The sequence below is a fragment of the Flavobacterium sp. genome (assembly GCF_050696275.1).
Taxonomy (GTDB): Bacteria; Bacteroidota; Bacteroidia; order Flavobacteriales; family Flavobacteriaceae; genus Flavobacterium.
The window spans coordinates 1-47,828 of the sequence record NZ_JBOGUT010000032.1 but is presented as its reverse complement, the minus strand read 5'-3'; the positions used below and the strand labels follow the sequence as shown (position 1 = coordinate 47,828).

Annotated in this window: 43 protein-coding genes and 2 tRNA genes; 18 read left to right on the top strand and 27 right to left on the bottom strand. The window is 36.0% G+C overall.

The features are described 5' to 3' along the window. Positions 1 to 34: 34 nt before the first annotated feature. The 3 genes from ACRDEC_RS14435 to bshC all read right to left on the bottom strand — a co-directional run bounded on the left by ACRDEC_RS14435 (position 35) and on the right by bshC (position 3,056). A complete protein-coding gene (locus ACRDEC_RS14435; RefSeq protein ID WP_431499063.1) occupies positions 35 to 454 on the bottom strand; it encodes a nucleoside-diphosphate kinase in 420 nt (139 codons plus the stop codon). A gap of 72 nt (positions 455 to 526) precedes the next feature. Then, the gene (locus ACRDEC_RS14430; protein WP_431499062.1) at positions 527 to 1,351 is read right to left on the bottom strand and encodes a formylglycine-generating enzyme family protein; all 825 of its coding nucleotides are present in this window, start codon (positions 1,349 to 1,351) and stop codon (positions 527 to 529) included. A 112-nt stretch (positions 1,352 to 1,463) separates the two neighbouring features. Then, a complete protein-coding gene (gene bshC / locus ACRDEC_RS14425) occupies positions 1,464 to 3,056 on the bottom strand; it encodes a bacillithiol biosynthesis cysteine-adding enzyme BshC (protein ID WP_431499061.1) in 1,593 nt (530 codons plus the stop codon). 577 nt (positions 3,057 to 3,633) lie between these two features. Between bshC and ACRDEC_RS14420 the strand changes: the two genes are divergently transcribed. The 3 genes from ACRDEC_RS14420 (at position 3,634) to ACRDEC_RS14410 (ending at position 6,472) form a co-directional block, all read left to right on the top strand. Then, positions 3,634 to 5,025 (top strand): RtcB family protein, encoded by a 1,392-nt coding sequence (locus tag ACRDEC_RS14420; protein WP_431499060.1) that lies wholly within the window; start codon positions 3,634 to 3,636, stop codon positions 5,023 to 5,025. Positions 5,026 to 5,215: 190 nt separating this feature from the next. Continuing rightward, on the top strand, positions 5,216 to 5,911 hold the full coding sequence (gene prfH / locus ACRDEC_RS14415) for a peptide chain release factor H (RefSeq protein WP_431499059.1): 696 nt from the start codon (positions 5,216 to 5,218) through the stop codon (positions 5,909 to 5,911). 36 nt (positions 5,912 to 5,947) lie between these two features. Next, entirely contained in the window at positions 5,948 to 6,472 is a 525-nt protein-coding gene (locus tag ACRDEC_RS14410; RefSeq protein ID WP_431499058.1) for a tetratricopeptide repeat protein, read from the top strand. 556 nt (positions 6,473 to 7,028) lie between these two features. Here the strand turns inward: ACRDEC_RS14410 and ACRDEC_RS14405 are convergent. Continuing rightward, the gene (locus tag ACRDEC_RS14405) at positions 7,029 to 7,175 is read right to left on the bottom strand and encodes a hypothetical protein (protein ID WP_431499065.1); all 147 of its coding nucleotides are present in this window, start codon (positions 7,173 to 7,175) and stop codon (positions 7,029 to 7,031) included. Between ACRDEC_RS14405 and ACRDEC_RS14400 the strand changes: the two genes are divergently transcribed. After that, positions 7,128 to 7,472, top strand: coding sequence for a helix-turn-helix domain-containing protein (locus ACRDEC_RS14400; RefSeq protein ID WP_431499057.1), 345 nt, complete (start codon positions 7,128 to 7,130; stop codon positions 7,470 to 7,472). The genes ACRDEC_RS14405 and ACRDEC_RS14400 overlap by 48 nt on opposite strands. Positions 7,473 to 7,504: 32 nt before the next feature. After that, positions 7,505 to 9,685 (top strand): B12-binding domain-containing radical SAM protein, encoded by a 2,181-nt coding sequence (locus tag ACRDEC_RS14395; protein ID WP_431499056.1) that lies wholly within the window; start codon positions 7,505 to 7,507, stop codon positions 9,683 to 9,685. Positions 9,686 to 9,687: 2 nt separating this feature from the next. Here ACRDEC_RS14395 and ACRDEC_RS14390 read toward each other — a convergent pair whose 3' ends face one another. The 4 genes from ACRDEC_RS14390 to ACRDEC_RS14375 all read right to left on the bottom strand — a co-directional run bounded on the left by ACRDEC_RS14390 (position 9,688) and on the right by ACRDEC_RS14375 (position 13,046). Continuing rightward, on the bottom strand, positions 9,688 to 10,227 hold the full coding sequence (locus ACRDEC_RS14390; protein WP_431499055.1) for a hypothetical protein: 540 nt from the start codon (positions 10,225 to 10,227) through the stop codon (positions 9,688 to 9,690). 112 nt (positions 10,228 to 10,339) lie between these two features. Continuing rightward, complete coding sequence (locus tag ACRDEC_RS14385; protein WP_431499054.1) at positions 10,340 to 10,891, bottom strand: YfbU family protein; 552 nt, start codon at positions 10,889 to 10,891, stop codon at positions 10,340 to 10,342. 206 nt (positions 10,892 to 11,097) lie between these two features. After that, positions 11,098 to 11,787, bottom strand: coding sequence for a response regulator transcription factor (locus ACRDEC_RS14380; protein ID WP_431499053.1), 690 nt, complete (start codon positions 11,785 to 11,787; stop codon positions 11,098 to 11,100). Then, entirely contained in the window at positions 11,787 to 13,046 is a 1,260-nt protein-coding gene (locus tag ACRDEC_RS14375) for a sensor histidine kinase (protein WP_431499052.1), read from the bottom strand. Before ACRDEC_RS14375 ends, ACRDEC_RS14380 begins: the two co-directional genes overlap by 1 nt. A 181-nt stretch (positions 13,047 to 13,227) precedes the next feature. On the opposite strand from ACRDEC_RS14375, the gene ACRDEC_RS14370 reads away from it, so the two are divergent. After that, positions 13,228 to 13,632 carry a DUF1573 domain-containing protein gene (locus ACRDEC_RS14370; RefSeq protein ID WP_431499051.1) on the top strand — a complete coding sequence of 135 codons (405 nt, stop codon included), beginning with the start codon at positions 13,228 to 13,230 and terminating at the stop codon, positions 13,630 to 13,632. Between the two features lie 79 nt (positions 13,633 to 13,711). On the opposite strand, the gene rimO is transcribed toward ACRDEC_RS14370, so the two are convergent. The 3 genes from rimO to ACRDEC_RS14355 all read right to left on the bottom strand — a co-directional run bounded on the left by rimO (position 13,712) and on the right by ACRDEC_RS14355 (position 17,935). Continuing rightward, positions 13,712 to 15,016, bottom strand: a complete 1,305-nt coding sequence (gene rimO, locus ACRDEC_RS14365) for a 30S ribosomal protein S12 methylthiotransferase RimO (protein WP_431499050.1) — start codon at positions 15,014 to 15,016, stop codon at positions 13,712 to 13,714. A 290-nt stretch (positions 15,017 to 15,306) separates the two neighbouring features. Further along, on the bottom strand, positions 15,307 to 16,806 hold the full coding sequence (locus tag ACRDEC_RS14360) for an OmpP1/FadL family transporter (protein WP_431499049.1): 1,500 nt from the start codon (positions 16,804 to 16,806) through the stop codon (positions 15,307 to 15,309). Positions 16,807 to 16,879: 73 nt separating this feature from the next. After that, on the bottom strand, positions 16,880 to 17,935 hold the full coding sequence (locus tag ACRDEC_RS14355; protein WP_431499048.1) for a hypothetical protein: 1,056 nt from the start codon (positions 17,933 to 17,935) through the stop codon (positions 16,880 to 16,882). 102 nt (positions 17,936 to 18,037) lie between these two features. Here ACRDEC_RS14355 and proS point away from each other — a divergent pair, with 102 nt between their 5' ends. The 4 genes from proS (at position 18,038) to rpsT (ending at position 20,194) form a co-directional block, all read left to right on the top strand. Next, positions 18,038 to 19,516, top strand: a complete 1,479-nt coding sequence (proS, locus tag ACRDEC_RS14350) for a proline--tRNA ligase (protein ID WP_431499047.1) — start codon at positions 18,038 to 18,040, stop codon at positions 19,514 to 19,516. Between the two features lie 94 nt (positions 19,517 to 19,610). Next, a tRNA-Glu gene (locus ACRDEC_RS14345) sits at positions 19,611 to 19,682 on the top strand. A gap of 32 nt (positions 19,683 to 19,714) precedes the next feature. Further along, positions 19,715 to 19,786 (top strand) — tRNA-Glu (locus ACRDEC_RS14340). A 156-nt stretch (positions 19,787 to 19,942) separates the two neighbouring features. Next, a complete protein-coding gene (rpsT, locus tag ACRDEC_RS14335) occupies positions 19,943 to 20,194 on the top strand; it encodes a 30S ribosomal protein S20 (protein WP_431499046.1) in 252 nt (83 codons plus the stop codon). A 72-nt stretch (positions 20,195 to 20,266) separates the two neighbouring features. On the opposite strand, the gene ACRDEC_RS14330 is transcribed toward rpsT, so the two are convergent. Continuing rightward, positions 20,267 to 21,037: a DUF5995 family protein gene (locus tag ACRDEC_RS14330; protein ID WP_431499045.1), complete on the bottom strand. Its 771-nt coding sequence runs from the start codon at positions 21,035 to 21,037 to the stop codon at positions 20,267 to 20,269. 202 nt (positions 21,038 to 21,239) lie between these two features. On the opposite strand from ACRDEC_RS14330, the gene typA reads away from it, so the two are divergent. Continuing rightward, positions 21,240 to 23,036: a translational GTPase TypA gene (gene typA / locus ACRDEC_RS14325; protein ID WP_431499044.1), complete on the top strand. Its 1,797-nt coding sequence runs from the start codon at positions 21,240 to 21,242 to the stop codon at positions 23,034 to 23,036. 160 nt (positions 23,037 to 23,196) lie between these two features. On the opposite strand, the gene ACRDEC_RS14320 is transcribed toward typA, so the two are convergent. The 15 genes from ACRDEC_RS14320 to ACRDEC_RS14250 all read right to left on the bottom strand — a co-directional run bounded on the left by ACRDEC_RS14320 (position 23,197) and on the right by ACRDEC_RS14250 (position 41,500). Further along, positions 23,197 to 25,566: a T9SS type B sorting domain-containing protein gene (locus tag ACRDEC_RS14320; protein ID WP_431499043.1), complete on the bottom strand. Its 2,370-nt coding sequence runs from the start codon at positions 25,564 to 25,566 to the stop codon at positions 23,197 to 23,199. A 28-nt stretch (positions 25,567 to 25,594) separates the two neighbouring features. Then, positions 25,595 to 30,604: a T9SS type B sorting domain-containing protein gene (locus ACRDEC_RS14315; protein ID WP_431499042.1), complete on the bottom strand. Its 5,010-nt coding sequence runs from the start codon at positions 30,602 to 30,604 to the stop codon at positions 25,595 to 25,597. Between the two features lie 37 nt (positions 30,605 to 30,641). Next, positions 30,642 to 32,918 (bottom strand): choice-of-anchor L domain-containing protein, encoded by a 2,277-nt coding sequence (locus tag ACRDEC_RS14310; protein WP_431499041.1) that lies wholly within the window; start codon positions 32,916 to 32,918, stop codon positions 30,642 to 30,644. Between the two features lie 15 nt (positions 32,919 to 32,933). After that, complete coding sequence (locus tag ACRDEC_RS14305) at positions 32,934 to 33,773, bottom strand: ABC transporter permease (RefSeq protein ID WP_431499040.1); 840 nt, start codon at positions 33,771 to 33,773, stop codon at positions 32,934 to 32,936. An 80-nt stretch (positions 33,774 to 33,853) separates the two neighbouring features. After that, positions 33,854 to 34,753, bottom strand: a complete 900-nt coding sequence (locus ACRDEC_RS14300) for an ABC transporter ATP-binding protein (RefSeq protein ID WP_431499039.1) — start codon at positions 34,751 to 34,753, stop codon at positions 33,854 to 33,856. Between the two features lie 78 nt (positions 34,754 to 34,831). After that, positions 34,832 to 35,329: a YybH family protein gene (locus ACRDEC_RS14295; protein ID WP_431499038.1), complete on the bottom strand. Its 498-nt coding sequence runs from the start codon at positions 35,327 to 35,329 to the stop codon at positions 34,832 to 34,834. A gap of 105 nt (positions 35,330 to 35,434) precedes the next feature. Beyond that, positions 35,435 to 35,674 (bottom strand): DUF1660 family phage protein, encoded by a 240-nt coding sequence (locus tag ACRDEC_RS14290; RefSeq protein WP_431499037.1) that lies wholly within the window; start codon positions 35,672 to 35,674, stop codon positions 35,435 to 35,437. A gap of 272 nt (positions 35,675 to 35,946) precedes the next feature. Then, a complete protein-coding gene (locus ACRDEC_RS14285; protein ID WP_431499036.1) occupies positions 35,947 to 37,005 on the bottom strand; it encodes a nucleoid-associated protein in 1,059 nt (352 codons plus the stop codon). Between the two features lie 120 nt (positions 37,006 to 37,125). Continuing rightward, positions 37,126 to 37,662, bottom strand: a complete 537-nt coding sequence (locus ACRDEC_RS14280) for an IS1096 element passenger TnpR family protein (RefSeq protein WP_431499035.1) — start codon at positions 37,660 to 37,662, stop codon at positions 37,126 to 37,128. Positions 37,663 to 37,749: 87 nt separating this feature from the next. Further along, entirely contained in the window at positions 37,750 to 38,139 is a 390-nt protein-coding gene (gene gloA2, locus ACRDEC_RS14275; protein ID WP_431499034.1) for an SMU1112c/YaeR family gloxylase I-like metalloprotein, read from the bottom strand. Positions 38,140 to 38,226: 87 nt separating this feature from the next. Continuing rightward, positions 38,227 to 38,832: an HPP family protein gene (locus ACRDEC_RS14270; protein ID WP_431499033.1), complete on the bottom strand. Its 606-nt coding sequence runs from the start codon at positions 38,830 to 38,832 to the stop codon at positions 38,227 to 38,229. Between the two features lies 1 nt (position 38,833). Beyond that, on the bottom strand, positions 38,834 to 40,114 hold the full coding sequence (locus ACRDEC_RS14265; RefSeq protein ID WP_431499032.1) for a chloride channel protein: 1,281 nt from the start codon (positions 40,112 to 40,114) through the stop codon (positions 38,834 to 38,836). Between the two features lie 213 nt (positions 40,115 to 40,327). Then, positions 40,328 to 40,684: a DinB family protein gene (locus ACRDEC_RS14260; RefSeq protein WP_431499031.1), complete on the bottom strand. Its 357-nt coding sequence runs from the start codon at positions 40,682 to 40,684 to the stop codon at positions 40,328 to 40,330. A gap of 5 nt (positions 40,685 to 40,689) precedes the next feature. Then, on the bottom strand, positions 40,690 to 41,040 hold the full coding sequence (locus ACRDEC_RS14255) for an MmcQ/YjbR family DNA-binding protein (RefSeq protein WP_431499030.1): 351 nt from the start codon (positions 41,038 to 41,040) through the stop codon (positions 40,690 to 40,692). 1 nt (position 41,041) lies between these two features. Then, positions 41,042 to 41,500 carry a YciI family protein gene (locus ACRDEC_RS14250; RefSeq protein ID WP_431499029.1) on the bottom strand — a complete coding sequence of 153 codons (459 nt, stop codon included), beginning with the start codon at positions 41,498 to 41,500 and terminating at the stop codon, positions 41,042 to 41,044. 653 nt (positions 41,501 to 42,153) lie between these two features. On the opposite strand from ACRDEC_RS14250, the gene ACRDEC_RS14245 reads away from it, so the two are divergent. The 7 genes from ACRDEC_RS14245 to ACRDEC_RS14215 form a co-directional block, all read left to right on the top strand. Continuing rightward, a complete protein-coding gene (locus ACRDEC_RS14245) occupies positions 42,154 to 44,328 on the top strand; it encodes a TonB-dependent receptor (RefSeq protein WP_431499064.1) in 2,175 nt (724 codons plus the stop codon). A 160-nt stretch (positions 44,329 to 44,488) separates the two neighbouring features. Further along, on the top strand, positions 44,489 to 45,115 hold the full coding sequence (locus ACRDEC_RS14240; RefSeq protein WP_431499028.1) for a tetratricopeptide repeat protein: 627 nt from the start codon (positions 44,489 to 44,491) through the stop codon (positions 45,113 to 45,115). A gap of 48 nt (positions 45,116 to 45,163) precedes the next feature. Further along, entirely contained in the window at positions 45,164 to 46,519 is a 1,356-nt protein-coding gene (locus ACRDEC_RS14235) for a histidine kinase (protein WP_431499027.1), read from the top strand. A gap of 2 nt (positions 46,520 to 46,521) precedes the next feature. Beyond that, a complete protein-coding gene (locus tag ACRDEC_RS14230) occupies positions 46,522 to 46,848 on the top strand; it encodes a 2TM domain-containing protein (RefSeq protein ID WP_431499026.1) in 327 nt (108 codons plus the stop codon). A 2-nt stretch (positions 46,849 to 46,850) separates the two neighbouring features. Then, positions 46,851 to 47,159 carry a 2TM domain-containing protein gene (locus ACRDEC_RS14225; RefSeq protein ID WP_431499025.1) on the top strand — a complete coding sequence of 103 codons (309 nt, stop codon included), beginning with the start codon at positions 46,851 to 46,853 and terminating at the stop codon, positions 47,157 to 47,159. Beyond that, entirely contained in the window at positions 47,125 to 47,484 is a 360-nt protein-coding gene (locus ACRDEC_RS14220; RefSeq protein ID WP_431499024.1) for a 2TM domain-containing protein, read from the top strand. The genes ACRDEC_RS14225 and ACRDEC_RS14220 overlap by 35 nt, the downstream gene beginning before the upstream one ends. Before the next feature lie 21 nt (positions 47,485 to 47,505). Beyond that, the coding region (locus ACRDEC_RS14215; RefSeq protein ID WP_431499023.1) for a LytR/AlgR family response regulator transcription factor at positions 47,506 to 47,828 on the top strand (323 nt) is incomplete at its 3' end.

The window sequence follows — 47,828 nt, the reverse complement described above, 5'->3', positions numbered from 1 at the left end:
CATCGGGATTTTTATTTTTTATTCTGATTGAATATTAGAACTGCTCTCTTCCTGCAAAATGGAAAGCTGACTCAATAGCAGCATTCTCATCACTGTCAGAACCGTGTACAGCATTTTCTCCAATAGATTTTGCATATTTTTTACGGATTGTACCTTCAGCTGCATCAGCTGGGTTTGTAGCTCCAATCAAAGTTCTGAAATCTTCAATTGCATTTTCTTTTTCTAAAATTGCCGCAACAATTGGTCCTCTTGACATAAACTCTACTAATTCTCCATAAAATGGTCTGGCAGCGTGTACTTCATAAAATTTTTGAGCATCAGCTACAGTTAATTGAGTCAATTTCATTGATACAATTTTGAAACCAGCTTCAGTAATCATGTTTAATATTCCACCGATGTGTCCGTTTTCAACACCATCTGGCTTAATCATTGTAAATGTTCTATTAGTTGCCATTTTTATTTTTTTAAATTTGGGTGCAAAAATAAGCTTTTTTATAACATTTCAAGACTACTTTTTGAATATATTTTATTTGATCGTTTTAGCTAATCTAAATCCGTAAAATTCATTTGTTTTTTCAGGTAAAGTACTGATTCTGTTTGCCGTTCTCAAATAATTTTCCTGACTGTCCCAAGATCCTCCACGAACCGATTTCTTTTCACCTCTTAAAGGTCCTTTTGGATTGTTTCCGTCCTCAGTTTTGTAATATTCTTTATTGTACCAATCCCAGCACCATTCCCAAACGTTTCCGTTCATATCATATATTCCAAGTTCGTTAGGCAGTTTTGTTCCTACTGAATGTGGGCTTTTATTACTGTTTTTAATAAACCATGCTACTTCATTAGAATCATTCGATCCTGCAAAAATGTTTCCTTTTGATTTAATTCCGCCTTTTGCTGCAAACTCCCATTCAGCTTCGGTTGGAAGCCTGTAGCCATTAGCTGTAAAATCACATACATAATTCGGACCTGCAACACTGTAAGCTGGTTTTAAGCCGTCTTGTTTACTCAGCCAATTACAGTAGTTAGCGGCTTCAAACCAAGTAACATTGGTAATTGGATAATTGTCATGCCAGCCCCAAACAGGTTTTGCAGGCAATTTCTTTTTTGTTTTTTTGCAATATTCCTTCCATTCCCAAACAGTAACTTCCAGTTTGTTTATTTCAAAACTGGCAACTTTTACTTCGTGCTGTTTTTGTTCGTCGATTTCTGCAAGTTTGCTGTCGTCTTTTGAACCCATCATAAAAGTGCCTCCATCAACATGTACCATTTCCAATATTGGTCCATTAGTTGTAAAAGACGATATAAGTAGTGTAAATAGGGATATTCCTGTTAAAAAGTATTTTTTTGCCATTTAATTATTATGATTTAATTATAAATTTTGTTGGCAAAAATATAAATATATTTAACAAATACAACTTATTTCGTTATTGATAAGCCTAAAATGATGCGGTTAATGAAGTTTTTTAAGTTTTTATAATCGAAAAATCTTTGGAAAGAGGCTGTAATTGTTCTAATAATTTCGCAATTAACAGATTACCGATTTCAAGATAAAATTCTGAAAAGTTAAGCTGACGTTCCTGTAAACTATGGTTTGGAAAGAATTCATCCTGTAATGCTGTAATTCTCAGAAGTTCTTCCTGGTATTTTTTCTTTTCGGCCTTTAGCAATTTTTTTTCCAGATTTTCCAAGCCTTTCAACTGTTTTTTTTCCTGTGCTTTTACAGCGCCGGTAAATGATTTGTCGGTTTGAGTTGCGATTTCGTTTAATTTTTCGAATTGCTGATGTAAAAAGGCCTTCTGTTCGGAGAAATCTAGATTGAATTTTGAGATTTCAGCAGTTTTTAGATTGACAAGGTCTGTTTGCTTCAAAAATAAATTATTCCAGCTTAAATGCAGCTTATCTGCCTTTTCTGCCTGTTTTTCATTAACTAATAAAACAGAATTTCTAAGTAATAGAGAAGGAAACGTAATTTGGTAGAAATCAAACATTGACTTCAGCTCCAGCCAATAAGCAATTTCACCACCTCCGCCAATGTAACATAAATTCGGGAGAATAACTTCTTGATACAAAGGTCTTAAAATTACATTTGGGCTGAATTTTTCAGGGAAAGACTCCAGTTCATCAAGAATCCCATCTTGTGAAAAATCAATTTCTGTATTGTTAACTCTGTACCTTCCGTTTTCGAAAATAATGCGTTCTCTTATAGTATCTTCAATATAAAAAAGATTAATTTCACGAGGATTTACCTGAATGTCATAACCGTGTAACTGTGTAACGGTTTCAGTAACTTTTTCAAAGGATTTCTGATGCAGTAATTCCTGCTCCGCAAAAGGAACAAACATCTTTTTTAACAGGCTGTCATCTCCATCAATAATTACCAAGCCTTCTTCTTTAAAAAGAGTATTGGCTAAAAAACGGGTGGCACCTGCTAAATTTGTATGATTCAAATAGCTTTCCTGAAATAGTTTTTTAATACTGTTAGCATTATTTCCCGCACCTAACTCCAGTTCAAATACCTCGAAAATTTTCGCCAGCCCTTCCGTAGACAATCTTCCTACAGGACCGGTACTTTCTGCATTCCAGCAGATTTTTTTTCCTTTAAAGGTAAAATGATTGATCTCTTCAAAATCATGATCTTCCGTTGCCATCCAATATACAGGAACAAAATGGTAATCAGGGTAAGCCACTTTTAACTCTTTCGTCAGATTGATAACCGAAACGATTTTATACAAAAAGTACAGCGGTCCGGTAAATAAATTCAATTGATGACCTGTAGTTATCGTGAAAGTTTTCCGGTCTGACAGCGAGGAAATATTTTGCTGGGTCAACTCTGAAGTGATGTAACCTTCATACTGATTTTGCAAAGCAAAAACTAAAGCATCCCTATTTCCATTACTGTTGAAATTGTTTCCTTTTTCTTCCAGTTGTTTTCCGAAGTTTTCAATAGTTGGAAAATGACTGTAAAACTGCTTCAGTTCTGGCTTTTCGTTTAAATAATCTACAATTAATTTTGAAAAATAACCTGATTTTTGATAGCTGATACAGTCAGTTGGCATAGTTTGAGATTTAATTTTGGAAGATGTAAATTTAAGGAAAATATAGACTGAAAAATGAGTTTAACAATTGCTTATGATTTCAATAGCTTTTTATGTTTTAACATGTTGATTTTAAATTAATTGAAAATTATTTTTAAAAATAATTCATTTTAAATTTGGTTATTAAGGAAATAAATTACAAAATTTGTTCCGGAAAAAATAAGTAATAACAATTAACAGCGAAGACAATGTTTGTATTCAATCTTACCTCTCAAAACATCGCATCAGGATCAGATTCTGTTGGCATGTATCTTCGCGGCTTTTCTCAATCATAGCAATTCAAATTTAAAGATATGAACAAGCCCGAAGGAAATTAACTTTCGGGCTTTTTTTTATTCTAGACTCTTCAAAAAATTCCCGAAAAACACGAAAGCGATTTATCCGTCACGGATAAAATGGTTAGCAAAATCGGTATGCCTGCTAATGGCTGAAACGGACAATCCTTACTTTATTCAAAATAACAGAATAGCAAGGTTTTCTTTTCCGGAATAAGCAGCAGCACTATTGGTTTTGTAAAAAAAATCAATATTAAAAAACAATGGGAAATAAATTATCCGGAAAGGACCTGATTAAACTGGGCTTTCCAAAAAATAACAGTATCAATATCGCTCTAGGGCAAATAAACAGGTACAGAAAAAGAGAAAAAAAAGAAAGCATACTGACCGAAGCCAAAGAAGTTTTACTGACCCCTGAAAAATTTGCCGGTCACGGAACCTGGGGCAAAGTAGCCGAAGGCCTGATTAATCCGGTACAAGTAAGAATGCATCAGCTCAATAATACAAGAGCACCATTCTCCATATTTGGGGAAAACGAAATAGACGAACAAGCTAAGTTTCAGCTGTATGATGCACTAAAACTGCCTATTTCCGTTGCCGGAGCTTTGATGCCTGATGCACACACAGGTTACGGATTGCCAATAGGCGGCGTACTTGCCACAGACAATGCCGTGATTCCTTACGGAGTAGGGGTCGATATCGGCTGCAGGATGAGTTTGTCAATTTTTGATCTGCCAGCGTCCTTCCTTAAAGGGAAAGACCATCAGCTGCAAGCCATCTTAAAAGACCACACCAAGTTCGGAATGTACGAAACACACGCTATAAAGGCAGATCATGAAGTATTCAGTCATAGCGGGTTTCAGGACATACCCCTTTTGAAAAGCCTTTTAGGTAAAGCGTACAAGCAATTGGGAACATCCGGAGGAGGCAATCATTTTGTCGAATTCGGCATTGCAAAAATCACCAATCCGCTCCCGGAATGGAAAATAGGAGCCGGCGATTATTTTGCGGTTCTGTCTCACAGCGGTTCCAGAGGACTTGGTGCAAATATTGCCAAACACTATACGTACCTGGCAACAAAGCAATGTCCGTTGCCTAAAAATGTCCAGCATTTGGCCTGGCTTGATCTGAATACGCACGACGGACAAGAATACTGGCTGGCGATGAACCTCGCGGGAGATTATGCAAAAGCCTGTCATGATGATATCCACCGCCGCATCGCAAAGGCCATCGGCAAAAGAATTGTGGTCAATATCGAAAACCATCACAATTTTGCATGGAAAGAAATCGTAAACGGCAAAGAAGCCATCGTGCATCGCAAAGGAGCAACACCAGCAAATGCCGGCGAACTGGGAATTATTCCCGGATCTATGACCGCTCCCGGATTTATCGTGATGGGCAAAGGCAATACAGAAAGCCTAAACTCAGCATCTCATGGTGCCGGCAGGTTGTTTTCCCGCCGAAAATGCAAGGAATCATTCACGCAAAGCGAGATCAATAAGGTCTTAAAAGCAAATGACGTGGCGTTAATTGGCGGCAATATAGACGAAGCGCCCATGGCCTACAAAGACATCAATAAAGTCATGGCCAACCAGACAGAATTGGTAGATGTACTGGGTACGTTTACACCAAAAATAGTCAGAATGGATCGATAATTATGGTTTTTAGGAGCACAGGAATTTGCTTTTATTTCACGTCTGGTCCCGCTTTCCGCAGTATCTTTTTTACCTCCGAAAAAGGAGGAAAAAAAGGATACTTGCTGCAATCGGGGCTACAAACAGGATTTGATTTTGCAACATATGAAGTTAAAAAACATCAGATTAAATCCATCAAAAAAATAATAAAATGGAAAAAATAATTCAAATAACATCCGGTCGCGGCCCAGCTGAATGCAGCTGGGTGGTGGCTCAGGTTTTAAAAGTTTTTCTCGAAGAAGCAGCGGATCATAAAATCAAAACAACGCTGCTGCAACGGGAAACAGGAATCGAAAACGGCACCGTAGAAACGGCAACAATTTTATTGGAAAGCAATGATATGAGCGGATTCATCAACTCATGGATAGGAACAATCCAATGGATAGGGCAGAGCCAGTTCCGGAAATTCCACAAACGCAAAAATTGGTTTATAGGCATTTTTGAAATCGATAAGGCAAAATCAACTCAGATTTCAGAAAACGATATACAATATCAGGCCATGAGAAGTTCCGGAGCAGGAGGACAGCACGTCAATAAAGTGAGTTCGGCCATCAGAGCAACACATGTTCCCACAGGAATCAGTGTGGTGTCTATGGATTCGCGTTCGCAGCATCAGAACAAAAAGCTGGCCACCGAAAGGTTGCTTCAAAAGTTCAAAGAAGAAACGGTAAAGCAGTTCAAAACAGCATTTCAGGCACAGTGGATGAATCAGCTACAAATCCAACGAGGCAATCCCGTGCGGGTTTTTCAGGGTTCCGATTTCAAAAAACAAAAACAAATTAAAAATTACAAACAGGAAAGACAAAGATTAAAAAGAGAAGATTATTTCGATAGGGATTCTTCTTAAATAATATGATTTTACACTTTCCAAACCAACAAATTTATGAAAACAGTAGATAAATATCTTTTTCAAGCACTGGATAATTACCCGTATTCTTTGGAAGAAACCATCGAATCGCTGGATTACACCTTGTCTTACGATGATAAAAATACGATGGCCTTGTGTTTATACGGCCGTGTTCAGGCAGAACAACTTTTTAAATACGAAGAAGCCAAAGCATATTTCCAACAAGCAATCTCCATCAACATTCACGCATTCGAGGTATATCCTTTTTACATTCATACATTATTACTGAATGAAGATTATGAGGAAGCGAAGAAACTGATTGATTTTGCCCTTACCATTAAAGGAATCAATAAAGCAGAAATCTTAATCAGGAAATCCATGCTTTTTGAAAGCCGTCAAAAGTTCAAAAAAGCTTTAAAAGTTTTAAAAGAAACCAGATTGACAGTTTTAAATTCAGAGTTTAATTACATCATCGATGAATCCGAAAAGCGATTGAAGGAGAAAAGAGGTAAAGAAACTAAAGGTAAAAATTTGGATAAGAAGAAAAAGAAAAAGAAGTAAAACAAAAGAGGATGCTGTTGGCGTCCTCTTTTTATTTTCGTGAATATCTTTTTTAATTTAAAGGCTATTTGTTTCATTTATAAGAATACTTTTTCCAATTACAAGCGAATTATTTTTATTTAAATGATAGTTTGTTTCAATTAGAAGGCTATCTTTTCCAATTACAAGCGAATCATTTCTATTTAGATGATAGTTTGTTTCAATTAGAAGAATACTTTTTCCAATTACAAGCGAATCATTTCTATTTAGATGATAGTTTGTTTCAATTAGAAGGCTATTTTTTCTAATTACAAGCGAATCATTTCTATTTAGATGATAGTTTGTTTCAATTAGAAGGCTATCTTTTCTAATTACAAGCGAATCATTTCTATTTAGATGATATTCTGTTTCAATTAGAAGGCTATCTTTTCTAATTACAAGCGAATCATTTCTACTTAGATGATATTCCGTTTCAATTAGAAGGCTATCTTTTCTAATTACGTGCGAATCTTTTCTAAGTGCAAGAGCCTTCTTTTTAATTACGAGTGACTATTTTTTATTTTAAAGCGCATTATTTTTAAATAATAAGATAATTCTTATAAAAAATAGTATTATCATTGCTATATCCCTCAGAAATAGTTTCATTATTTAAAAAATCAAAACCAAAATTAGCATTATGTTGTACTTCAATTTCACCCGCATCTTCAAGATCAAAGGCATCCATCGTCCCTTTTCCTATCTTACTTCCCTAGGGTATTCCCCTGGTTATGCTACTCGGATAGCCAACAATCAGGTAGGTCAAATCAATACCGAAAGAATGGAAAGATTCTGCCGGGATTTCAACTGTACCCCAAACGATATTTTAGACTTTCGCCCCCAAGCCAATGCCCCGCTTCCAGAGAGCCATGCACTGCATACACTAACCAAAACAGAGATTACAAATGAAGTGTTGGGGAAAATAAATACGCTTCCCCTCGATAAAATTCAGCAAATACATGACATCATTAAAAATATGGAGTAATTTTGCCCTTCAATCGTATTCAAATAAGTCACATGCTCCTTATCACTCCGCCTTTTACTCAGCTCAATACGCCGTATCCGGCAACAGCTTACCTGAAAGGTTTTCTAACTACCAAAGGAATTCCGTCTGTTCAAATGGACTTAGGAATGGATGTGATATTACAACTGTTTTGCAAAAAAGGCCTGGAGGAAATTTTCGGTTTCGCAGCGGAAAATGTAACGGAACTGTCTCCAAATGCCCAGCGTATTAGCGCTTTACAGCACGAGTACATCAAAACAATTGATTCGGTTATTGCTTTTCTTCAGGGAAAAAACCCAACCTTGGCCCGTCAGATTTGTTTGGATGGTTTCCTGCCCGAAGCTTCCCGTTTTGCACAGCTGGATGACATGGATTGGGCTTTCGGAACGATGGGAATGCAGGATAAAGCCAAACATTTCGCGACACTTTATCTAGAAGATTTGTCTGATTTTATTGTCGAATGTATCGATGAGAACTTTGGTTTCAGCCGTTACGCGGAACGCCTCGGAAGAAGCGCCAATTCATTCGATGAACTTTATAATTTCCTGCAAACTGACCCTACGTATATCGATAAGATCACTTTGTCTGTTTTAGAAGAAAAAATTCGCCTCATAAACCCGAAACTGCTTTGTTTCTCTGTCCCGTTTCCTGGAAATTTATACAGCTCGTTTCGTTGTGCACAATTTATCAAAAAGCATTTTCCGGAAATTAAAGTTTCTATGGGAGGTGGTTTTCCAAATACAGAATTAAGGGATTTAAAAGATATTCGGGTCTTCGAGTTCTTCGATTTCATTACGCTCGATGACGGCGAACTTCCTGTCGAATTGCTCGTTACCCATATTCATAACCCTGCACACATCGAATTCAAAAGGACATTTCTTTTGGAAAATGGGGCAGTAGTCTATAAAAATAATACACTCCGTCACGATTACAAGCAAAGCGAAGTGGGTACTCCGGATTATTCGGACCTGAAATTGGACAGCTATATTTCAATCATAGAAATAGCTAATCCGATGCACAGTCTCTGGAGTGACGGCAGATGGAATAAGCTTACAATGGCACACGGCTGTTATTGGGGAAAATGTACATTCTGTGATATTTCACTCGATTATATAAAAATTTACGAACCTGTTTTGGCCAAAACTTTGGTCGACAGGATGCAAGAACTTATCGCACAAACCAACCATAATGGATTTCATTTTGTAGATGAAGCAGCACCACCAGCTCTAATGCGGGAAGTGGCTCTTGAAATCCTTCGCAGGAATCTGACCGTTACATGGTGGACAAACATTCGTTTCGAAAAAAGTTTTACCGCTGATTTATGCGTATTATTGAAAGCGTCTGGTTGTATTGCCGTTTCAGGCGGTCTCGAAGTGGCTTCTGACAGACTTCTGGAACTCATCAAAAAAGGAGTAACAGTTGAACAGGTGGCACAAGTAACCCGAAATTTTACCGAAGCCGGAGTTATGGTGCATGCCTATTTAATGTATGGTTATCCTACACAAACGATACAGGAAACCGTTGACAGTCTCGAAATGGTAAGACAGTTATTCGAAGTTGGAACATTGCAATCCGGTTTCTGGCATCAGTTTGCCATGACAGCACATAGCCCCGTCGGAATGTATCCGTCGGAATTTGGTGTAATCCCTGAAATGAATGATATCACTTTCGCAAATAATGACATCCAATTTACAGACAAGACCGGAATCAATCACGATAAATTCAGCTTTGGCCTGAAAAAATCCCTTTTCAATTACATGCACGGCATCTGTTTTGATTACCCGTTACAGGATTGGTTCGATTTTAAAATACCAAGAACGTCTGTACCATCAGATTTTATCTATAATGCCTTAGAGAAAGAAGTAAATTTTAATGTAAAACCTAGTGCTAAGATAGTCTGGATAGGCGGAAAACCATTTTCTGAAACCTTTACCAAAAGCAAAAAAGGAAACTCCTGGGAAATGATGAAAATGACGTTTCATGACAAACGTGAAATGTTTGAAATCACCACCGAAAAAGAAAAAGGCGAATGGTTACAGGCAGTTCTTCCCAAAGTAGCTGCTGTTAACGATAAGAAATATACATTCACCGAAGTAAAATCCGATTATGAAAATTCCGGACTGGATGACTTCGAATTGTTTTGGTATTCCAAACCTGTTAACACATTAAGAGATTTTGGACTGCTCGTATTATAACATTATTTTGTCCAAAAATGGAAATCCCTTTCCAATTCGTATTTCATTCTGGAAACACTTCTTCGCATTATGAAATAAGGAATACCCAGCATTAGTAAAGCATGGATGAAAAAGATGGGAAAGATAAAGAGAGGAGCTTCTGCTTCCTCATTGAAAAGAAAAGTCAATATAATTGTGGTAAGAAAGACGAGGTAAATCACAAACAGGAAAACATAGAAAAACTTCATCGAAGAATGAAAGCCTTTTATGTCCGTTTCCAATACAAGCTTACCTTCTTTTTCTTTCATTGTTCCTTCTGCAACGGCAAAACTCCGACTGTTGTCAAAAATTTTACGGCGTCTTCTTAACTTAAATACGGAATTGTCTACAGTTCCTTTGTATTCGTTTTTACTGAAAGTGAGCGCTTCAAAAAAAGAATCAATAAGATTCAAATCAGATTCATCAACGTTTTTTTGAAAACCTCTTATAAAATCATTTTTAGTACTGTCTAATTCTATGGTGATGTTGTCTAACAGTTTTATTTTTCTTAAAAAATCGCTCATTCTTTCTGCTTATAGATTACATGGATGTCAAATATATAAAAAAAATCCCTGCAATTAATTTGCAGGGATTGATAAGCATTGATAGTTGTTTTTGTTTTTAAAAGCCGTATTTTTATCTCACTAACTGTATTGCTCTTTTGTTCCTTGGGTTAACAACTACATCAATCAGATGCTCAAGATTTTCTTTATTTAAATCGTACTGATCATTGTCTAAAAGAAAAGTTTGGTATTCTAACATTCTTCTGTATTTAGACAACTGATACTCACAATGAGAGTTCACGTATAATCCTTTATATTCAGGCCACATATTCATATTGTCAATCATGAACAACATATAGTGATAATGTGGATCTTTTTTGGAATCAAAACCTTCGAACTTGATTTTTTCCAAATCAAATTCTTTCTTCTCTTTATCTGTTAATGTTTGAATTGTATCTTCAATTCGTCTGTACATTAACAAAATCTGAGTCGTTTCTTCACAAATTTCTAACGGGATTTCTTCGGTATTTAAATCGAAAACTTCATAATACTGTTCAGTATATCCGTTTTCTAAGATTTCTATTTTAGTCTCATAATTTTGAGCATCATTTCCAATTTTAGAAAGGATTCGAAATTGATTGGCTAAAATTTGTCTTTCAACAACTGATAAAGTCTCTGGAATCATACTCTTTCTTTTTTGGTTATAACAATGGTTCAAGTTATAAGAATTTTAATCTATCATTTTAACTGTGGTATAGTCAACCTGAAATAAAATCCGTTAAATTTGTTATACAATAGTACTACGATAAATGAGGCGGGAGTTACGGTTTTACCTCATTTATTGTTAAAAATCATCCCAAAAAAATATTTTTTGTGAAATTTGTAAGAATATTACTCAACAACTGAAAGCTTGAATCCTATTCCATGTAGATTTTCAATTGATATCCCTTTTTCATCCGTAAGAATTTTCCTTAATCTTGAAATAAAGACATCTAAACTGCGTCCCATGAAGTAGTCATCATTACCCCAAAGTGAGGTCAAAATCTGCTCTCTTTTCAGTACCGTATTTTTATTGTCAAGGAATAATTTCAGTAAATCAGATTCCCTTTGAGTCAGGTTTATTTTCTCTGAATCATTAAAAACAACATAATTTTTACTGTCGAAGAAATATTTTCCAATAGTATAAATTGATTTTTCAGTACTATGGTTTTTTTGCGAACGCTTCAGGAAGATTTCGATTTTCAAAAGCAGTTCTTCGATACTGAAAGGCTTAACAAGATAATCATCAGCACCCAAACGCAATCCTTTAATACGATCTTCTTTTAAGGTTTTGGCAGACAGGAAGATAATAGGAATGTCAGCATTGATTTTCCTTATTTCTGTGGCCAATTCAAATCCGTCCATCTTTGGAAGCATAATATCTAGAATGCAAATATCAAAATGTTCTTTTTTGAATGCCTCCAAACATACATCGCCAAGACCGCAATGGGTCACTTCATACCTGTTTTGTTCCAAATTATCTTTGGTTAGGAAAGCTAATGTTTCATCATCTTCGGCATAAAGGATTTTATGGAGCTGCATTATTTTTGGGGAATTAAAAGTGTAATAGTGATACCTTTCTCTGAATTATTTTTTGCATTTATTTTCCAATGATGCAAGTTGCATATTTTTTTTACATAATACAAACCAAGTCCAAAACCGTTTACTTCATTGCTTTTGGTGCTCGGAATTCTATAAAACTTATCAAATATAAAAGAAATATCCTTACGTGAAATACCAATGCCATTATCTGTAAATTCAATCTTAAGCTGCTGATTTTCTTTGCTTAACCGAATGGTAATCTCTGGTTTGCCATCACAATATTTTACTGAATTGTCAAGCAGATTGTATATCAGGTTGGTAAAATGAAATTCATCGGCTTCAATACTGCAATTGTTGTCCTTAGTATGTATATGGACTGTAATATCAGGGTATTTTAATTGAATGTTTTCAATCACTGACTTTATGATTGGGACAACCATAGTAGGTTGCCTGTCTAAATGTAATGGTGAATTGTCTGACTTAGCAATATTTAATATTTTCTCAATGTGGCTGTTTAGTTTGTTACTTTGGTTGATGATAATCTCAGTATATTTCTCCAGTTTTTCATCTGATTTTATCTGCTCTTGTTTTATTAAATAATTAGAAGCAATTAGTATTGATGAAAGCGGAGTTTTAAATTCGTGTGTCATATTATTGATGAAATCACGTTGCAGCTCGGAGTATTTTTTTTGCTGAAGAAGTGTAAAAATAGAGTAGACGTAAACCAGTAAAATAACAATAAGTGCAAACGAAAGTACAAACCAGAATTTCAAGGAGCTGAATAAATAGCTGGTTTCATTTGGAAATCGAATTGCAAAATAATAGACCAGGTTTTTATGCTTAGGAAAATAAACCGATTGTTTTGTTTTGGATTTATCCGAAAGTGAGACATAATTGCCATAAACCATTTCGTCGCTCTGACAATTGTACATGGCGTATTCGAAATCGGTTGTGATATTGATTTTTTCGAATTCGGATTTTAAATAAAATTCCAGAATATCAGGCTCAAAATCATTATTTACATTGACAATATAATAGTCATTGGAGATTTTCTGTACCGGATTTTCAGAAGGTAATTCATTGTTTACACCTTCATATAGTTTTTTAGCAACCTCAAGCAAGGCAATATGCGCTTTTTGGCTGAATTTTTTTTCTTCGAGTGTGAAAGCTTGTTTCGTCCAGAGCAACTGCGCCACCAGAATACCTATAATGGCAATCAGTCCCAGGACTATAATGGTATTAAGTTTATTAATTTTCAAGAAACATCGATTTTATAAAGTGTAATATTAATCAAAATTCAGCTTTATTTATTGTATTAACAACTCGTTAACAAACGTTTGAAATCGATTAACAAGAGGCTTTGATTTTACGGATTACTTTTGGATAGTTCAAATTTGACAAACTAAATAAACTATTCATCAAAATTTAAAAACAGAAAGTATGAAAACTATTAAAATTACAATGTTGGCTCTGACTTTAGCATTAATGTCATTTACTGTTGCTCCAACTAAAACCGATGCAGTTAAAACCGAAACCGGTACTTCTCCAGTTTCATGGAAAACAGAACAAATTGATTTGGGTGAGATTCCACAGAATAAACCTAAGACAATCGAATTTGAATTCAAAAATACAGGAAAAGCAGCAGTAATTATTACGAATGTTAAAGCTTCTTGCGGATGTACAGCAACAGATTATACTAAAACTCCGATTCAGCCAGGAGAAACCGCAAAGATTGCTGCAACTTATAATGCAGCGGCGAAAGGTCCTTTTACTAAAACAGTAACTGTAACCACTAATGCTGAAGAAGCATCAAAAGTATTGTCTTTCAAAGGAACAGTAATATAATTAATAAGGGTTGGTTAAACTAAAAACTCCAAAACGATTATTTGTTTTGGAGTTTTTTTATTTGTTTCATTATTGAATGCTAAACTGCAGGCTCACCGTAAAGGTCAAACTCAGTGGCATCAATGATTTTTACATTGGTAAAGTCACCTGTTTTTAAATAGAATTTTGAGGCGTCAATTAATACTTCATTGTCTACGTCAGGACTGTCAAATTCTGTTCTTCCGATAAAATACTGACCTTCTTTTCGGTCAATAATACATTTAAAAGTCTGTCCTATTTTTTCCTGATTCAAATCCCACGAAATTTGCGACTGTAAATCCATGATTTCTGCAGCACGTGCTTGTTTCACTTCATTTGGAACATCATCTTCCAATGAAAAGGCATGTGTATTTTCTTCATGAGAATAGGCAAAACATCCCAAACGCTCAAATTTCATTTCCTGTACCCAATCTCTCATGATTTCGAAATCTTCCTGAGTTTCACCTGGATAACCTACAATTAATGTAGTTCTGATTGTCATTCCCGGAACTACTTCCCGGAATTCTTTCAGTAATTTAGTTGTCTTTTCTTTTGTAGTTCCTCTGCGCATTGATTTCAGAATATTGTCTGAAATATGCTGTAACGGAATGTCGATATAATTACAGATTTTAGGTTCTTTCTTCATCAATTCCAGCACATCCATTGGAAAGCCGGTTGGGAAAGCATAGTGTAAACGAATCCATTCGATACCTTCAACTTTAACCAAATTTTCAAGCAATTCGGCCAAATTACGTTTTTTGTATAGATCTAATCCGTAGTAGGTTAAATCCTGAGCAATCAGAATTAATTCTTTTACGCCATTTTTAGCCAGACCTTCTGCTTCTTTAACTAATTTTTCTATAGATTGTGAAACGTGTTTTCCTCGCATTAAAGGAATAGCACAGAAACTGCACGGACGGTCACAACCTTCTGCGATTTTTAAATAAGCGTAATTTTTCGGTGTTGTTGTTAAACGCTCACCCAATAATTCATGTTTGTAATCAGCACCCAAAGCTTTTAACAAAAGAGGCAATTCGGTAGTACCGAAATACTGGTCAACATTTGGGATTTCTTTTTCCAAATCAGGACGGTAACGCTCTGATAAACATCCTGTAACAAATACTTTATCTACAATGCCTTTTTCTTTTTTGTCTGCATATTCAAGAATAGTATTTACTGATTCTGCTTTTGCATTATCAATAAAACCACAGGTGTTTATGACTACAATATTGCCTTCTTGCTCGTGTACAACATCTTTCCCGCTGGCTTTTAGTTGTCCCATCAAAACCTCACTATCGTAAGTGTTTTTGGAACAGCCAAGGGTTATTACGTTGATTTTATTTTTCTTTAACGATTTGGTTCTCATACAGTTGAAAATTGGAGTGCAAAATTACGCTTTTTATACTTAGAAGCACCATCGTTTGGGATTTTTTTAAAAAATTGTCATGCTATGACTTCTGTTTTGTTGTTGTTATCGGGTATGAAAAGATGTTTTTTTCGGATAAGAAGTATGATTCTGTTGAGGTTAAATCAGAATAATAGGGATTAAAAAAGAGTCACTTCGGAAGGAAATGACTCTTAAATAATCTTTTTTATTTTTTCTACTGAATGATAATAATAAAAGTAGAACAAAATCTAAATTGAGCGTTCGGAATATTACAATTCAAAAGCTAAAGTAAGCGTGATATTATTATTTTTAGTTTCAATTTTTGCTCTGTCGGTCATGCCTTGAGATAAAAACTGTTCACCATAACTGCGTTTTGATGTTGAATATGCTAAGTCTAATTTGGTTGAACCGAAATTATACCCAACACCTCCGGAATAGCCTTTTAAATCACTCATGTAATTTTTATCATCGTATGGACTTCCTTCGTTACGGTATCCTGCTCTCAAACTCCATTGTTTGATTTTATGTTCGGCACCGATTCTAAAGTCATAGGCACGTGTTAAAGTTGTTGCCATAGCTCTATTTAGTATGCTGAAATCGCTTTGTGGCTTAAATTTAGTATTACTGTAATCTTTAGTGCTGACATCAATACTTATTAATCCTGCTTTGCCAAAAACAGAAGCTAAACTTAAAGTCCATTTGCTTGGAGTACTTATTTTATAAGGTTCGTACACATTTATAACACCAGGATCTTCGTTATACGATGGGTCAGGACAGTCTGCACAAACGGTAACCAGATTTTGCGAAAGTTCTTCGTTAAGCGTCATCCAGGTTGGTGATTCATAAGCAAGACCTATTCTTATTTCTTTTGTAGGTTTAACAATGGCTCCTAATTGAAATGAAAATCCTGAACCATACGTATATAAGTTATTATTATATCGGAATCGTTGTACGCCTTGTGTAGCATTTGCATTTGTTGCTCCGGCATAATCTTCATAAAAACTGGTAGATCTTCTGTAATCAGAAAAATGAGCATTTAAGTTAATACCCAAAAACAAAAAGTCTTTATACTGACTCGCAGCATTAAATGAGAGTTTTCCATTGTATCCGGTGCTTGAAATTTCATTTTCCTGATGGTAATTTCCAGTAGCTACAATATTAGGGTAGTACAATGTATTGTTAGGATTTGCACTATCGTCCGGGTTAATTAAAAAGGCATAATAGGCCAGGGAAGCTTGTTGTTCGCCATAGTTTAATTCAGCATAATCATATCCTTCAATGATTCCTAATTTAACTCCGTTTGCATAATTTACAAAATAGTTTGTTCCTGAATTTAATGGATTTCTTCCTGCTGAAAACAGATCGTTATCGAAGTTGTTTAAATTCTCATAATTTACTGCCAAAGAGAATTTTTTCCAATCACTTTTTTCATTAGGGCTTACAAAAGTCAAAACACCCCCGACTTGATTTAAATCAAAGGAATTATTGTTTTCGGAAGTTTTTGTTCCGAAATAATTTGAATTATTTTTAGTGTTGAAGTTACTTACGGTTATCGCTATTTGATTGTTGGCAAAAACTGCAGAACCGGCAGGATTTATACTTACAGCAGACAAATCGCCTCCGAGCGCTCCAAAAGCACCGCTCATGGCCCTAAAACGGGCTGTTCCGGTGAGATTATCCTGTGCGTACCTTAAAGCATCAGAGATTTCTTGGGCTTGAACTCCTGAAATACAAAGTGCAAGCGAAAAAAAAGAGATGTATTTTTTCATATGTGTTAATTTTAAGTCAAAAAAAACCTATGCAAAACATGGGCTGAATTGCATAGGTTTCAAATAGTATTTTTTATCCTCTTCTGCCTCCTCGGCCTCCTCCTCCAAATGAACCGCTACTTGAGCCTGATGATCTTGGTGATTCATAAGAACTGCGAGGTGAAGAACTTTCTGATCTTGGTGGTCTTGGAGTATTGTTTTCAGGACTCAATCTTGGCGGACTTGATTCCGTTCTGGTTCTTGGAACCGATTCTGTTCTTATTCTTGGTCTTGGCACAGATTCTGAGTTCGGTCTAGGTCTTGGTGTATTGTAAATAGTATTTCCTGAAGACGTTTCAGGTCTTACATCTCTTCTTCTAGGCGGTTGTGTTGTTCTTGGATTTTGAAATTCATCATTACTTCTAGGCGATAAAGAAGAACCTCTTCGTCTTGGAGTATAATTAGTCGAAGAGTTGTTTTGGTTCGAATATCTGTTTCCATTGTAAGCAGAACCTCTTCTTCCTCTATTATAAACATAATCATTTCCATAATAGTAACCATTGTTCCAGTGGTTGTTATAGCTGTAATATCCTCCATAATAATAAGGATTATACCATCCCCAATTTGGTCCGTAATAACCGGAATAGCCCCAATAAGGATTACACCAGCCATTATTCCATGAGTTCCAACCTATATAAATCCCGCTGTTCCAAGGTCTGTAACCCCAATAGTTACCCCAATAACCGGAGTTGTAACCGCTCCATCCCCAACTGTTATCATAAACATTTATGGTAATATTTTCATTGTTGGTTCCCCAGCCTCCGTAATTGGTATCGGATTCTTCGTTTTGGGTTTGATTATTGTCGCTTGAATAGTTTTCTACATCTGTAAAAGATTCAGATTGGTCCTCGCTGTAATTGTAAGCATTTGAACCAAAGTACTCTTTGTATTTTTGATTGGTTTCCGAAACAGTGTTGTTTTTTGCATCGGAAGAGACTTCTCCTGTTTCTTGTTTTTGAGCACCGTAAATCCCATCATTGTCGTAATAGGATTTATTCTGATAAGTTCCACATGACACAGAAACTAATCCTAATAATCCAACAATGGACTTTAGGAGTATATTTCCTGTAGAAAAGTTATAAGTTTTCATATCGTTGAGTTTTTTATTGTTGGACAATACAAAAATAGTTAGTTTTGTCAAACTATTTTATTATTATTATAAAGGTACAATATTTGTGCCAAACTTTTCAATATGAGCAAGAACTTAACAAAACGTTTAGAAGATTATTCAAAATGGTATAACGAGCTGGTGGTTAAAGCGGATTTAGCTGAAAATTCGGGAGTTAGAGGTTGTATGGTAATTAAACCTTATGGATATGCCATTTGGGAAAAAATGCAGGCGGAATTGGATAGAATGTTTAAAGAGACAGGGCATAGCAATGCTTATTTCCCATTATTTGTTCCGAAAAGCATGTTTGAGGCTGAGGAAAAAAATGCTGAAGGTTTTGCTAAAGAATGCGCTATCGTGACTCATTACAGATTAAAAAACGATCCTGACAAACCAGGAAAACTAATGGTTGATCCAAATGCTAAGCTGGAGGAAGAGTTAATTGTCCGTCCTACCAGTGAGGCTATTATATGGAGTACTTATAAAAACTGGGTGCAGTCTTACAGAGATTTACCTTTGTTAATTAACCAATGGGCAAATGTGGTTCGTTGGGAAATGCGTACACGTTTGTTTTTACGTACAGCCGAATTTTTATGGCAGGAAGGGCATACCGCGCATGCAACTAAAGCAGAAGCAATTGAAGAATCTGAAAAAATGATGAACGTATATGCTGAATTCGCTGAAAACTTTATGGCAATTCCAGTTATAAAAGGGTTAAAAACCGAAACAGAACGTTTTGCCGGTGCAGAAGAAACCTACTGTATTGAAGCTTTAATGCAAGATGGAAAAGCGCTTCAGGCTGGGACATCTCATTTTTTAGGTCAGAATTTTGCTAAGGCATTTGATGTAAAGTTTGCTAATCAGGAAGGAAAGCAAGAGCATGTTTGGGGAACATCCTGGGGTGTTTCAACACGTTTGATGGGCGCCTTGGTTATGACGCACTCTGATGATAACGGTTTGGTTTTACCTCCAAATTTAGCGCCAATTCAAGTGGTTATTGTGCCTATTTTTAAAACCGATGAAGAGTTTGAAAAGATTTCGGCTGTAGCGAATGATTTGACAGCGCAATTCAAAAAAATGAGAATTTCTGTTAAGTACGATGACAGAACAACTCAAAAGCCAGGATTTAAATTTGCAGAATGGGAATTGAAAGGAGTTCCGGTTCGAATTGCTATTGGTCCTAAAGATTTAGAAAACGGAACTTTTGAAGTAGCACGTCGTGATACATTGACAAAAGAGGCAAAATCTGCTGATGGAATTGCAAATTATGTTTATGATCTTTTAGAGCAAATTCAAAACGATTTATTTGCCAAAGCTTTGGAATATAGAGATACTCATATTACTGAAGTTTCTAATTTTGAGGAATTTAATAAAGTTCTTGAAGAGAAAGGTGGTTTTGTTGCCGCACATTGGGACGGAACCGCAGAAACCGAAGAGAAAATTAAGGAGCTTACAAAGGCAACAATTCGTTGTATTGCTTTAGATAGAAAGGAAGAGGTGGGAAGCTGTGTATTTACTGGTAAGCCATCTATCGGAAGGGTTCTTTTTGCTAAAGCGTACTAAATAAATTTAAAAATAATTCAAAAAATGTTATCTAGCTATTGCGAAAATAAAAAATAGTTGTATTTTTGCACTCGCATTACAAAAATAATGTAATGGCCCGTTCGTCTATCGGTTAGGACGCCAGGTTTTCATCCTGGTAAGAGGGGTTCGATTCCCCTACGGGCTACTATTGAATTATTGAGGTTACAAACAGTCTAAGGCCCGTTCGTCTATCGGTTAGGACGCCAGGTTTTCATCCTGGTAAGAGGGGTTCGATTCCCCTACGGGCTACAATTAGTTGTAAATAAGTTTTATAAAATAAAGGTTGGTGTCTCGATTTTTATTTTATTAGTTAAAACCAAAGTGATCGTTTAAAGATTGTGGGAGGTTTTTCTTTTTTAACTGATAGTTTATAAATAATTATTACAATTAAAAAAATCAAGTAAAATGGCAAATCATAAGTCAGCTTTAAAAAGAATTAGAAGCAACGAAAAGAAAAGAGTGTTAAACAGATACCAACACAAAACTACTCGTAACGCTATCAAAGCATTAAGAATGGCAACTGTGAAATCTGAGGCTTCTGCAAAATTATCAAACGTTATCTCAATGATTGATAAATTAGCTAAGAAAAACATCATTCACGATAATAAGGCATCAAACTTAAAATCTAAATTAACTAGATTCGTTTCTGCTCTATAATATTATTAGCGTTCAAAATTTATAAGAAAAGCTCCTTTTTTAGGGGCTTTTTTTGTGCTTTTAACTTTGAGATTATTGCTTTTGAACGGCCTGGATTTTGTTTTCCAGGATTTCAATTTTCAATTTTACTGATTTTGATTCAAAAAAACGAATGGTATTCAAAATCCATTGTAATGTTCTGACTGGGCTTATCAGCGCGATTCCCAGCTTCCAGATGGCATAGTCTCTTTCGGTGATGATTTTTTGATCATTGTTTTTGTCACTGTTCAGTTGACCTGCAAAATCCCACGCTCCCTTTCGGGCTGTTGCTATACTGAATTGAATCAGTTTGTCATCCCATTGTTTGGCTAGCGGCATCAACACTCTAAAAACAGGTGAGATACTTCCCATATTTCTTTTAGCTTCTTCTGTGAGGTCGGACAATACATCATTGATGTGATTGAAGTCGTTTTTGATACCATCCAAAGGAAAATCGCCAATAGTATTGATGGTGGCAATTCCTAAGTCAAGATTAATATGCGCATTAATTCCGAGTAAAAGATGCTGGAGAACAATATGATGCTCTTTCTCTTTGGCATCGAAGGCTACTTTCCAGCTTTTCGAAATGGTTTTATTGTTTTTATAATCAAAATATGCTTTGCAATACCTGTTGGCAAAAAACACATCTAATTTTTCCATTCTGACGTTGTCTTCAAAACGATTGTAGTGAATGCCTTCTTTTACACTCAGGGTGACTTTTCGATATAAAACAGCAAAGAAACCCAGTGAACAGTTGTTTACTTTGCAGTCTTCTACAATTTGGTCAAGTGTAATAATTACTTCGTCTATCGTTTTACATTCCATCGTAAGTGAATTCGTATGTTTTTTGATAAAAATAGCAATAATTTCTTATTGTTTTTGTCTTTTGGAAATAAAAAGAAATATTGATTTCTGTTGCGATAGGATGTCTAAAATGTTAAGTTATCTCTTTGGAAATTAAAGAGATAAAACAATGCTATGATTAATGTATTTTTTTATGTACTTTTGCACCCACAAAAAAATACACATGGAATCTATTAGAAACATTGCAATTATTGCTCACGTCGATCACGGTAAGACTACCTTGGTTGATAAAATCATGTATCACTGTCAATTATTTCGTGATAACGAAAACACAGGTGACTTAATCTTAGACAACAACGACCTTGAGCGTGAGAGAGGAATTACAATTACTTCTAAGAACGTTTCGGTTTCTTACAAAGGAACTAAGATTAATATTATCGATACTCCTGGTCACGCCGATTTCGGTGGAGAAGTAGAACGTGTATTGAACATGGCTGATGGTGTTTGTTTGCTTGTTGATGCTTTTGAAGGACCAATGCCTCAAACTCGTTTCGTATTGCAGAAAGCAATCGACTTAGGATTGAAGCCTTGCGTTGTAATTAATAAAGTAGATAAAGAAAACTGTACTCCGGAAGATGTACATGAAAAAGTATTCGACTTAATGTTTGAATTAGGTGCAGAAGAATGGCAGTTGGACTTTCCAACAGTTTATGGTTCTGCTAAAAATAACTGGATGTCTGATCATTGGGAAAACGTAACTGATAATGTTGAAGCATTATTAGATATGGTTGTTGATAATGTACCAGCTCCTAAAGTATCAGAAGGAACTCCTCAAATGTTGATTACATCTTTAGATTTCTCAGCGTTTACAGGACGTATCGCTATCGGTCGTTTGGAAAGAGGTGTTTTGAAAGAAGGAATGCCAATTTCTTTGGTAAAAAGAGATGGTACAGTAACTAAATCTAGAATTAAAGAATTACATACTTTTGAAGGTCTTGGACGTAAAAAAGTAACAGAAGTAATTGCTGGAGACATTTGTGCTATTGTTGGTGTTGAAGGTTTTGAAATTGGTGATACTATTGGTGATTTTGAAAACCCAGAAGGTTTAGCTTCAATTGCAATTGATGAGCCAACAATGAGTATGTTGTTTACGATTAACGATTCACCTTTCTTTGGTAAAGAAGGTAAATTCGTAACTTCTCGCCACATTAGAGAAAGACTTACAAAAGAATTAGAGAAAAACTTAGCCATGAGAATGGGTGAAACTGATTCTGCTGATAAATTTATGGTTTTTGGTCGTGGAGTATTGCACTTATCTGTTCTTATTGAAACAATGAGAAGAGAAGGGTATGAATTGCAAATTGGTCAGCCACAGGTTATCATTAAAGAAATTGATGGTCAAAAATGTGAACCTATTGAGGAATTAACAATCGATTTGCCAGAAACGCTTTCTGGAAGAGCGGTAGAGTTTGTTACCATGCGTAAAGGAGAAATGTTGAGTATGGAAACTAAAGGGGAACGTATGATTGTTAAATTTAATATTCCATCACGTGGAATTATTGGATTGCGTAACCAATTATTGACTGCAACAGCTGGTGAGGCTATTATGGCACACCGTTTTATAGGATATGAGCCTTACAAAGGAGAAATTGCTGGACGTAACAAAGGTTCATTAATCTCTATGGAAAAAGGAAAAGCAATTCCTTATTCTATCGATAAATTGCAAGATCGTGGTAAATTCTTTGTTGAGCCAAATACTGAAATCTATGAAGGTCAAGTAATTGGAGAAAACTCTCGTGGAGATGATATGTGTGTAAACGTAACGAAAGAGAAAAAACAGTCTAACGTTCGTTCGTCTGGAAATGATGAAAAAGCTAGAATTATTCCTCCGATCATTTTCTCTCTTGAAGAAGCTTTAGAATACATTCAAAAAGATGAGTATGTTGAGGTTACGCCAAGATCTATCCGTTTAAGAAAAATCTATTTGACTGAAAACGACAGAAAAAGATTTAAAGTCTAAATCTGAGTTAATTTATATTAAAAGAAACCATCAGCGAAAGTTGGTGGTTTTTTTATAGGAAGTATTTGCTAAAGTACGGAGCGTTTTTGCTGATTTCAAATTAGAAAAGCCAATAAAAAGCCCAGCTGTTGCCGGGCTTAATTTTGAATATAGCTGTTATTTATCTTTTTAAAGTAAAATTACCTTTGGCACTTCTGCCGTTTTCAAATTGGACAGTATACCAATAATCATCTGCAGGCAGTAATGTTCCGCCAAAAGTACCATCCCATCCTCTGCCTGAAGGAGAAATTTGCTTAAGTAGTTTTCCGAAGCGATTGAAAATATAAATCACCGTTCTTGCATCCGATACGGCATTTAGCCCTTTTATATTCCAGGAATCATGAATTCCATCGCCATTTGGTGTGAAAAACTTCGGAGCTCCTAAAATATAAACCTGCTTTTCTGAGGTGCCGCATCCTTTTTTATCCTTTACATAAATAATATGCACTCCAGCGGAAACATTAGCGAATACATTGCTGTCTTGGAAAGGGCCGGAAGCATCATCCAGACTGTACTGATAATCTCCAACTCCCGATGTATTTACAGTAATTGTGTTGTTATCCTCTAAATCGACAATAGTAGCTGGAAGTATCGTGGCAATGTCGGAAGCAAGTACTTGCGTTGAGATTGTTTTAAAACAATGTGTAGCGTTATTTGTTACGGTAACGGAATAATTTCCTGGAGCAAACGCATTTATAGCAGCTGTTGTTTCGCCGTTTGGTGTCCAAAGAAAAGAGTAAGCAGCAGGATTGTTTATTACTGCTTCTACTTTAGCAGGTCTGTCAGGCATGTTTAAACAAAGAATATCGCTGTTTTGAATGGTAAAATTCGGCAACGGATTTACACTAAGATTGATGATGTTTATTCCGACGCAATCATTACCGTTTTCGATTCGGGCATATAGTGTCTGATTGCCAAATTGCATTGTTGTTATCGCATTTTGTTCTAACAAGGCATCAGACGAAGTCAGATAATAGGTCACGGTATTTCCCGGAGTTTCAAAACCGGCATTGGCTAAATTAAATGTAGTGATTCCGTCTTCGGTAGTGTCATCACAAACTGAGAGGCTTTTTGTCACCGTAGGGTTTGTATTAACATTCAGAGTCAACTGTGTAAAACTGTAGCAATTGGTGGTATTGTCTGTTACTTTTACCGTTAAAACCTGAGGATTAGCAGTGTTGTTATAACTTGATCCTAATGCATTTGTATTATTTTGGGCATCGGTTGGATTCAGGTAAAATACGGCAGTCAGATTAGGATCATTGGCAGTCAGAGCACTATTGGCTTCAGCCAGATTAAAAGTGGTTAATCCGTCAGGAAAAATTTCAAAATCACATTGTGTAAGGGTAGCTGGATTTGCATTTGGAATTCTTTTAATAATGATGTTAAACGGTTTATAAGCATAACATCCGGTTACTGTATTTCTTATTTTGGCCCATATTCTTTCATTTGTGAATGCAGTTTGGTTAATGTATGCAGTTGGCAGCACAATAGCATCATCTTCAGTAGGATGGTAAGTTACCACAATATCACTATTACCATTAATCAGACCAGTATCGTTGGCAAAAAGATTAAAAGTCACGAACCCGTTATTGTCTAAATCACAATCCGCAATATCAACAGGATCAGGTGTTTGGAAAGGTGTGACGGCAAGTGTAAATTCTGAAGTAGAAAAACATTCTGTAATGCTGTTTTGCAACCTAAGGTATACGGTTTGCGGATTTGAAGTGTTTTCGTAACTGCCTGGATTGGCAATGGGATTCAGACCAACAATTGCATCATTTTCAGAAGTATGAAAAGTAGCCAGAATGTTGAGTTGTGAGCCGATAGCAAGCCCTTCATTCGGAGTCAGGTTGAAAATAGCCTTGTCGTCTACAAGAACTCCATCACAATTTTCAAGATTTAATGTTGCCCCTGTGACCGTATTGTTGAAACTTGGCGGCTGATTGAAAGTAGCTGTTCCTGTCCAGTTGATGGAAAAATTTGTCTCTCCTTCAAATCGATCGATGACAACGTAATACGTTTCGCCGGCAACCACATCAATCCATCGGACAAAATTATTTCCATCTGCTCCGGGTCCTTCACTTACATCTGTTTCAGACTGATTCATTCCTGTAATATTGCTGCTGGAGTGTGCGTTACGGGGATTTGTAGTAGAACAGCGAATGGCAGTACCTAAATCACCGCAGGAAGCTGCAGGACCAAAAACATAAAAATCAAAATCGATATCTAAATTGGAGCTTTCGGGTGTAAGTGTAAAACCCAATGTACCACTAGTCTTAATATTGACTTTAATCCAAAGAGTATTATTTTCGCCGCCACTGCACGAATTTTGGCTGGAAATCTCGTCTATTCCGGCACCTGTTATGGACAAATTATTATAGCTGTCATTTCCGCAGGCAACTAACGCATCCGTACAATCGTTTTGCGAATAGGTAAACTGAAAAAAGAATAAAAAAGAGAAATAAAATAATGATTTGTAAAATGACATGAAGCTATTGTTTTGTTTTAATGTGTCTTTATCGTTTTAAGGCAAAATGCCCTTTTGCTGTTCGTCCATTTTCAAATTTGACAGTAAACCAATAATCATCGGCAGGCATTTGAATTCCATTAAAAGTTCCATCCCAGCCATTTCCTAACGGAGTTACCTGCTTTAATAATTTTCCAAAACGATTAAAAATATAAATGACAGTATTTGCATTCGATGCAGAACTTATACCTTGTACGTTCCAGTAATCGTGGATCCCATCACCATTTGGAGTAAAGAATTTCGGAGTGCCTAAAATATAAATTTCTTTAGATACTGTTCCGCATCCATTCATGTCTTTTACATAGATAATATGTATTCCAGGCATAACATCAGTAAATACATTGCTTTCCTGGAACGGTCCGAACTCTTCATCTAAACTATACCAATAATCACCTGGGCCGGAAACATTTACTGTCACTGTATTTTCGTCTACCAGATCTTCAATATCAGAGGCTAGAATAGTAGCAATATCCGATGGGACTACATTTATGGTTCTGGTACGGGAACAGTGGGTAATTTTGTCTTCAACTTCGACAGTATACACTCCGGGAGTAGTTACCACTTGTGAATATGCTGTAATTGCAGGAGTTAAAGCACCATTAAAACTCCAATGGTAATTATAGTTATTTTGAGTACTATCATCAAGAAGGCCGGCATCTATAGTTACAGAAAAGGCAGGGATGTTTGTGCAGACAATCTGATTGTTTAGTAAATTGATTTTCGGAACAGGATTGACTACAAAAGGAATAGCAATACTTGCCGTACAATTGGTATTGATACTGCTGCTAACAATGGCTCTAATCGTTTGTGTTGCCGACATAAATGTAGTCGGGAATGGACTCGTAACAGGATTTCCTGCGGCATCCAATAAAGGATTATTAGCAAAGTCAGTATACATAATAGTTACATTTGATTGGCCGTTTATGATCTCACTTTCAAGGGTTGCCGTATTAAACGGATATTCACCATCCTGCTGGCTTGGATTAGCCTCGTCATCACAGACGGTTGCAACTAAAGTTGTCGGAGCAAATGCATAAGGAGTTGCATCAACGGTAAATGTTATGGTTGTTTCATCATAACATGCTTGTGGTGTATTGTTTGTCAGTCTGGCTCTTATAGTTTGTGTAGCTGTTGTGAATGTAGAAGGGAAAGGACTTGGTAATGGATTATTTACTCCGTCAAAATAAGTAACCGATACATTTGCCAGCGATTGTCCACCAAGTAATGTTGACTCCAAGGCTGCCGTATTGAAAGTAAAAAGACCGTCATGATCGTCATCGCATTGGTTTTGAATAATTACCGGATTTGCTAAAGGCAGTGCTTCTACGGAAAGTTTGATGAATGGTCCAAGTCCGAAACAGCCTTCACCAATTACATTTTCAACACGAACCCAAATGTCTTGTTGGTTTTGGCATCCGACACAGTTATTTCTATAATTTGAGATGTCGGCAATTTCATTTTGAATGGCAAGTGCATCCGTTTCGTTTTTATAATATTTTATTACATAATTAGAAGCAGGAGGTGGTAATTGACTTATAATCCCGTTTACAGGATCTGTTTCTGCAATCGAGAAGTCGAAATTAGCAATACCATCTCTTCTGTTTGTATTTACATCTCCTGAAACTGATCCGTCGGCAGCTAAAGTATCATCACAAACTGGCTGAATCATGTAACTGTATGTTTGAGGAATATTAGATACTGAAACAGCTAAATTTAACTGTGCCACACTGAAACAATTATTTCCATTGACTACTCTTGCCCAAACCTGCATAGGAGAGGCAGTATTTACAAATGCAATCGGGTCAGCAATTAATTGTGCAGCATCAGCTGTGTTTGCACCAGCTAAAGTTTTGTAATAAGTGAATGTTTCCGCCAAATGATTTGCAGAAATAACATCGTTTTTGATTGTTAAATTGAAAGAGGTGATTAAATCTAAATCATCATCACACTGTACAATTGTTACATTATTAACAATCGGTAAAGGATAAATAGTAAGAGTAGCGTCTGCAGAAAGTAATCCGCAGGAATTACCTGTTTTATCTAAACGAACTCTGTATTTATAGTTATTCATCGTATTTGCAACACCAGTAAGAGTCATCGTATTTGTTGTTACGCCGGAATATGTTGCATCGTTTGTGATATTATTCCAGGTTACTCCATCTGCAGAAACTTGCCATTGATAAGTATTCCCTCCATTGTCAGCGACTGAAATAGATGTATTTTGTAATTCGCAGACAGGAGAAACAGCAGGCTGTGTTGTAATGGCAATTGGAGCCGCGATTGTATAGTTATTGTTTGGAGCTACATAACCGGCAGCGCTTGTTACCTGTCCATTTGTATTCACGGTTAATGGGTTGTTTCCAAGTAAACCATCACTGTTAGGATCCAGATAACCCGCTTCGATTACGTCGTTACATAAATCGTTATCGCTGTCCAGTTCGCGGTAATTTTTTATTCCATCGGCATCGGTATCCGCAGTTGATTCGCTTGCATCGTAAATTCCGTCATTATCAGAATCGAGATCAAGATAATCAAGAATACCATCGGTATCCGTATCCACAGGAGTTAACCCAGGCTCATAAGCATTGTCGAGTCCATCAAGGTTAATGTCGGCGTTTGCTAAAACTACGGCTGAATTCACCTGAGCTTCAGTGTTGTCATCAATAGTATCATTGTCGCTGTCCGGATCCAGTTGATCTAGTATTCCATCCCCATCGGTATCGTTAGGAATACAAGTTGCAATGAATTTGAAAGTTGATTTATTTCCGGCTGAATCTAAAAGATTCTTATGAGTAATTTTAAAGTTTGTTGTTTGATACGATTGAAATTTGAATGTTCCGGTTCCTGCGGCAAGTGGTGTATTTCCGTTTAGTCTGAAACGTATTTCAAAAGAAGAAAATTGAGTAATACCACTTTCATATATTCCATCATAATTAGTGTCAATTAATAATTGATTTGTTGGATTTAGAACAGTAATGGTTTTGTTGATATCAGAATTGACAATATATTCAGCATTGGCATTCAGTAAATCCGATGCGTTGGCAGTAGTCGGATATTCTAAACTGACAGCAACTGGTTGGGCGAAATTTAAGTTATAAGCAACATAATACCCTTTGCCAGAAGGTATTTCGGTGATAAAACTCCCGTCTGCGCTGCTTACAAAAGGTATTGCAGCGGCAGGAACAGAATTTGTTACCGTACCTGTAAAAGTATTTGAGTAAGTACCAACAGCAACACTACCGGCAGCAGGATTACTGATGTTTATGTTTTGGGAGCCGTAAGATTCGGTACAATTAGTTATACCATCATTATCGTTATCGATATCAATATTATCATTTGCCAAATCACCATCATTATTTGTTGGGCAATCACTAACAGGAATTCGGTCTGATTCGAGGCTTGTATTACAAGCAGATATAGTTGCTTTTACATGATAATATCCGGGCTGGGTTGGGTTGTATTCGTTTGAAATTGCTCCGGGAATTACAGTTTCATTGAAATACCATTGAAATACATCGAAGCCGGTCAGATTATTTACCGCAAGTTTTACATTAGGAATACAATTGGCAATAGTAGCCGTAATTTTATTGAAAGCTACTTCCGGTTTGAAAGTAAATCCAGAGTAAAAACCACCATAAGTTGCAGCACCACTGGAACCAAAATAAGAAAGATATACTGATTCAGAAGAAAATACAGATACATTGCCTGTTAATCCTTCAAAAGTATACGTTTGATAATTAGGATTTCCTGCAACCGGGAAAGGGCCATTTACAGTGACTCCTGCAGTAGGCAGATTCGCTAAAGTATAATTGTTAGCGTTGATGATAAAATTTAACGTTGCTCCAAAACCGGTTACAATACATACAGTTCCGTTGAAGTTGTTTAAATTGCCACCAACTTCATTAATAAAAGGAATGTTATTGATGATTTTAGGAGTTTCACAACTTAATGGAGGTAAAAAATGCATGTTTTGATTTGCCTGATCAGATGTTCCTCCAATTCCTTGGTAAGCAAAAACATTTTTGGAAGTTCTTACATATAAATTTCCATTGGCTGAAAAATCGGAACCAAACATAGCGATATATTCACCTGCATTGATTGTAGCAAAAGGAGTAGCGCTGCCGTTTGTATAGATTTCGGTATTATCTTCATTAGCTATAATCAATGGACGTTCGGTAACATCAAGACCGTTTCCTTTAATAAAAATATATTCTTTTCCGGTCCTTTCTGCAGAAACGATTTGGTCAAAACCCAAATCAAGATTTGATGTTGTCCCATTGCTTCCTGCAAATGAACCGCAATTTACAGCAATAGGTTTATTTGAAGTTATGGATGCTCCTATAAGCCCGTCACGATTGGCATTATCAGGTCCTTGAACTGCAATGACATAGCTTTCACCGCTATTTAATGTAATGTTTCCAGGAGTACTACCGGATGCTGCGTCGTTAACTAGAGAAACTCCAGGTTTGATATCGGCAAAAGAAATCACTGTGTTATTTTCCGTTGCTAAAATAGAAGCGAACGTATAATGATTATCACTGGTTGAAGCTACGCTTGTATTTGTAAAAGCACCAATTCTAAATTTAGTCCCTAATGCAGCAAGTCCTTTTGAAACCAAACCTCCTGCCTGATAATTTAATGGAGTTGAAGTTAGACGGACGGTTACATATACAAGATCTTCGGCCTCTACAATGTAGCCTTTATTATTTTTTATAGTGTTTACATCGCTTGCACTAATTAATAATTGGCTGTCAAAACCCGAACCAATATCAAACTTTACAGGTAAATCTCTGGAAACTACTCCTGTTACGACACCTCCGCCGATAGCAATAATTTTGTAATTTACAGGAGTCAGGCTAGGACAGGAAATGTACATGTATTGGCCTTGAGGCTCCTGACTGTCAGAATTTGACAATGGCGGAATATAATGCGTCTTACTAAATTGTGAAAAACAGCTTATGTTTAATAATATAGTAAGAAATAGTAATTTTAATTTCATGGGAAAAAATTATAAAAATGCCTCCAAATATATGGATTTATCTCTTAAGCGAGAAATGCCCTTTTATAATATTTCCGTTGGAAAGATTAATTATAAACCAGTAGTCGTCAGAAGGTAAAGAACGGTCATTGAAAGTGCCATTCCAACCGAAAGAATTTGAATTAAATTGTTTGATAAGTTTGCCAAATCTATCAAAAATCGAAATGACTGTATTGGGCTTCAACTGTCCGTTTTTTATAAACCATGTATCGTGGATTCCGTCTCCATTAGGAGTGAAAAACTTTGGATAATCCAACACATAAATTATTTTCGACGGAGTAGGGAGACAGCCATTCAGGTCTTTGACGTAAATTGTGTATTCCCCAGCCGGAACATTTGTAAAATAAGGGCTGTTTTGATAATTGACACCATCAATCGAAAAAACATAATTTCCGCCATTGTCTGTATATGTAATCAAAACAGTATTGTTATCTCCTAAAAATTCTTCAATTTGAGCATCAATATCAGAAGCAGGAGCAGAGGCCTGAACAATAAATTTCTTAGTAGCTTTGCATCCATTGGTATCTGTTACTACAACCGAATAGTTTCCGGCTACAGCCACTTGTGTTTCAAAGTCAAGATCTCCGTTGCTCCAAGTATAAGCTGAAAAATGGCTGTCGACACTCAATGTTACAGAATTTCCGGAGCATATGCCTACAGTAACTTCTTCGAAATTAGGAGGATTGAATGTATGTACGATTAAGTTTATAGGAACTATTCCATAACAATCAGGTCCGTTAATCACTCTTGCATAGATAATCTGCTGATCTTTGGTGGTATTCCGATAAGGATTGCTTAATGCATTTGTTTGATTTATAGCATCTTGAACCGAAGTGAAATAACTTACGGTTAAACCAGCCGGAACCCCTGTTAATTGTACTGGCAAAGTGAATAATGTAATGCCGTCAAGTGGTCCGTCTTCATCACATTTCTCGATATCATCTTGTGGAGGAATGCTGTTATTTGCTATTTGTAATGTTAATGCAGCTATTTTAACACACCCGTAAGCATTGCTGATTCTCGCGTAAACGGTATTTGTTACCGAATTTTGATAGGCTGTTGTATTTTGTATCGGGCTTCCGTTATTTTGTGCGTTTAATGCTGTTTCGAAGAAAGTAATTCCACTTAAACTGTAAGCATTATTCAGATTAAAAACCGAAATTCCGTCGTTGTTGTCATCACACTGCACTAAAGTTTTGTCTGCCAAAGCTGGTAAACCTGCAAATTGAATTTTTACTTCACCGGTTGAAATGCAGGTGCCGTTTATTGTGACTTCAACTGAATAGGAAACAACATTGGTATTTGTGTTATCCGTAACAGCATACGTTGGAGTTGTAATTCCGGTGTCAATTCCGTTTTTAAACCATTTATAGGTATTTGTTCCTGGTTGAGTTGCATTTAGCGTTACATTATCAGAGGAACAATACGGATTATTTGTTGAAATTAACCTGTCAGGGCCTAAATCGACAGCACTTTGGAAACTTCCGGCTTTTAAAAAAATAGCAGAATCATACCTGAAATTTGCTTCATCGGCAATCACTAATTTAATGTGGTATTGCTGGCCTATTTCAACATCAGACTCTGCGGTCATAATAACGGTCTGACCATTGAAATTAGTTGGATGCTGCGAACCATTGTAGCTTCCGAAATACGCTTCATTTTGTGCAGAGCAGCCTCCTGGAACATCAGGATGAACAGAAGTTACTTTTACAGGAACTGTCGTTCCGGGAACTATTGCCAGATTTTGATAAGGTCCGGTACTACCTGTTTTTTTTAATAAAAAAGCAAATCCATCGGAATAGCGGCATTGGGCATTATCATGGTATTCTTCGGAAGCAAAGATATAATCGAAACTTATTTTATTGGTTTGCGGAATAAAATTGAATTCCAAAATAGTCCGGTTTATGGTATTACTAATATTCAATGCCTGTTCTAAATCGGGATCACCCGGCCAATCCATATTATCTCCGTCATCAGAAGTATCATAGTTTGGACCTTGAGCAGAAGAAGCCTTTCCGGTTGAAAGCACTATTCCGCTTGAGAACGGGAAGTCAGGAGAAGTATTCGTAAAATAAGCATAGCTTTTAGAATTGTCATTAAAATCCCCACCATCAACAGAAAAATCAGAAGTTGAGGCACAAGGGCTGTTTATCAATACATTTTGCACTAATTGCTGTGCTGTATAAGACTCATCAATGTTAATATATTGTGCAAAGATTCCTTCGGAAAAAAATAAAGCGGCACTTAAAAAAAGTAATTGTAAACCTGATTTCATAGTGCCGCAAAGATACTACAAATCTCTTTTTTGAAGAATTTTATACGACATTAACATAAAAATAACAGTCCAAACCAGAACGATTAAAATTGAGGATGTATGGACACTATAATCTTTTATGTTTTCTACTCCAATTTGATTTCCGATTGATTTGATAAATGATAGTCTGGAAACAGGCTCAACAATTAGATTAGACATTGATTCGAGTGGAAATGCCGAAAATATTTTTGTGACAATCTCATCATTAGTATTGGAAAAATAATGGTACATAAGTCCACCAGTAATTTTTTCAGCTACAAACCAAACCAATAGAAAGCCTAATGCAAAAGCAGAACGTTTGACTAAAATGCCTAAGAATAGACAAAAAGAAAAGAATCCAACTAATTTTATAAAGTAAGCCAAAAGGTATTCCAAATCGGAAAAAACAATTGAAAATTCGTTATAAGATGAGAAAGAATAACCCAAAATAAGCGTCATAACAAATACGAAAATTGTTGAAACTCCGGCAAAAAGTAAAACAGCTAAAAATTTAGACTTTATAAATTCCGCTTTGTTCATTCCATCGATGAGGTTCTGTTTCAGGGTTCCGTAGCTGTATTCATTTGCCATCATGGAAACAATTACAACAGCTAAAAAGAATTTTAAAATAGACGCCACATAAGTATTGAAATGCCAGATGTAGGGAAAATTAAATATCCCGGTTTCGGCGGCATCAACGTGTATTGGGCCAATGTCGAATTTAATCGAAGCTATTAAAGCAATAAAGGAAAGTATAACAAAATACGTAATGCTTAGCACCCGGCTGGCTTTGTTTTTTAAGATTTTTTGTAATTCTATGTAGAGTAATCGTTTCATTTTTTTAGGAATTAACCCTTTGATTTCGCTCAGGGTGTTGTATTTATTGAATTTTTAAGTTGGTGTTGAATTTCAAATGGTTAGTGTCCATTGGTCAGTTCTAAAAACTGCTCTTCCAAACTGTGTTTCCGTTTTACCAAATGTTGTAAAAAGATATTGTTTTCAAATAAATACCGATTCAAATCCTGTGCTTCCAGATTGTCTTTAAGGTAAACAAATATTTTTCCTTCACTATCCGTTATTTTTTCAACTGCGGGATGATTTTTTAAAACTGATTTTAACGTTTCTATGTTATCCGATTTTAATTCGAAGAAACCTTCTCTGTTAGTCATACCATCAACGGAACCGGAGTAGAGCATTTCACCTTTTCGCAAAACCAAAACATGGGAACACACCTTCTCAACTTCGTCTAATAAATGCGAGGCCAGCAATATTGTAGTTCCTTGTGAAGCGATAAATCGGATAATATCCCGAATCTGATGAATTCCCTGAGGATCCAATCCGTTTGTAGGTTCATCCAGAATGAGGATTTCCGGATCGTTAAGCAGAGCGGAAGCAATAGCCAAACGCTGTTTCATCCCTAATGAAAAGGTGCTGAACTTACTATCCATTCTATCGGTTAAACCAACAAGTTCGAGTTTTTCGATTACTTTAGAATAACTAATGCTTTTAATTTTGCAGACTAATTCCAGATTTTCTTTGGCGGTCATATAAGGGTAAAAGTTGGGACGTTCAATAATAGCGCCCACTTTTTTTAACGCATCGTGTGTCTCACCCGTTCCGTCAAACCAACTGTAACTGCCTGAGGTTTTGTTTACTACATTTAAAACGATGCCAAGTGTTGTTGATTTTCCGGAGCCGTTTGGTCCTAAAATCCCATAAACATTGCCTTTGTGGATTTCCAATGAAAGATTTTTTACAGCATGAACACGCTTGTTATAAATCTTATTAAGATTGGTGATGGTTAGAATAGTTTCCAATATTTTGATTTTTTGATTGATTTTTATAAGACGAATGGGAACAGAATTTGTTACAGCCGCTCTTTAAAGTGCTACTGGCTAATTGAAATCATTCCAGATATCAACTGTCAGACGATAATCACCTTTTTCATCCCGTCGCCACACGTTGCTGTATTTCGCTTTATAAATAAAAAAGGTATCCTTAGTCTTGATATTTGCTTTGATTTTGGTTTCTACAATCCCAACTTCATATACTACATCCGGAGTGCCGTTTATGTCAATCGTTTTGGAATGCATTTCAACCATGTTGTCCAGTCCGCTTTTCCATAAGGAGATAATGCTGTCTCGTCCTTTAACGATACCGGATCCGGGAGAAAGAAAATTAGCATCTTTGGCATAAACGTCTTCCAGCAGAGCTGTATTTTTTGTGGCAATAACCTGGTGGAGTTTTTCATTTTGAGCCTTTATTTTTGCTTTGGCTTCTTCAAAAGTTGGTTTGTCATTACAACTGATTAATAAAAAGATAAAAAAGGAATATTTTAAAAAGGAGTTTTTCATAATGAGAATGAATTGATTGGTTTTTTGGCTGATTGTCATAAGACTGACGAAATTAGAATTTGTTACAAATAAAAATCCCTAGCTGGAAAGCTAGGGATTTGGGTATTTTATGGGGTAAAAAAGGTGAATTTATTTCAAATAAATCTATGCTAAAGGATGTCTTCTTCGGTATAAATTCAGTAATGTTTCATTTACTTCCCGAAGTTCAGGTGTTAAGAATGTTTTTTGGCCTTTTACATCATTTGTCATTTCCAAACGACAAACAGTGCATTCAAACTCTTTGAAATGGGCAGTAACATTTCTGGTTGTAACTAATTTATGGCCAAAAAGAGAACATAGGATCTTTTTGGTAAGAAACTTTCTTTTTATTGCTATTGCCTTCATAATGAGTGTGTTGAATTGTTTAGCAAACGTAATTAATAATCGATAAAGTGACAAATAAAATCGATAAAATGTATATTAATTATTGTAAAGTGCAAAAAAACTTACAAAAAACATTTTACATACTGATTATTAGGCAGTTGTGATTGTTTTTTAAGCTTAAATTCATAAGTAGGATGTTAATTTATCATTATGTGTATTTTAACAAAAAAGAATATAAAAAAAATCCCCAATTACATTGGTAATCGGGGAACTGTATTTTGGTATCAAAAAAATTAACTCTTGTTTTCTTTGTTGAAATAAACGAGATAATAATACATTTGTTTTTCTTCATCCCAGCCTTTTTCCACAAATTTTTCGGCACTTTCAGGATTAATGAAGTCTAATTTTATCTGAATGTTAGTATCCAGATTGATTACATTTTTCATCGATCTTCTTGCATCGGAAACAGCAGCGTTTGCAATAGGGAAACTCGTTAAGTCCTCAATACTGTATTTTTCCCCTTTATCTACTTTGTAATTTTTAAACTCCGAAATAAGATCCGGGTTGTCTATTACTTCGTTCAAGAAATTAGTTTCTTCAAACTGATCATTTTTGGCAAAATGGTTTACAGCACGATTCATAAACATCACTTCTTCTTTTTTATCTTCGGCAGGAAGTACAACTTCTTTGGCAAAATCCTGACAGAACTTCAAGTATTTTTTAGTCATGAAGTTTTCATCCTGAAAAGCATCTACGGAAAGGAAATGCTCTAACCAATATCTGGCATCATAACGATTGCTGTCTACAGTTAAAATTTTATAGCCTTCTTCTTTTTTATAATTGAAAATCAAACAGCCTTTGTCCAGCTTATTAAGGTTGATTCCTTGTTGCAAGATCATTTCAAGCGTACTCTCTTTTTCTTCAAACTGAAGGAAATCGGTTTTAATTTCACTTTTAAAAATTCCGATAGCATCGACCACATTATTATCAATGGAAATATTAGTTAAATAAGTGATATACACTTCTCCATTCTTAATATGCGGATGATTGGACTGTTCAAAAAGATGTTTCGTTATATTCTTTGAAATATTGTGCACATTACCTGGGTTTTCGAAAATTTCCGAAGCCAGCTTGTACATTTCGTTATAGTCTAAATCGACTTCGTGGGCAAATTGAAAATAATTTTCTTCTTTATCACGAAAAGGCTTCAGGAAAAATTCTTTCAATAACGGTACAATTTCATCATTCAATCCATAAGGATTATCAGATAAGAATAATGCTTCGTTACGGCTTTTGTTCCCTACACGGTGTATAGACAAATTTTCAATGTGAGTATTAAACAGATTAATCATTTTTTTTATTTTTTTAGAAGAAAGAACCAAGAAGTAAGACAGATTAAATGTCTCAAATCTTGGTTCCAATATCTCGTTTATAATTCTTTTTTTTGTTTCCGAATTCAGAGCAGTTTTGAATTAGTTCCAGTTTTCTTCAAAACCATAATCTTCAAAACTGTCATCTCCACTGAACATGTCAAGATCGTCTTCGTCTAAATCATCTTCGAATTCAGAATAAAAATCTTCGTTTTCGGCTTCAAAGTTTTTCTCTCCTGACTCCAGTGGCATTTCACCATGAGAAAATAATAAATCAGGGTAGGTTGCTCCGGTTACTTCTTCTTCAACGGCTGCTAATTCTACAAGAAATGTCCACATGTTGATGAAATCGTACACGTAGATGATTTTAGTATTTTCTTCGTCTAAAATATCAGAAAGCACATAGTCGCTCATTATTTTTTGTTCACCAGCGACATCTCCGGTATCAAACATTGGGATTTCGTCTTCCTGATTCCAGGTTTCATCGCAAGTGTAGAAAGAGGCGACTTCCATTCCGTCGAAGCCAAAAGCATTCACGAAAGCGTTGTGTAAATCTTCTAATGTATCATTTTCCAGGATGGCAATATCTCTGAAAATATCTTCTTCGGCATCTAGAATTACTCTGAATTTATAAACCATATTCTTGTGTTTTATTGAAAGGTCAAAGGTAAAATATAATTTTAGATTTACGATTTAGGATTCCAGATTTGTTGATAAGATTTTTAATTAGCTTTGATAGAATTCAATAGGTAAATCATCGGGATCGGAAATAAAGAAAAAGTACTTGCCTGTATAGTCATCTATGCGGATTTCTTCTGAAGCGATACCTTGGGAAACCAGAAATGTTCTGGTACCTCCTATATCATCCGTTTCAAATGCCAAGTGCCGTAAACCGGAAGCCTCCGGTCTTGAAACCCTTTTGGGAGGATCAGGAAATGAGAAAAGCTCAACTACATAATTTCCGCGCAAAGCCAGATCCAGTTTATAAGATTGTCTTTCTTTTCTAAAAACTTCTTGCAGTATTTCCAAACCTAAGATTTGGGTATAAAAGTGTTTCGATTTTTCGTAATCGGAACAAATAATGGCGATATGATGTATTTTGTTTAAACTAAGCATAATGTAAATAAATCATGGAAGGTCAATTTACTTCCGGCCTTTTGCCAGAATTTCAGCATGCAATTTAGGAATTAAAGCTTTTGTATTTTAAATTTTGCTCCTGCGTGCAGCATGCCTGATTCGATTTTTAAATTTCGTAAACTTTTTACTTGTAGGATATTGCCTGTTTGAAGTCATGTTGTTGAAAATCAAAGCTACAACTAAAAGTATTGTTGCGCCAGTTAAAACCGGAGAAATGACATACCAATACCCTAATTTTAGAATGGCCGGCGAACCCGTAACGGCAATAAGAGCAGTTGCTCCACCTGGAGGATGAAGGGTTTTGGTGATTTGCATCATAACGACAGACAACGCAACGGCAACCGCTGAGGCAAGCCAAATTGTATCTGGAAAAAGCTTTGCAGCTGTAACACCAACCAATGCCGAAATAACATGGCCGCCAATAAGGTTTCTGGGCTGTGCCAAAGGACTCTGAATAACCCCGTAAACCAATACGCAGGAAGCACCGAAGGAACCAATAAGGAAAACAAAATCCTGCTTCGGAAACATATTGTATTGCAGGTACGCAATGATTCCCATTCCGGTAAAAGCCCCGGCAAATGCCCAAAAATGCTCTTTAAAGTCTACTAAAGTTTCTTTGTAAAGAACATATTTTGCTTTGCGATAATTGCGTTTTATTTTTTGAGTGGGCATGCTATAAAACGGGTTTGGGCTGGTACGTATAAACAGTAAACGGATAAATTATTTTTGCTGTGTATTTTGCCACCAGACAAACGATACAAATTGGAATAAATAAAGAGTAATCGTTGATTAATCCGCAGGTTAGAAAAATAGCTGTAAAAGGAGCATGAATACTGGCGCTTAACATAGCACCCATTCCTAAAATCATAAAATTCAGGGGAATAACTCCGGCATCAAAAAAAGTATTCAGACAGATTGCTAATAATAATCCGACGAAACCACCAATGAAAATACTCGGTGCAAAAACTCCTCCGTCACCGCCCGCGGCCAATGTAGCCGAAGTAACTATTGGTTTCAGTATGATAATGCCAATGAAAGTCATGGCCAGTGTAATGGTAAAAGTCAAATCGTTTGAATGGGCGATATTTTCTTTAATCGCATGATATCCTTCACCATATAATTGCGGAAGCAACAGCAAAGAAACACTCAAGATAACAGCTGCAATAAAAATCCTGCTCGGATGTTTCTCGATTTTGCCAAAACGTTTCTTGAAGAAAAGTACACATTTGGTCAGATAAACAGAATTCATTCCAGCCACAATTCCCAACAAAATAAAATAAGGAATTGCCTGCCAGTGCCAGCCGTTAAGTGTCACTGTAAAAAGAGGCTTCTCTTCTAAAAAATAGATAAAACCCAAAGCCACAGCTACAGCAATACTACAGGTAATCAGGAATGTTCGGGATATTTTTTTTGAGATGACTTCCCATGCAAATAAAATTCCGGCAAACGGGCTGCAGAACAGCGCTGTAATTCCGGCAGCTACACCAGCACAGATTAATTCAGTTTTGTGACGGTTGAATACATTTTCTTTTTCTTGTGCCACAGAACCAATTGTTGCCGAAGCGACTACAGTAGATACTTCAATTCCAGTGGAACCCCCTGAAACAACGGTGATTAATCCATTGATAAAGTGAGATGGGATTTTATAAAGAGGGAGTCCGTTTTTACGTTGTGAAACCGTATCAAAGATTTCCCGGATGCCTTTATTTTCTTTTTTCTTGAACAGATAATGACGAAGGAAGTAAATAACAGAAAGTCCGATAGCAGGGAAAAGGATGAAATAAAACCCATTTATAGTAGCCTTATTCAGTAAGATTTCCTCGTAATGTTCGGTTAAATGTTTTAATGAAATGGCTAAGAATGAACTTAAAAAACCAATTAAAACAGAAACTGTAATGAGTTTTTGGTATTTAATAAACGTATAATTCTTTTTGACTCGGGCAATATTATTCATAAAAAAGGGGGCGTTCTTTTTATAGGTAAAACAAAAGTAACTACTGAAAATCAAAGTTTTCTTTTAAAAACGTTAAAATTTAAGACGTAATCGTCTGTTCTGTCAGCTGGAAAATCAGATGAGTTTAGATAAAAGAGCAATTTGTCCCAGATGATAAGCATCGTGTTGCAGAATACCATGAATATGTTCGTAATAATTTAATTGATTGTTTGGTTACACCTTATAGAACTCATTTTCGCTGCAGTTTTCAAGAAATGTGATCCATTTATGCTGTGATTCTGCTAAATTTTGAAGCGTTGTTTGCCAAGCCTCTTCAGAAATAACAGCTACTTTTTCGAAATAATTATGTTGCGGTGTGTTAATCACTTTGTCCTGAACTCTTTGCCATACATTTTCCCTCCAGGCTATAATATGGTTTGCGATTTCCCAAATAGAATTGCAGTCTTTGTATTTTTCAGCTGCTTTCTGATACGGAATATTCCGAAGCGTATCCACCAAGTTAATGTCAATCCAAGGTTCACCATTGTACAAGGCGGAAAATAGGGCTGCTATACGTTGCGGTTCTCTCATTTCAATCACAGTAAATTCAGTTCCTTCTTAATCTTAGGAGTCAATTTGTTTTTGACCAGCGTATAAGATTGAGACGCAAAATGTTCCCATTCTTTTGCAGTGAGAAAATTGATATCTTCGACCAAAACCCATTTGTATTTAGCCACATAAGGAGCCGGTTTAAAACCTTTTCGGGTACTGATTTCTTCAAATTCCTCATCAAGCACCTTAAAAGAAGCAGAGGTTGGTGATTGGTTCAAACCTACTACACAAAACATTTTCCCGCCAATGCAAAAGCACAAATCGTTTTGCCATTTAATGTCTTCCGTAACGTGAGGAAGGGTTTTGCAAAGCTGTTGTAGTTCTTCTATATTCATACTAAAATTTGGTTTTAGCGATTTTGTCATGCACTTTAGCTACTTCCATCAAAGAAGCACTGCTGTACCACGGCGTTAATTCGACCTCGAAGATTTTTGCTTTTACGGCCGGATCAGTAGCAACCAAAGCCTGTGCCTCTTCAACAGTAGCAACATTAAAAATAAAAATGCCACGATAGTTGCGGTCGTTTTTCATGAAAGGCCCTGCGACCACCAGTTTACCTTCTTTGGCCAACCGCGTAATATTAGCCATGTGACCAGCAAAGTATTTGGATTTTTCTTCGGCAGTAGCAGTAGTATTTGTTCCCGTTTTAAGGATGCAGAACACATAATGTTTCATGCCATAATCATCGGCACCGAGTTCTTTGGCCAGTTTTTCGTCGTAAACGGCTGTGCTTTCCTGAGCTTTTACCGCAAAAGAACTTAGGCAGATTGCCAGAATAAAAAATATTTTTTTCATGATACTATTGGTTTTTGCGTAGTATCAAAGTTACTCAAACAGAATGGATGTAAAAAGAAAAAAGAAAATCGTTACGAAGAAACTTCCCGAATCTGTTATAATTGCCTATTGCACTTCTGTGAAAATACATTTCGCTTCTGTAATTGAATTTTTCTTTCTGTGATTGTCTGTTTCACTTCTGTGAAAGTTCATTTCGCTTCTGTAACCGAATATTTCCTTCTGTAATTGTCTATTTCACTTCTGTGAAAATCAATTTCGCTTCTGTAACCGAATATTTCTTTCTGTAATTGTCTATTTCACTTCTGTGAAAGTTCATTTCGCTTCTGTAACCGAATATTTCCTTCTGTAATTGTCTATTGCACTTCTGTGAAAATACATTTCGCTTCTGTAACCGAATATTTCTCTCTGTAATTGTCTATTTCACTTCTGTGAAAGCGAATTTTCCTTCTGTAATAACTTACTGCACTTCTGTGAATGGAATTATTGTTATTCAGAAATAAGTAATTATTTTTACGTCCAATTCTTACAAAAGAATAGTAAATCTACTTATGAAAAGCCATTACAGTTCATCCCCGAAAATCGACAATTGGGGAAACAAAAATTTCTCTGCTCAAGGTTTTGATGCAACTTTGCTTCATCAAAATAAACAAACCATGCGAACAAGTATTCACACATTTCTTGAAAAGAGTAAAGCTATTTTTACCATGTGCCTTATTTTATTTTCAGCAGCAGTCTTTTCCCAAACTACGATTTCGGGTAAAGTCACAGATCATAAAAACAACCCACTAGCGGGAGTTAATATTTACATTGACGGAACATACGATGGAGCGACTACGACGGAAGGAGGGGATTTCAGTTTTGAAACGACGACCACAGGAAACCAGACTATAGTGGTCAGCTATCTGGCTTTTGAAACATTGAATATGCCTGTTGTCATTGAAAATTATCAGGCTCAAACCATCAAACTTAAAGCGAGTGTAAACACCCTTGATGCGGTGTATATTTCGGCAGGAACTTTTGAAGCCGGGGAAAAAGCGAGAGTGTCGGTTTTGAAGCCCCTGGACATTGTTACTACCGCAGGATCGGCCGGAGATATCGTGGGCGCTCTGCAAACACTGCCGGGAACACAAACGGTGGGAGAGAGTGGAAGACTGTTTGTCCGTGGAGGAGAATCTGACGAAACACAAACTTTTGTAGACGGTATCAGAGTGGCTCAACCTTATGGAGCGAGTGCAAATAATTTGCCAACAAGAGGCCGGTTTTCACCGTTTTTGTTTAGTGGGATTTCGTTTTCAACAGGAGGTTATTCTGCAGAATACGGAGATGCTTTGTCAAGTGTTTTATTATTGAATACAATTGAAGAACCAGAACAGGAGCAAACTGATATTTCGCTGATGACTGTTGGTTTAGGATTAGGAAATACACAAAAATGGAACAAAAGTTCGTTAAGTGTTAATGCAGCATACATTGATCTGGCACCGTATCAGGCGGCAATTCCTCAAAATGTAAAATGGAACAGAGCGTTCCAGTCCCTTTCGGGAGAAACAGTATACCGTTATAAATTTGATTCCGGAATGCTTAAAATATACGCGGCTTATGACGGTTCACGATTTGATTTGAATCAGGAAAGCATCAATGTGCCTTTTGTAAGCAGAGTAGATCTGAACAATAACAATTTTTATTTAAACACTTCGTACAAAGGGAAATTTGGAAGCAACTGGCAAATCATTACCGGTTTGAGTTATGGTCTTGGCGATACAAAAACATTAGTGGATGCGGACAGAATAAATAGTACGGAACATGCTTCCCATATGAAGCTCAAATTGAAAAAGAGCTTTTCAGACAGAGTGAAACTATCATTTGGAGGTGATTATTTTATCACGAAATACGATGAGAATTTCAATACAGATTTCAGAAACGGCTATGATTCGAATATTGGAGCAGTTTACACGGAAGCGGATATATTCTTCTCCAAAGAATTTGCTGCCAAAGCAGGTGTTCGAGTATCAAACAACAGTTTGCTGCATGAAACAGCGATTTCCCCAAGAGCTTCGGTTGCTTATAAAGTGAGCAATAACAGTCAGTTTTCTTTTGCTTACGGAATGTTTGAACAAGCACCAAAGCAAGACTACTTAAAGTACCATTCGGATTTTGAAAATGAAAAAGCATCTCATTATATTTTGAATTATCAGTATACAGGAGACAAAAAGACACTAAGAGCCGAATTGTATTATAAAGACTATAACGATTTGGTAAAATACGATACGGATATGGCTATGTACAATAGCAATTTTACGAATGGCGGATTCGGTTATGCCAAAGGTTTGGATTTGTTTTGGAGAGACGGGAAATCGATTAAGTTTTTAGAGTACTGGCTGTCTTATTCTTACATTGATTCGAAAAGAGATTACAGGAATTATACTGCTGAAGTGACTCCGGGATTTATAGCCAAACAAAATGTATCATTGGTAGGGAAGTATTTTATATTGGATTGGAAGTCGCAGGTAGGGATTTCCCACAGTTTCAACACCGGAAGACCTTATAACGATCCTAACCAGACACAATTTATGAGCAAAAGAACCAAAACCTACAACAATTTGAGTCTGAACTGGGCGTACCTGCTTACACAGCAAAAAATACTCTACTTTTCGATTTCAAACGTGATGGGGACTAAAAATATTTACAGCTATGAATATTCTAATTCGCCGGATGCTGGCGGAGTTTATAACAGAAGAGCCATTACACCATCAGCAGACCGGTTTTTCTTCGTAGGTTTCTTTTGGACAATCAGCCAGGATAAGAAGAAGAATCAATTGGATAATTTGTAAAAAAAGAATGCTTTCGGACTAAAAAAACGGTTCATCCTTAAAAATCGACAATTCAGTAAGTATAAGTTTTATAAGAGAAGCGTCAGATGTACTTTTACATAGTAATTAGGAAGAAACAGAAAATAACAACAATCAATAAACAATTTAAAACTAAAAAATCATGACTAAAATTTTTACAATGATCACTCTATTTGTTTGCAGTTTATTATCAGCACAAACACAATATGAAAAAGGAATGGGAAATGCCTTAGGAATATGGAAAGACGGGAAGTCGAATGAAGCTTCTGCTTTATTTGAAAGAATAGCTTCAGTAGAAAAAGACAAATGGCTTCCTAACTACTATGTTGCTTTTATCAATACAGTTGAAGCCTTTAAAGCACAAGACAAAACTAAAATTCCGGCGTATTTGGACAAGGCACAAAAAGCGGTAGATGAAGCTTCAATTATAAGCCCTAACAACGCAGAGATTATGGTACTTCAGGCGATGCTTTATACTGCTTGGATTGTTCAGGATCCGATGACAAACGGGATGAAATACTCAAGCAAAGCAATGGAACAGTACTACAAAGCACAAGCTATTGCACCAAACAATCCAAGAGTCGTTTTTTGTAAAACGGAATTTGAAATAGGAGGAGCACAATGGACAGGAGTTGATGTAAAAGCATTATGTAAAGAGGTGGAGAGATCGATTCAGCTTTTCGCAGATTTTAAACCTGAAACGCCATTTCACCCAAGCTGGGGATTGGAAAGAGCACAGGAAACATTGAAAAATTGCGGTAAAAAATAAATAACAGAAGTCGGAATAAGACTCTAATGACGAATTATACAGGCAACTATGGAAAATAAAAAGATACACACGTTTACGGAATTAAGAAAAGGGTCGATACTCTGCTTAAAGATTTCTTTAATTTTTACATTGGTCTTTTCTTTATTAGAGTTTAGTTTCGATTTAAAAGATGTATGTACTACTTTTTTAGTAAGCTCGTTGTATTCTTTCGGAATTGGTTTCGGGAATGGAGTAATAAATGTTTTTCTGGATAAAAAATGGGATTGGCTCGAAGAAACTAATTTAAGAGTGTATTTTGGAATCATATCGACTGTATTATACACAATACCAGTGGTTTTAGGGATTGATTTTCTGACTTTTGTGGTTTTTCAAAAACTGGATCCTTCTGAATTTTTTAATGGCCGAATGATATGGGTGCATTTATTCTATATCATTCTTTCTTTAGGAGTTTCTACTTTTATGCATGCCAGAAGTTTTATGATTAATTGGAAGAATGCTTCGAAAAAAGAAGTAATACAGCAAAAAATCATTGCAGGAACCGCTTCGGCAAAGTTTGAAAGCTTAAAGAATCAGATTGATCCTCATTTTCTTTTCAACAGTTTGAATGTTTTGAGTTCGCTAATTGAAGAAAATCCGGAGAATGCACAAAGGTTTACCTCTTCATTATCTAAAATCTACCGTTATGTGTTAGAGCAGCGGGACAAGGAATTGGTAAGTATAGAAGAAGAGCTCGCTTTCGCTAAAACGTATATGAACTTACTCAAAATGCGTTTCGAAAACAGTATTTTCTACGAATTGCCTGAGAAAGTGAATAATCCGGAAGCCAAAATAGTGCCACTTTCGTTACAATTACTGCTGGAAAATACCGTAAAGCATAACGTAGTAAGCGAAAAAAGACCATTACAGATACGGATTTTCGAGAAAAACAATTGTCTTGTGGTGCAAAACGATTACCAGAAAAAAGAAGTATTGAAAGATCGACAGGGAGTAGGGCTGCAAAACATCATCAGCCGATATGCCATCCTTTCGGAGAGGAAGGTGATTATTACGCAAAGCGAAAAAGAGTTTACAGTAGAATTACCGCTATTAACCAAACAAGTAGGTATTATGGAAGCAAAATATAACACCGCAATTGAAAACAGCTATTACAGAGCAAAGAAACGAGTGGAGGCCATTCGTGGGTTTTATGGAAGTTTCATTTCGTATTGTATAGTCATTCCGGTTTTAATATTCATCAATCTGAATTATATGCCTAAATTTCAGTGGTTTTGGTTTCCAATGCTGGGCTGGGGAATGGGATTGACGATTCACGGATTTGGAGTGTTCGGATACGGTTCGAAATGGGAAGAACGCAAAATCAGGGAAATCTTAAATAAAGATAAAGACAAAAGAAACTGGAAATAATCATGGAAAAAGGAGGTAAAAAAGAAATGCAAAACGAATTCGAAAAAATCGCCTTGAAAAGAGTGAGAAAAATACGGAGGTTTTATACTCACTTAGGGATTTACAGTATTGGAGTAGTTGTTTTTATTTTAAAAGAATATTGTAATGCTCCATTCAACTTTCCTCCGATACATTACATCAACTGGTTTTTGATGACCTGCTGGACGTTCGTATTAGTTGTTCAGGGACTTAAACTTTTTATAAGAGAAGTTGTCTTGGGGAAGGATTGGGAAAACAGACAGATTGATAAAATTTTGGAATCAGAACCTAAAAATATAAACAAAAAATAATCATGGAAGAACGCAATTTTACAGAAGAAGAACGCTATGGCAGAGCGAAAAAAAGGGTAGAAGAAATAAAAGGATTTTACGGAAACCTGACTGCTTATATTGTGGTGAATTTATTTCTTATGGCAATAAATTTACTGACATCACCGAATCATTTGTGGTTTTACTGGCCTATGCTGGGTTGGGGAATAGGAGTGATTTTTCACGGGCTGCGGGTTTTTAATTATATGCCTTTTTTAGGCAAAGATTGGGAAGAACGCAAGATGAAGGAATATATGGATGAGGAAGAAAGACGTAAAAACGAATGGAAATAATTTTGCTATGGAAGAGTATAAAGATAATTTAGACGAGCGTTATGCTGACGCAGAAAAAAAAATAAGACGGCTTAAAGGGTTTTATTCCCATCTAGCCGCTTATATCACGGTAAATATCCTGATTGTAATTTTAAATATCAGTAATTTGGAACCAGGGGAGAGTTATTTTAAATTCGAAAACTTTTTCACTGCTTTCTTTTGGGGAATAGGGTTGTTTGCCCACGGAGTGAGTGTTTTTGGCCATCATTTGATCTTCGGAAAAAAATGGGAAGAAAGAAAAATCAAAGAGTTCATGGATAAAGAGCAGCACGAAAAATGGGAGTAATTATTACAATATCGTAAGAATATGAATATCATTATTATTGAAGACGAAAAACCTGCCGCAAGATTGTTACAGCGTAAGGTGGAAAAATTAGGATTAAATGTTAATACAATGTTGCATTCGGTAGAAGAATCGCTGGATTGGTTCCAAAACAATGCACATCCTGATTTGATTTTCCTTGACATTCAGCTTTCTGATGGATTGTCGTTTGAGATTTTTGAAAAAATTGCTATAAAAAGCGCTGTGATTTTTACTACGGCTTACGATGAATATGCATTGAAAGCTTTTAAACTGAACAGTATTGATTATTTATTAAAACCAATTGATGAAGATGATCTGGAAGGCGG

Excerpts from the sequence above, each read along its gene's own strand:
- ACRDEC_RS14435 (WP_431499063.1), bottom strand. The coding sequence starts at position 454 with ATGGCAACTAATAGAACATTTACAATGATTAAGCCAGATGGTGTTGAA.
- ACRDEC_RS14430 (WP_431499062.1), bottom strand. The coding sequence starts at position 1,351 with ATGGCAAAAAAATACTTTTTAACAGGAATATCCCTATTTACACTACTT.
- bshC (WP_431499061.1), bottom strand. The coding sequence starts at position 3,056 with ATGCCAACTGACTGTATCAGCTATCAAAAATCAGGTTATTTTTCAAAA.
- ACRDEC_RS14420 (WP_431499060.1), top strand. The coding sequence starts at position 3,634 with ATGGGAAATAAATTATCCGGAAAGGACCTGATTAAACTGGGCTTTCCA.
- prfH (WP_431499059.1), top strand. The coding sequence starts at position 5,216 with ATGGAAAAAATAATTCAAATAACATCCGGTCGCGGCCCAGCTGAATGC.
- ACRDEC_RS14410 (WP_431499058.1), top strand. The coding sequence starts at position 5,948 with ATGAAAACAGTAGATAAATATCTTTTTCAAGCACTGGATAATTACCCG.
- ACRDEC_RS14400 (WP_431499057.1), top strand. The coding sequence starts at position 7,128 with ATGTTGTACTTCAATTTCACCCGCATCTTCAAGATCAAAGGCATCCAT.
- ACRDEC_RS14405 (WP_431499065.1), bottom strand. The coding sequence starts at position 7,175 with ATGGATGCCTTTGATCTTGAAGATGCGGGTGAAATTGAAGTACAACAT.
- ACRDEC_RS14395 (WP_431499056.1), top strand. The coding sequence starts at position 7,505 with ATGCTCCTTATCACTCCGCCTTTTACTCAGCTCAATACGCCGTATCCG.
- ACRDEC_RS14390 (WP_431499055.1), bottom strand. The coding sequence starts at position 10,227 with ATGAGCGATTTTTTAAGAAAAATAAAACTGTTAGACAACATCACCATA.
- ACRDEC_RS14385 (WP_431499054.1), bottom strand. The coding sequence starts at position 10,891 with ATGATTCCAGAGACTTTATCAGTTGTTGAAAGACAAATTTTAGCCAAT.
- ACRDEC_RS14380 (WP_431499053.1), bottom strand. The coding sequence starts at position 11,787 with ATGCAGCTCCATAAAATCCTTTATGCCGAAGATGATGAAACATTAGCT.
- ACRDEC_RS14370 (WP_431499051.1), top strand. The coding sequence starts at position 13,228 with ATGAAAACTATTAAAATTACAATGTTGGCTCTGACTTTAGCATTAATG.
- rimO (WP_431499050.1), bottom strand. The coding sequence starts at position 15,016 with ATGAGAACCAAATCGTTAAAGAAAAATAAAATCAACGTAATAACCCTT.
- ACRDEC_RS14360 (WP_431499049.1), bottom strand. The coding sequence starts at position 16,806 with ATGAAAAAATACATCTCTTTTTTTTCGCTTGCACTTTGTATTTCAGGA.
- ACRDEC_RS14355 (WP_431499048.1), bottom strand. The coding sequence starts at position 17,935 with ATGAAAACTTATAACTTTTCTACAGGAAATATACTCCTAAAGTCCATT.
- proS (WP_431499047.1), top strand. The coding sequence starts at position 18,038 with ATGAGCAAGAACTTAACAAAACGTTTAGAAGATTATTCAAAATGGTAT.
- rpsT (WP_431499046.1), top strand. The coding sequence starts at position 19,943 with ATGGCAAATCATAAGTCAGCTTTAAAAAGAATTAGAAGCAACGAAAAG.
- ACRDEC_RS14330 (WP_431499045.1), bottom strand. The coding sequence starts at position 21,037 with ATGGAATGTAAAACGATAGACGAAGTAATTATTACACTTGACCAAATT.
- typA (WP_431499044.1), top strand. The coding sequence starts at position 21,240 with ATGGAATCTATTAGAAACATTGCAATTATTGCTCACGTCGATCACGGT.
- ACRDEC_RS14320 (WP_431499043.1), bottom strand. The coding sequence starts at position 25,566 with ATGTCATTTTACAAATCATTATTTTATTTCTCTTTTTTATTCTTTTTT.
- ACRDEC_RS14315 (WP_431499042.1), bottom strand. The coding sequence starts at position 30,604 with ATGAAATTAAAATTACTATTTCTTACTATATTATTAAACATAAGCTGT.
- ACRDEC_RS14310 (WP_431499041.1), bottom strand. The coding sequence starts at position 32,918 with ATGAAATCAGGTTTACAATTACTTTTTTTAAGTGCCGCTTTATTTTTT.
- ACRDEC_RS14305 (WP_431499040.1), bottom strand. The coding sequence starts at position 33,773 with ATGAAACGATTACTCTACATAGAATTACAAAAAATCTTAAAAAACAAA.
- ACRDEC_RS14295 (WP_431499038.1), bottom strand. The coding sequence starts at position 35,329 with ATGACAATCAGCCAAAAAACCAATCAATTCATTCTCATTATGAAAAAC.
- ACRDEC_RS14290 (WP_431499037.1), bottom strand. The coding sequence starts at position 35,674 with ATGAAGGCAATAGCAATAAAAAGAAAGTTTCTTACCAAAAAGATCCTA.
- ACRDEC_RS14285 (WP_431499036.1), bottom strand. The coding sequence starts at position 37,005 with ATGATTAATCTGTTTAATACTCACATTGAAAATTTGTCTATACACCGT.
- ACRDEC_RS14280 (WP_431499035.1), bottom strand. The coding sequence starts at position 37,662 with ATGGTTTATAAATTCAGAGTAATTCTAGATGCCGAAGAAGATATTTTC.
- gloA2 (WP_431499034.1), bottom strand. The coding sequence starts at position 38,139 with ATGCTTAGTTTAAACAAAATACATCATATCGCCATTATTTGTTCCGAT.
- ACRDEC_RS14270 (WP_431499033.1), bottom strand. The coding sequence starts at position 38,832 with ATGCCCACTCAAAAAATAAAACGCAATTATCGCAAAGCAAAATATGTT.
- ACRDEC_RS14265 (WP_431499032.1), bottom strand. The coding sequence starts at position 40,114 with ATGAATAATATTGCCCGAGTCAAAAAGAATTATACGTTTATTAAATAC.
- ACRDEC_RS14260 (WP_431499031.1), bottom strand. The coding sequence starts at position 40,684 with ATGAGAGAACCGCAACGTATAGCAGCCCTATTTTCCGCCTTGTACAAT.
- ACRDEC_RS14255 (WP_431499030.1), bottom strand. The coding sequence starts at position 41,040 with ATGAATATAGAAGAACTACAACAGCTTTGCAAAACCCTTCCTCACGTT.
- ACRDEC_RS14250 (WP_431499029.1), bottom strand. The coding sequence starts at position 41,500 with ATGAAAAAAATATTTTTTATTCTGGCAATCTGCCTAAGTTCTTTTGCG.
- ACRDEC_RS14245 (WP_431499064.1), top strand. The coding sequence starts at position 42,154 with ATGCGAACAAGTATTCACACATTTCTTGAAAAGAGTAAAGCTATTTTT.
- ACRDEC_RS14240 (WP_431499028.1), top strand. The coding sequence starts at position 44,489 with ATGACTAAAATTTTTACAATGATCACTCTATTTGTTTGCAGTTTATTA.
- ACRDEC_RS14235 (WP_431499027.1), top strand. The coding sequence starts at position 45,164 with ATGGAAAATAAAAAGATACACACGTTTACGGAATTAAGAAAAGGGTCG.
- ACRDEC_RS14230 (WP_431499026.1), top strand. The coding sequence starts at position 46,522 with ATGGAAAAAGGAGGTAAAAAAGAAATGCAAAACGAATTCGAAAAAATC.
- ACRDEC_RS14225 (WP_431499025.1), top strand. The coding sequence starts at position 46,851 with ATGGAAGAACGCAATTTTACAGAAGAAGAACGCTATGGCAGAGCGAAA.
- ACRDEC_RS14220 (WP_431499024.1), top strand. The coding sequence starts at position 47,125 with ATGAGGAAGAAAGACGTAAAAACGAATGGAAATAATTTTGCTATGGAA.